Below are 55,888 nucleotides of genomic sequence, written 5' to 3'. Positions count from 1 at the left end.
AGCACTCGACGCCACCGACGATATCAACCGGATTCTCACGCTGGCCCGCGAGGCGGGCATGCTGGTCACGCTCGACGGCCAGATCGGCGGCGAAAAATACCAGAGCATTGCCGGCTCGCTCAACGCCTTCCGGCGCTTCGCTCGAGCGCTTTGCAACGGCTCCACGCAAACCGCGGCGCGTTGAACGCGCGTTGAACTCGCGTTGAGCATCCCTCACGGCCATGTGCGGCCATTTCTGACAGAAGGTGCGACATGAAGCTGACCTTTCTTGGTGCGGCGGAAACCGTCACCGGCTCGAAGTATCTACTGGAAGGCGCTGGCCTGCGGATTCTGATCGACTGCGGCCTGTTTCAGGGCACGAAGAATCAGCGTCTGCGCAACTGGAATCCCTTGCCAATCGACGTCGCAAAACTGGACGCCGTTATCCTGACCCACGCGCATCTGGATCACAGCGGCTACCTGCCGGTGCTTAGGCGCATGGGCTATCGCGGGCCGGTCTATTGCACTCGCGGCACCCGTGACCTGTGCCAGGTGATGCTGCGCGACAGCGCCAGACTGCAGGAAGAAGAAGCCGCCTACGCCAACCGCCACGGTTTGTCGAAACATCATCCGGCGCTGCCGCTGTATACGCTGGAAGATGCCGAGAATGCGCTTGAGCTGCTCAAGCCGCGCGAGTTCGACGTGCCGAAACAATTGAACGACCATGCGTGTTTCCGCCTGCTGCCGGCCGGGCACATTCTCGGCGCCGCGAGTGTGGTGCTGTGCGTCGAGGGCAAGGTCATCGCCTTCTCCGGCGACCTCGGCCGCCCAGACGACCCGATCATGCGCGCGCCCATGCCGCTCGCCCGTGCCGACTACCTGATCGTCGAATCCACTTACGGCGACCGCCTGCACGACAGGACCGATCCCGCCACCGAACTGGCGGAAGTCTTCGCGAGCACTTTCCGGCGCGGCGGTGTCGTCGTGATTCCCTGTTTCGCGGTGGGGCGCGCGCAATCGATCCTTCATTACATCGTGCAACTGAAAGCCACCGGCCGCATGGCGAACGTGCCGGTATTTCTCGACAGTCCGATGGCGACGAGCGTCACGCAGCTGTACCGGCATCACGTCGGCGAACACCGGCTGAGTTCGACAGAAGCCAACGCAATCAGCAACGCCGCGCACATGGTGCACACCGTCGAGGAATCCAAAGCAATTCTGGGTCTGAATGGTCCACGAGTCATCATCGCGGGCAGCGGCATGGCGACGGGCGGCCGGGTCGTGCATCATCTGAAAGCCTTCGCCCCCGATCCTCGCAACACGATCGCGCTGGTCGGCTACCAGGCGGCCGGCACGCGCGGCGCGGCGCTTGCCGCCGGCGCGCCGACGATCAAGATTCACGGCGACTACGTGCGTGTGCGCGCTTCGGTGGTGAGCCTGTCGTCGTTGTCGGCCCATGCCGATTACGCCGAGACACTGTCATGGCTGCGCTCGATTCCGCAGCCGCCGCAGCGGACCTTCGTCACGCACGGCGAACCCGCCGCCGCCGATGCGATGCGCCGTCACATCGAGGAAACCTTTCACTGGCGCTGCGAGGTGCCGCTCTACCTCGAGAGCGTCGAATTGCCCGGATCGGCGGGAACGGTGGGCGTCGATCCGTGTGCCGCCATCGCGAATGCAGCGCCGGACCACAGCGTGCCGACGCCGACTGACGCAAGCGACCGGCCCAACGAATAGAAGGCGCCGCTCTCCGTTCAATTCCAACTGATCCAGATCAATCCGCGCGCGGCGCGCACCTGACACAGTGACAGAATGGAATCGTGCAGGAGACCATGACATGAGCGCACTGCCGCAGACGGGCGCCTGGGCCGTCGACGAACATCAGCTTGACCCCACCGCCAGCGTCGAAGCGAAACTGCGATTTGCGCTGCGCTATGCGGTGCTGGCGCCGTCCAACCACAACACGCAACCGTGGCACTTCATTCTGGATGGCGACAGCGTGACCGTGTGCGCGGATCGTTTGCGCGCACTGCCCGTGGTCGATCCCTTCGATCGCGAACTGATCATGAGTTGCGGCGCGGCGCTGTTCAATCTGCGCGTGGCGCTGAGTTACTTCGGGCTCGCCTACGCCATCACGCTGTTTCCATCGCGCGCCGATCCCGACGTGCTGGCGCATTTGCGAATCGTTCACGACGGTCATTGCGACGCCAGTCTTGCGCCGCTCTTCCAGGCGATTGCCCGCCGCGTCACGACCCGCGAAATTTTTGCGGATGAGCCGCTGCCTTCGCTGATCCAGCAACAACTCGCGGATGCCGCCGAGGCGGAAGGCGCGGATGTGGTCTGCATCTCCAGCGCGCCGCTGCGCGAGAGTCTTGCCGAGCTGGTCGCCGAGGCCGATCGGGTCCAGTTCAAGGACCCGCGTTTTCGCCGCGAACTGGCTAGCTGGATTCATCCGCGGCGCCGTGAAGACGGCATGCCCGCGCTGTCCGCCGGGATGACCGTGCTGCTCGATCTGGCCGCGCCGTTGCTCACGTCGGTAATCCGGACCTTCGACCTCGGCGGCGGACTCGCCGCGGCCCATCATGCGCTGGCCGCGGGGTCTCCGTTGCTCATCTGCATATCGACATCGACGGACGACGCCTCCGCGTGGCTGGCAGCCGGCCAGGCACTCGAGCGACTGCTGCTGGTCGCCGCGAATGCCGGGATCACGGCGTCGTATCTGAACCAGCCGATCGAACTGACCCTTCTGCGTGAGCGGCTGGGCGCCACGCTGGCCATGGACGCCGTTCCGCAACTGCTGCTGCGCGTCGGCCGCGGCAAGCCGGCGCCTCATTCGCCGCGCCGTCCGCTTGCCGAAGTTGTGTCCTGAGGACCGACGCGTGCCCAACGCCTGTTCGATGAGGCTGCGATGAAACATTTCTTCAGACTCGGCACCGCCACGCGCGATCCCGCTCGCGCGCGCCCGGTCGTTGGCCACCCGGTCTCGCATATCACGCTGCCACCGCCCGTGCGCAGCGGCGGCCGACCGATCATGGACACCTTCTCGGAGCGGCGCACCACGCGCCGCTTCGCGACGACCGAACTCGACGAAGCAACGCTTGGCCAGTTGCTCTGGGCCGCCAACGGCGTCAACCGCAGCGGGGCCGATGACAGTGGCGGACGCACGGCGCCATCGGTCCTCGCCCTTCACGAAATCGACATCTATGCGGCGCTGGCCGGCGGCATGTACCGCTACGACCCGTTGGAACACTGCCTCGAACTGGTGAGCGCTGCCGATTTGCGCGCACTGACGGGCTACCAGGACTTCGTCGGCGAAGCGCCACTCGAACTGGTCTACGTGGCTGACCTCGCACGCATGCACGACATCGCCCCGTCGCAACGTGAGCCGTTCGCGTATGCAAGCGCCGGCACGATCGTGCAGAACGTCTACCTGTTTTGCGCCGCCGCGGGGCTCGCGGTTGCCGCGCGAAGCTGGCTCAACCGCAGCGCATTGGGCGCCGAAATGCGTCTCTCGCGTGAGAGCTTGCCCGTGCTGGCACAAACCGTCGGCCACTTCGATCTTAGCGATCCGGCTTCCTGAACGATCCTGCTTAGATGCGGCGCCTGTGCGCGGCATCCGCTGCCCCGCGTTTGCGCATTTGACGCCCGCGGCTCGTGTCGCGCGCGGAAAATCCCACGACGACCTTGGCGGCGCGGCGCGTTCCAGTTGATGTGCATCAATGGCGCCAGCCGCCGCGCCTTCATAGTGGCTCCATACGCACGCTGATCTGACGCCGGCCCGTCCACGCTGCAATGCGAGTTCGGATGCCGACGCCGCATGGCCGACAAGAGCCATCCCGCATCGGTAAAGCACTAACGTGCTTTATCCCTTCATGACTCATGTGAGGAGACTATGTCTACCATCGATACCGCCCCGTCCGACTCCACCGCATTGCAAATACCCCTTACCCGGGATGCCAGCATCGACGGCATGGAAGCCTATCGCGCCCTCGTTGCCGAAGCGAGCCAGGATCACGAAGCTTTCTGGGCGCGTCTTGCCCGGGAACACCTGGACTGGCGCCGCCCATTCACGAAAGTGCTGAACGATACCGACGCGCCGTTCTATCGCTGGTTCGAAGACGGCGAACTGAACGCTTCGTACAACTGCCTCGATCGCAATCTGATCAACGGACTGGCGGAGAAGACCGCGATCGTGTTCGAATCGGACGACGGCAAGATCACTCATGTCACCTATCAGGCCCTGTATCACCGCGTATGCCGTCTCGCCAATGCGCTGCGAGCGCGTGGCGTGAAAAAAGGCGACCGCGTGGCGATCTATATGCCGATGTCGGTGGAAGGCGTGGTCGCGATGCTCGCCTGCGCGCGCATCGGCGCACCGCACTCGGTGGTGTTTGGCGGCTTCTCCGCCAAGTCGCTGCATGAACGCATCGTCGACATCGGCGCGTGCGCCATCATTACCGCCGACGAGCAGGTTCGCGCCGGCAAGACGCTGCCCCTCAAAACGATCGTCGACGAAGCGCTCGCGATGGGCGGCACCGCCGGCATCAAGACGGTGGCGATCTATCGGCGCACGGGCGGCCAGATTCCGTGGATCGCCGAGCGCGACAAATGGCTTCACGAACTCGAAGCGGCCCAGCCGGACACCTGCGAGCCCGAGTGGGTCGGCGCGGAACATCCGCTGTTCGTGCTCTATACCTCCGGTTCGACGGGCACGCCCAAGGGCGTCCAGCACAGCACCGGCGGTTATCTGCTGTGGGCTGCCGTGACGATGAAGTGGACCTTCGACATCAAGCCGGCGGATGTGTTCTGGTGTACGGCTGACATCGGCTGGATCACCGGTCACACCTATATCTGCTATGGCCCGACCGCGGTCGGCGCGACGCAGGTGATCTTCGAAGGCGTGCCCACCTACCCGAACGCGGGACGGTTCTGGGAGATGATCCAGCGCCACAAGGTCAGCATCTTCTATACGGCGCCGACGGCTATCCGCTCACTCATCAAGTCCGCCGAGGCGAATCATGCGGTGCATCCGGACAGCTTCGACCTGAGCAGTCTGCGTCTGCTCGGCACGGTCGGCGAGCCGATCAACCCGAGCGCCTGGACGTGGTACGCGCGGCACGTGGGCGGTGGCCGTTGTCCTGTGCTCGACACCTTCTGGCAGACGGAAACGGGCGGACACATGATCTCCCCGCTGCCGGGCGTGACGCCGCTGGTGCCGGGTTCATGCACCTTGCCGATGCCCGGTATCGACGCGGCAATCGTCGATGAAACCGGCCAGGACGTGCCAAATGGAAACGGCGGCGTGCTCGTCATCCGCAAACCGTGGCCTTCCATGATCCGGACCATCTGGGGCAATCCGGAGCGCTTTCGCAACGGCTATTTTCCCGACGAACTCGGCGGCAAGCTCTATCTCGCGGGCGATGGCGCAATCCGCGACCGCGAGACCGGCTACTTCACCATCACTGGCCGTATCGACGACGTGCTGAACGTGTCCGGGCACCGGCTCGGGACGATGGAAATCGAGTCGGCGCTGGCCGCGCATCCGTTGGTGGCTGAAGCCGCGGTGGTCGGGCGCCCCGATGAAACAGCCGGCGAGGCGATCGTCGCGTTCGTGGTGCTGAAGGCCGAGCGCCCGTCCGGAGCTGACGCGAAGCGCGTGGCCGACGAATTGCGCGCGTGGATCGGCAAGGAGATCGGCCCGATCGCCAAGCCCAAGGACATCCGCTTCGGCGACGCAATGCCGAAGACGCGCTCCGGCAAGGTGGTACGCCGGCTGTTGCGTTCGGTGGCCAAAGGAGAAGTCATCGCGCAGGACACGTCGACGGTGGAAAACCCCGCGGTGATTTCGCAGTTCGCCGACGCCACCTGACCTGCCGCCTGACCGATGAGCGACTAGCCCTCGCTCATCTCTTCCGAAGCAATCCCAATCCCCGCAGCAATCCCATGCCGCGCGTGCACCGTGAGTGCACGCGCGCAACCCTCATTTTGAGCGTTCCTGTAAGGGACCCGTGGTTCAGGAAAAGCTGCGCAACGCGCAACCTGGGCCTTCTTCGCACGGTGCCTGCTGCCACAGCGTTGCGGTTGCGCCACCCCGAACTGAGCGGCGCTGCGGCAGATCGAATCGACTTCCTCGCCAGCATCCTGGCTCCCGGCTGTACCGACCCGACACCGCCGCTACGACATTTCGATGATGACCTTCAACGCATGGGAATCCGCCGCGGAGCCGAAAGTCTCGTAGGCGTTCAACACGTCTTCGAGATGGAAGCGGTGGGTGATCAGCCTGGCAGGATCGAGCTTGCCGGAACCTACTGTCTTCAGCAACATCGGCGTACTGACGGTATCGACAAGGCGTGTGGTAATGGAGATGTTGCGGTCCCAGAGCGTTTCCAGATGCAGATCCGCCTTGACCCCATGCACGCCGATATTGGCGATCACGCCGCCAGGGGCGACCAGCGCCTCGCACAACTCGAAAGTTTCAGGCACGCCCACCGCCTCGATCGCGCAATCCACGCCGACATGGCCGGTCAGTTTCATCACCTCGGCTATGGGTTCGGCCATTCCGCTGTCGATGCACGCTGTCGCCCCGAAACGGCTCGCCACCTCCAGGCGGCTTGCATCGCGATCGATCATGATGATCTGGGCCGGCGAATAGAACTGCGCGGTCAGCAGCGACGCCAGTCCGATCGGGCCCGCGCCGACAATCGCCACGGTGCTGCCCGGCTGGACCTTGCCATTGAGGACGCCGCATTCGAAACCGGTCGGCAGGATGTCGGAGAGCATCACGAGCGCTTCTTCGTCGGCACCGGCGGGAATCGGATAAAGACTCGTCTCCGCATGCGGAATGCGCACGTACTCTGCCTGTGTGCCGTCGATGCGGTTGCCGAGAATCCAGCCCCCGGTCGTGCAATGCGAATACATACCGCGCCGGCAATACTCGCACTTGCCGCACGAGGAGATGCAAGAGATCAGCACGTGATCGCCCTCTTTCAACGAACTCACCGCGGCGCCGACCTGCTGCACGATGCCCACCCCTTCGTGACCGAGAATGCGGCCGGGTTGGCACGTCGGAACGTCGCCCTTCAGGATGTGGAGATCGGTGCCGCAGATCGTCGTGCGCGTCACCTTGACAATGGCGTCGGTGGCGCAGGCGAGTTGCGGCATGGGCCGCTCGTCGAGCGATTTCTTTCCAGGACCGTGATACACCAATGCTTTCATGATTTTCCTCGTTGATCAGTCAGGGCCGCCGCGAGATGAGCATCACGCCGGTGTGTCATGCTCCGTGTCCACCTCTTCGCGAACCAGCAGCACCGGACACGTCGCAAAGCGCGCGAACCGCTCGGCCACGCTCCCGAGCACCATGCGCCGCAAACCGCGGCGCCCGTGCGTGCCCATCACGACCAGGTCCGCGCCACGGCGTTCCGCACAGCGCAGCAACGCGCTGGCAATGTCCTCGGCGATGCCTTGCGTCTCGACGATTTCCGTATCGCCCGCGACATCGAGTTCGCGCATCTGGTCGAGCGCGCTGGTCAGGAAGCTTTGCCCAACTTGCCGCGCCGCGTCTGTCAGCAGATGCGGATCGCAGGCGCCCGCGTACGTGAAAGCCGCCGACTGATCCAGCACGAAAACCGCCGTCAATTTGCCGCGCGCGAGCCTGGCGAGCTGGATCGCTTCGGACAGCGCCCGCTTTGAGGCTTCACTGCCGTCGAGCGCCACTACGATGTTGGTGTACATGACTCACTCCTGAAGAAGACGCTGAAACATCCGTTGCCAATCAGTGGCGCGCGGCACCCTGTTCGAGAAGCCGTTCGGCCGCATCGAAGGCCTCCCGTATCGCGCCATCGGGATCGTGACCCTGGCGATGCTCGAGCGGCACCAGTTCACCCGTGCGCAGCACCAGATCGAGACGTGCGTCGAACAGGGTGTGGTTCGGCGCCGCGCCTGGCGCCGTCCCTGGCTCGGCGCCTCGCGCGCCGGGCATGTCGTAGAGCGACCGCTCGTGAATGGCCTCGATCGCCAGATGGCAACCGGAAATGAATCTGCCGAACCGCTCGAGCCGCACCAGTTGCGCCGCTGCCTCGGATTCGATTTGCGCGGATCCCGCAAATCCGAAGTAGACGATCTGCATATCAATTCCCATACTGCCTCCGCGCGTGCTGTCCCGCCGGTCGACCGTTGCTGCAGCGAAGCCACATAGGCAACGAGCCGATTAAGAGATCATCGGCACTATTGGCGCCTTGCGATTGACCTGCATCAACGGCGGGGCAGTGCCACGCAGCGTGCGTGAGCGCGTGTTCGAACGCGGCCGCGTTGGCGAGACGCGGCGACCCGGAGACGGGCGGCGTGTGCTATTTTCTGGAGCCCAACGCGGTACAACCGGTGTATGAACTTTCCCATGCATGACGCCAAAACAGAGACGTCCTTCGACCTGTCGTCACACAGCTCGCCGTGGACGCTGTTCTGCATTTTCCTGAGGCTCGGCCTGACTTCGTTCGGCGGGCCGGCGGCTCATCTTGGCTATTTCCGCGATGAATTCGTCAGCCGCCGCCGCTGGCTCGATGAACACACGTTCAGCGACGTGGTCGCGCTGTGCCAGTTTTTGCCGGGCCCGGGCAGCAGCCAGGTCGGCATCGCAATCGGCCGTCTGCGTGGCGGCATTGCCGGCGCGCTCGCGGCCTGGCTCGGCTTCACGCTGCCGTCGGTGCTCCTGCTCGTGGTCTTCGCATACGGCTTCACGCTGCTGTCGGATGCGACCTCGCTTCATCTGCTGCGAGGGCTGAAAATCGCGGCGGTCGCGGTGGTCGTCCAGGCTGTCTGGTCGATGGGACGCATGCTCTGTCCCGACCGCCTACGCGCGACAATCGCGGCGGCTTCCGCGATCACGGTGATCCTGCTCGGCGCGGGCTTCGGGCAGATCGCGTCGATCGTTGCCGCGGGGGTGGCCGGCGCGGCGCTGCTGACTTCTTCGACCGAGGTGCCGAGCGCGCCACCCGGCATGCCCGGGTCCAGAACCGGCGCGCTCGCCTGCCTCGCGGCCTTCGCACTGCTACTGTTCGGCCTGCCTGCGGCAGCGGCCTATCTGCACAGTTATCCGCTCGATCTGTTCGCGGCGTTCTACCGGGTGGGATCGCTGGTATTCGGCGGTGGCCATGTGGTGTTGCCACTGCTGGAAGCGGTCGTCGTGCCGCGCGGCTGGGTTCCCGCGAACACCTTCATGGCAGGCTACGGCGCGGCGCAAGCGGTTCCCGGCCCGCTCTTTTCGTTTGCCGCGTTTCTCGGCGCCACCAGCAGCGGTCATCCGGCAGGCCTCGCGGGCGCACTGATCGCTACGGTGGCGATCTTCCTGCCTTCGTTCCTGCTGGTCGGCGCGGCCTTGCCGCTTTGGGGCAGGTTGCGCGCGTTCGCGTCGATGCGCCGCGCCATGGCCGGCATCAACGCCGCCGTAGTCGGCATCCTGCTCGCCGCGCTGTACGACCCCGTGTGGACCAGCGCCGTGCACACCGGCCGCGACTTCGCGCTGGTCGTCGCCGCGCTCGTGCTGCTCGGGTGGTGGCGAGTGCCGTCGTGGGCGGTCGTGCTGATAACGGTCGTGCTCGCGTGGTGGTTCGTGTAAGGAGGCCGATAGCGGGCCGCTAGCGCTCGCTTGCCTAACAGGCGCGCGGATCACTCGCGCCGCCCTGCCCGGCCCCGTCGCACCGCGTTGATCCAACTCAACGAGATTCCCCCGCCGCGCGAGTATGGTTTAGCAATACGTCCACGGCCATCATCCCTCGGGGGATCATCACATGAAAAATTCCGATTACCTGGCCACGCAAGCGGCCGCGGATCCGGCCCGCGACAAAGCAAACGCAGCGGGCCATTTCTATCTCGTCGGCGGCGGCATCGCGTCACTCGCGGCCGCCGCCTTTCTGATTCGCGACGCCGATATGCCCGGCTCCCGCATCACGATCCTCGAGGCGCTCGACAAGCCCGGCGGCAGCCTCGACGGCGCCGGCTCGCCACAGGAAGGCTATGTCGTGCGCGGCGGCAGGATGCTCGAGAGCAAGTATCTATGCACCTACGATCTGTTCGACTCGATTCCCACGCTAGACGGCCACAGTAGCGTCACGAAGGAAATCTTCGACTGGAACGAAACGATCCGCACCTCGTCGAAAGCACGCTTCGTGCGCGACGGCCAGCGCGAGGACGCGCCCTCTTACGGTCTCGCCGAAACGCATCTGCTGACGCTCGGCCGCCTCTCGATCGAACCGGAAGCCATGCTCGGCGACAGCCGGATTTCCGATCACTTCGAGCCGGACTTTTTCGAAACCAACTTCTGGTACATGTGGTGCACGACGTTCGCCTTCCAGCCCTGGCACAGCGCCGCCGAATTCCGGCGCTATCTGCTGCGTTTCGCGCATATGACGTCGGGCTTCAACCAGTTGCAAGGCATCATGCGCACGGTCTACAACCAGTACGATTCGATGGTGCGGCCGCTGCGCAAATGGCTCGACGAACGCGGAGTGAGATTTCGAACCAACACGCGTGTTGTCGATCTGCATTATGACGAAAGCGGCGAACTGAACCGGGTGGCAGGCATTGTCTGCGAACAGGACGACCGGCGTATCGAGATCCCCGTCGCCGTACAGGACAAGGTCATCGTCACGCTCGGTTCAATGACGGCAGGTTCGAGCCTCGGCGGCACGGACCGGGCCGCCGTGCTCAACCATGACGACAGCAGCGGCGCGTGGGCGCTGTGGAAAACCATCGCCGCGGGGCGTGCCGAGTTCGGCCATCCGTCGGTCTTCGCCGATCACATCGACGAGTCGACCTGGCTTTCCTTCACCGCGACGCTGCACGACCGCACGCTGTTCCGCCTGATCCGCGATCTGAGCGGCAACGTGCCGGGCGAAGGCGGCCTGATTACCTTTCCGCACTCAAACTGGCTCGCCTCGATCGTGCTGCCTCATCAGCCGCATTTCATGGGTCAGCCCAAGGGCGTCGAGGTGTTCTGGGGTTATGGACTATTCGTTGACCGGCCGGGCAATTTCGTCAACAAGCCGATGGCCGAGTGCACGGGCCGCGAAATCATGACGGAGCTGCTCGGTCATCTGCACATTCAGGCGGAAGCGCCGCGCATTCTCGACGACGCCGTCTGCATTCCATGTCTGATGCCGTTCATTACCAGCCAGTTCCTGCGACGCAGGCGCGGCGATCGCCCGCAGGTGGTGCCCGAGGGCTGGGCGAACCTCGCGTTCATCGGACAGTTTTGCGAGTTGCCGAACGATGTCGTGTTCACGGTCGAATACTCGGTACGTTCCGCGCAAACGGCTGTGTATACGCTGCTCGGCCTGAACCGATCCGCGCCGGCAGTGTACAAAGGCCAGCACGATCCGCGTGTGGTGTATGGCGCGGTTTCCGCATTGCACAGCCACTGAAAACGGCAAAGCCTGTCGCGAAGCGTTCGATGACGGGCGCTTTCGCGCTTTCACCGCGAGTCGTAGGCGGCTCGGGGGCTTCTTGCCCTCACACCGGTCGCGGCGAAGGTGCCGCGCGCGGCAGCGCTGATGATGGTGCTGCCGACCTGAACGGCGCGTCGCTCAGCTAGTCCATGCAAGCGCGTCATAGTTGGCGAGATGGCGTTTCAGCACGCTCACGAACAGCACCAATGAAGCGGCCACCGCGCCGCGCTGCACTTCGGCTGCGCGCACCTTGCATTGCGCGACGGGCGCCTTGCCGGCCAGCGCGCGCATTTCGTCAAAGGCAGCCTGACTGCCGAGGCCGCCCAGGCTGCAAAAAAACGCGACATGTCTGAACTTCCACCGGTTTTCGAGCAGATATGCGCGAACCGGTGCGGAGACGGCGCCACCCCAAACGGGCGTGCCCACCACCACGAGATCGTATTGCCCGGTGTCCCGCCCGGCCGGGACGATCTCGGCGGGCCGCTTGAGCCACGAGTCGATCAGGCAGCGCATATAGCCCAAGCCGCCGCGCCGATCGGTGCAATCGCAGATCTCTTCGAGATCGGCAGACAGCATCTTTGCCAGCGTGAACGCGAGCGTGCGCGTGGTGCCGGTCCGCGAAAAGAAGACGACTAGAACACGGGCTTCAGACATGACTCGCTCCTTCTGGGGAAAACGCACGAGCGCGCATGACGCCATGCATGTCCGGAGCATAGGTGGGAGCAGGCGCGGCTTCATGACGCAAGTCAAAAAACGTTTTCACGCGGCGCGCTGGAAGCACCATTGATCTGCGTCAATGAGACCGGCGCCGCCGTTCTTAGACTCAAGCTCACTGATTCGCGCGTCAAGCCTGCGCGTCACCCCTCTCTCGCGGAGCGAATGTCATGAGCTACAAAACCATCGTTGTTCATCTGGACACCAGCCAGCACGCCCATCCGCGGCTCGAGATCGCGCTGCGTCTGGCCAATCAGTTCGGCGCGCATCTGACCGGTGCATTCGCCGTGTTCTCGCCGGACCCGCGCTCGCTCTATGTGATGGCCGGAACCGCGGAGTATTACCGAACGCATCAGGAAATGCGCGCGGAGCGCAGCGCGGCGCTCGAACGGCTGTTCCACGCCGAACTCCGGCGCGCCGGCGTCTCGGGGGAATGGGTCGCCATCGACGAGCCCGCCAGTGTCGCGATCCCGCGCGTGGGCCGCTGCGCCGACCTCATCGTGGCCGGTCAGGACAATCCGGCGGATCCGGAGTCGTATGTCGGCGACTTCTTTCCGGAAAACCTCGTTCTGTCGAGCGGCCGTCCAGTATTGCTCGTGCCCTACGCCACCAATGAACGGTCGACGGGCGGCCGCGTATTAGTCGCGTGGGACGGCAGCCGCGAAGCCACGCGCGCCGTGCACGACGCACTGCCGTTCATGCAGTCGGCGAGCAGCACCACGATTCTCACGATCAATGGCGAGCACAACGGCGAAGGAGCCCGCATTCCCGGGGCGGATATCGCCGCCGTGATCGCGCGGCATGGCGTGCGGGTCGAGGTCGCCGACATCGAAACGGGACCGGGCGGGCTAGTTGGCGAGGTACTGCTCTCGCAGGTCGCCGACAGCGGCGCCGATCTGCTGGTGATGGGCGCTTATGGCCACGCCCGCTGGCGCGAACTGGTAATGGGCGGCGCTACGCGCACGATTCTGCGCTCGATGACCGTGCCGGTACTGATGTCGCACTGATCGCGGCACCCGTCCTTCTGATTCTGGAGAGCTCGCCATGTATAAACAGATTCTGGTTGCCGTCGACGGCAGCGAAACCTCGTCGCGCGCGCTGGCCGCCGCGATCGGACTGGCGCGCGACTCGGGCGCGCGGCTTCAGCCGCTCTACGTGGTGGACGTGCCGTTGATGTCCTACGACGTGCCCGGTTACGACCCGTCCTATGTGCGCGATGCCCTCGTCGCGGAAGGCAAGCACGTGCTCGCCGACGCCACCGCGCTGATGACCGCGGCAGGCGTGATCGGCCCCTCGCGCATGGTCGAAACCGACCTGACGGGCGACGACACCGCGCACCGCATTTTGCTTGCCGCGCAGGAATTCAACGCCGACGTCGTCGTGATGGGCACGCACGGCCGGCGCGGTGTGCAACGGCTGGTGCTCGGCAGCGTGGCTGAACATTTTCTGCGCATCGCCACCTGTCCGGTATTGCTGATCTCCGCGCATTGCCCGGCGCCCGCCGCAAGCCCCGCAAAAACCGAGAGCGAGCCTGTCAAGGATCCGTCATGAACTGCAAAACCCTGCTGGTGCATCTCGACGACAGCGCTCACAGCGCCGCCCGGCTCGACTATGCGCTCGACCTGGCCGCTCGCCACGACGCCCATCTGATCGGCCTCTACCTGGTTTGCGACGAGCCCGAGGGACCGCTCTTTCTGCACGGAGAGGACATCTGGACCGCCAGCCGTCAGGTGCAACGGGACAAGAATCTCAAGAACGCGCACGCGGCTTTTCTTGCCGCGGCGGAGCGCGCCGGGCGCAGCGTCGAATGGCGCGCGCCGGGCGGAGTACCGACCGGCACGGCGATCCTGCATGCGCGCCACGCGGATCTGCTGATCCTCGGCCAGGACGATCCGGAAGACAGGAGCGCCTTTATCGCGCGCGATTTCGTCGAGGACGTGATCATCGCTTCCGGGCGGCCGGCAATCGTACTGCCGTATGCGGGACCGGTACGGCCTCAGATAGAGAATGTGATGATCTCGTGGAACGGCGGACGGGAATGCGCGCGGGCGGTGACCGATGCGCTGCCGCTCATCCGCGGCGCCGGCTTCGTCACGATCATGAAGGTCGAGCGCCATCCGCAATATGGTGAGCCGAGCGGCATCGACGTGGCCGCCTGGCTCGCGCGGCACGGCATCGAGGCGAGTTTCACGGCCATGCCGAAAGTGTCCGGCGTCCACACCGGCGCGATGCTGCTCAATGCGCTGGCCGACCGTCACATCGATCTGCTGGTCATGGGTGCGTACGGCCACGCGCGGGCGCAGGAGCGGCTGCTCGGCGGCGTCACGCGCACCATGCTTCAGTCGATGACCGTGCCGGTGCTGATGTCCCATTGAGCACCGCGTCGATAGTGAGGGCGCGAGCGAGCGCCCGTCTTGATGGAATGAGCCGGACGACCACGGCCTGCGACACCCGGCGGGACTGGCATGAACCCGGCGTTTCACGGACAATGAGCGCAAACACAAATTATCCGCGCGGTGTTTCGCCGGCCTGCGGCCACACGAACCACGGAATCGCCCGGAATAGACGTGCTTGCCGTGCACGCCGCCGTACAGACGCCCTCGGGCGGCGCGCGCTATCCTTGTCCGCAGTCATTCCAAAGAGATGCACATGTCCGTCAGCGGTAAGGCGCCCACATCGCGCAGTGCGAATTTGCGTGAGCGATTGGGTTCGTTTGCGGGTTCGTTTGCGGCGCGGCCCGCGCTCGCGGCCGCTGCCGCGTTCGTCGTCACGTTGGCCGCCATGCTGACAGCGCGGCACTGGTTCGACCCGGCACTGCTGATTTGCGTCGCCGCCGCCCTGCTGCTGGCCACGAGCGCGTTTTTGCTGGTGCGCGCGCGGCGCGAAAGCGTATCCGCACGCGGCGAGGCCAGCACCCGGAACAATCAGTCGGCCGTGAATGAAGCCCGCATGATGGCGATCATCCGTTCGTCGATGGAAGCGATCATCACCATCGACGACCAGCACCGGGTCGTCATCTTCAATCCGATGGCGGAACAGGTGTTCGGCTGCTCAGCGATGGATGCGATCGGTGCGCCGCTTGCCCGTTTTATCCCGGAGCGGTTTCGGGCGGCGCACGCGCAGCACGTCGCGCAGTTCGGCGTGACGGGCGTGTCCGACCGCCAGATGGGCAAACAACGCGTGCTGGCGGGCTTACGCGCCAACGGCGAGGAATTCCCGCTCGAGGCGTCCATCTCGCAGATCCGCGATGGCGACATCCGCCTCTATACGGTGATGCTGCGCGATATCACGGAACGCGTCAAAGCAGAGCGCGCGCAACGGCAGGCGCGCGAGGAGTTGCGCGAGCTGTCGGCCAATTTGCAGAATATCCGTGAAGACGAGAAAACGCGTATTGCGCGCGAACTGCACGACGACCTCGGCCAGCAACTCACCGCGCTGAAAATGGACATTTCATCGGTCGAACAGGCGCTCGAGGGGTCGGCGAGCGAGCCGGTGCGTGGACAGTTGCAAGGCATGCGCCGACTGATCGACGTGACCGTGGCCTCGGTCCGCCGCATTGCAGCCGATCTGCGGCCGGTCATGCTCGACGACCTCGGATTGATTCCCGCGATCGAGTGGCTCGCCACCGACTTCACCAACCGCTACGGTATCGACGTGGAGCGTGACATCGAAACCGGCGACGCGCGTTTCAGCCCGGCAGGCGCCACCGCGCTGTTCCGGATCGTGCAGGAAGCGCTGACGAACGTGGCGCGCCATGCCGACGCCACGCTGGTCACGCTGAGCCTGCAGGCGGGGGATCAGACCTTCGTGCTGCGCATCGCCGATAATGGCCGCGGCGTGCATCGCACGGCCGAGCCGGCAGCCAAATCCTTCGGCCTGCTCGGCGTTCGCGAACGCGCGCACATGCTCGGCGGCGCCGTCGACATTCAAACCGCCCACGGCCAGGGCTTCGTGCTCACCGTCACCATTCCAGCTGAAAACGTGCAGATGCAGGAGATGCAACTATGACCCGCGTTCTGATCGCCGACGACCACGCGCTGGTGCGCGATGGTCTGCGCCATATCCTGAAGAACGCAAGCGGCTTCGAAGTGATCGGCGAAGCAGACGACAGCGCCAGCACCGTTGCGCTGATCCGCGAGCGGGCCGCCGACGTGCTCGTGCTCGATCTTTCCATGCCGGGGCGTAACGGCGTCGAGTTGATCAAGCAGATCAAGGAGGAAAAGCCGGCGCTGCGCATCCTCGTGCTGACCATGCACGCCGAACAGCAATACGCGGTGCGGGCGTTCAAGGCCGGCGCGTCCGGTTATCTGACCAAAGAAAGCGCGAGCGCCGAACTGGTGGCCGCCGTGACCAAAGTCGCTGCCGGCGGCGTCTACGTCAGCCTTGCCATGGCCGAGCGGTTCGCGCAGAGCCTGAACGAACCGGCCGATCTGCTGCCGCATCAGCGTCTGTCGGATCGGGAATTCGATGTTCTGAAGCGTATTGCCGCAGGCCAGACGATCACGGAAATCGCGGTCGAACTGTGTGTGAGCAGCAAGACCGTCAGCACGTACAAGACGCGCATCCTGGAGAAGATGCAGATGCCGCACGAGGCCGCCCTGGTGCGCTACGCGATGCGCCACAAACTGGTCGCCGACGACGACGCCGACATCTAGACGGCTTCGCGGCGCCTCCGCTCGCGGGCGAGCGCCGCATGTTCCCTAGCCGACCCGAACCACAAAGCCTACTCCTTTCGCACCCAGGGACTCTCCTGGTGCGCCCCACCGCCATGTAGGAAACTCCCTACAAAGCTTCACGCTCACCTACTCGAAGTTCATTCGGCGCCGATTTTATTTTGAGACAGCGCAGCCGATACTTCGAGCCATGAACTCAAGCCCCGAGAACCTTACCCTCCGCGTCTTTCTGGTCGACGACGCAGTATCGGTCCGGCGTCGCATGGCCGCGCTGCTTGGCGCGCTGGACGGCGTGGAAATCGTCGGTGAAGCCGAGGAATCCGGCGCCGCGCTCACAGGCGTCGAGACTGGCGCAGCCGATCTGGTCGTGACGGAACTGCATCTGAGCGGAGGCACGGGCATGGAGTTGCTCGCATCGCTTGCCAAAAGAATGCCTCATGTGATCGCCATCGTGCTGACGAACCACTCGGGTGCATGGTTTCGGCGCGCATGCCTGATGAGCGGTGCCCACTACTTTTTCGACAAGACCAGCGAATTCGATCTCGCACGAAGCACGATCCAGCGGATCGCCAGCGAACATCGCACGCGCGCCTTTCTACAATCCGGAGCACATCATGTCTGACGTCCTCGCCTATTCCGTCCCCGCGCCTGTTGCCGTCTTCCCGCCGATGTCGCCCGTTGCCCGGGAAGTGCCGGTGCCCGTGCAAGTGCCGCGCAAGGACGCGCTGGGCTGCACGACCTGCTCGATGCGCTCGATCTGCATGCCGCAAGGTCTGACGGCGGCAGAGATCAAGCAGGTCGAATCATTGATCTGCCCGTCGCGCACGATCAAGCAAGGCGAGACCATTTATCGCGCGAACGATTCGTTCCAGAGTATCTACGTGGTGCGCGTCGGCTCGTTCAAGACCGTCGTCATGCATCGCGACGGCCGCGAGCAGGTGACAGGCTTTCACCTCGCCGGCGATTCGCTCGGGCTGGACGGCGTGTGCTCCGGTCATCACAACTGCGACGCCATCGCGCTCGAGGACAGCAAGATGTGCATTATCCCGTTCCATCTACTCGAAGCGATGTGTCGCGAGGTCAAGGCGGTCCAGCAACACGTGCACCGCATGATGGGCAGCGAGATCGTGCGCGAATCCTCGCAGATGATGTTGCTCGGCACGATGTCCGCCGAACAGCGCGTCGCGACGTTCCTTCTGAATCTGTCGGACCGTTTGAGACTGCGCGGCTATTCGCCGGCCGAGTTTTACCTGCGCATGACGCGTGAGGAAATCGGCAGCTATCTCGGCATCAAGCTTGAAACGGTGAGCCGGATGCTCTCCAAATTCCAGCGTGATGGACTGCTCGACGCACACGGCAAGAATATCCGGATTCTCGACCATGAGGGTCTCGTGCGGGTTTGATTCGCGCTCGGCGTTCGCTCGGAAGTCATGACCCGCCGTCGGCGCGAAACAGGCGCCAAAGGTGGCCAATGAGCGAGTATCCGCGCACGCTACCCGACGGCGAGCACTGCGGCACCTGTCAACTTGCCCTCCCGCAGATCGCTGAGCGCCCGGTTTGCCTCCGTCAGCGCATAAGTTGTCGTGTCGATCTCGAGGCGATGCTCGGTAGCAATTCGCATGAAAGCGAGTCCGTCCTCGCGTGTCAGATTGGCGACGGATACCACGTGCCGCTCGCCCCATAGAAATGCGTACGGGAACGACGGAATGTCGCTCATGTGGATCCCGCCGCAGACAACCGTCCCCCCTTTCGCGACAGCGCGCAATGCTTGCGGAACGAGCGCGCCGACCGGCGCAAAAATCAGGGCTGCATCCAACTCGGCCGGAGGCGTTTCGTCGCTGCCGCCCGCCCATGCTGCCCCGAGACGCAGCGCGAGTTGCTGGGCCGCGTGATCGCCGGGGCGCGTGAACGCATACACCGTGCGCCCTTGATGACGCGCGACCTGCGCGACGATATGCGCCGCTGCGCCGAAACCGTAAATACCGATCCGTTGGGCGTCGCCCGCCATGCTCAGCGTGCGATATCCGATGAGTCCCGCGCACAGTAACGGCGCCGCTTCGATATCCGAATACTGCGCGGGCAGATGGAAGCAGTAGCGACTGTCGGCGACGGTGCGCTCGGCGTAACCACCGTCGATCGTGTAGCCCGTGAAGCCCGGTGCGTCGCAGAGATTTTCCCGCGCCGACAGGCAGTAGCGGCAATGTCCGCAGGTATGGCCGACCCATGGCACACCCACCCGGTCGCCGAGCGCGAAGCCCGTCACCCCCGCACCGAGCCCGGCCACGGTGCCGACAATCTCGTGGCCCGGGATCACAGGCTGCTTGGGATGCTCGAGTTCATGATCGACCAGATGGAGATCGGTGCGGCACACGCCGCATGCGTGAATCTGGATGAGGATCTGCCCGGGACCGGGCGTCGGATCCGGCACCTCCTGCTCACGCAGCAGCGCTGCGCTACCGTCGAACACCATCGCACGCATAAGGTTCTCCTCAAACCGGGTAAGCCGGCGTACACATCGAGTGCTACCGCGGCGGCATGGCGATAAGCACACTGCAGCGACCGCCGGCTGCCTCGCAGGCGCTCACTCGCAAAAGCGGAAGTAGCCGCTATGCATCAGCACCGGTTTGCCGCCGATCTCGTGGAGCAACTGTCTTGCAGCATGTTCGATGGGATGCCGGTTCGAGTTGAACGCGGCAATCAGATCGTCTTCGCGCAGCGACGCGGCACCGAAATGATCTTCGAGGGCCTCAGCGGTGATCGCGCACTGCACGCGCTCGCCGTCCACTTCGGCCGGAAACGCGATGACGAGATCGCGCGCACAATACTCCGGAAGTTCTTCAGGAAAATGAATCTTCATGACCGTCACCTGGTTCACTGCGCAGGTCGCAAGACTGGAACGGTCGTATTCGCGCACCTACGCGTCGCGCGCCACGCACCGGGGCGAATGCGACCTATGCGTCGCCCGCCTGTCAGCAGCATAGGACCTCTACACAGTACGTCAAATTCAGGCATTGCGTCCTGATTGACGAAAGTCAACGGCACCCAATCTGGCCTCCGTACACTGGACTCATCCTTTGCACAGGAGCACGTGCCGTGATCGCCTTAGTCCGAAACTGTCTGTCCGCATGTGCCGTGTTAGTGCTGGCCGCCGGCTCCGCTCATGCCGAACCGGAACCGACCGCCCTGGTCGACCAGCAGCACTGCATGTTTTGCCACACACACGATGCGCCATTCCTCGCCCCGTCGTTCCAGCAGATCGCCGAGCGTTATCGCAACGTGCCAAATGCGCAGTTCATGCTCGAGCACAAGTTGCGCCTCGGCGGCAAAGCGCATTGGGGCGATATGCCGATGCCGCTGCCGGGCGACCGCGGCGGCCCGCTGTCGGCTGAAGACGCGCATACGCTGGTGCAATGGGTATTGAGTCAATAAGGAGTCGATGAGCAGTCGATAAGCCCGCCCATCGAGGCCGCGTTATCCGCGGTCTGCCTTGATTGAACGACGACCGTACGTTTCGGAGAAATTTCATGCGTCTCACTGTCCACCTCGACACGTTCGATCGTGTCCATCCGATGGCTTTTGCAATCCTGTGGCTCGATAAGGATGCGCGGCAGTGGTCGCGTGAAGGCCACCTCGGTCTCGAACTGCCCGATTGGGGCACGCTGCATATGGATTGCGGCAACACGCTCGTGTGCGGCCCGCACGACACGACGCCCGTCTGTGTGCTCGAAGGGCTCGATCTGAACGAACTCGAAGGGCCGTTCGAAGGCGAGACCGGACGCGCCCAGTGGTGCGCGGAACGCGGCCGCGCCCTGATGACCGGCCATTGGCATGTGCAATGTATCGACAACGAACGGGTGCAGCCGGAACACGGCCTGTTCGCCTCCGACAGCGACGTGTGAAGCGCTGATTTCATCCACATTACCGAGGCCATCGCCATGGGACTGAGCACCGATCTGGACGGCGTGCGTCACGCTTACGGGCTTTGCTTCGTGCGCGTACCGTGGGCTTACTTCACGCGCTTGCCGCTCAACGAGCAATGGGGCGACGGCTGGGAACGCGCGCCCTACGAGCGGCACGCCGGCCTGCCTTACGAGGACGCGGCACAGCAGATCCTGACTGTTGCGTTCGACGGGCCGCTGTTGCCGCCCGACGCCGGATACGACGGTCGCGCGCGCAGCGTCAACGAAATCAACCGCGGCGACGCACCGTGGCTGCGTACGCAGGATTTCATCAACAATGCGCCGGTTCAGATCGCCGCGGGGGTGTCGCTCAAAAGGTTCGTCGAACTCGTGGAACTGGCTGGCGGCCGCGTGTTTGCGCCGCTCGGTTGGGGCGCGCTGCGGCTGTCGCCCGCGGATCCGGCCGAGGCGCCGGAAGCTGCGAAGTACGAGCACCGCGCGGATCCTGCATAAGCACTGCCGCGCAATACCCCGCACTTACCTTTGCCGATCGCTGTCGGCCGTCGAATTGAGCAACATGACAAAGCACGCGACGCCGACGATCAGGGCCGCGACGCCGTAGCGAAACACCGGCGGCTGGTCGAAGAGCAAACCGCGGATGGACGCCCCAATACCTGCCAGTGCGACGAATACGGCGATTGCCGCAAAAATGATTCTGCTTTCTGAGCGGATCATGATGTGCTCCATGGAGTCCAAGCGGAGTAGTGAAGACATCATCGGTCCAGCGGGCTGATTGGGTTTGACGAACATCAATCGCAGGCGTGCGGCGGCAAGAAATCGACAAAGCAGCGGCGAGCCGTGGTTGACGTCACGACTTCTTTGTACGCGGCAACGCCGCATTCAGGAAGGGATTGAAGCTATTCGAACGCGCCGGCGGGCTCGCTTTTTTTGTGCGCCGGCCTTTGTCCGGTTGCGCGCTGCCGGACAATTGGGCGAGTAATTCTTCCGTGGCGTTGTCGTCGTCCGTATCGGCCTGTTTTCTGTTTTTTGCGTGGGCAGGCCGAGCGTCGTCGGCGCTTGCACCTGCACTTTCGCTTGTGGCGCGAGTCGGCAGCGACTCTCCGGCAATGTGTTCGACCACGGCCATGAACGAAGCTGAAGCCGATTTCGGGGCTTCGCCCGGCAGCATCGTCAGCACGACGATTTCATGCAGCGAGCGGTTATCTACAGACCTCGCACTCGTGGTGCTGCGCCAGTCGGTACCCGCTTGCGCAAATGCCCCAATGACACGTTCAAGTACCGCTGGCGACAGGACGCCACCGTCATAGAGGCTGATGACCACACGCTCGAAAACACGAAACGGAGTCGATACAGAAGCTTTTGGCATGCGTTCTTGCTCCCCGAAGTGACGTCGCGAATCACAACCGCACGATGCACGGCCGATTGCGCCGCATCTATAGCAAACGCAGCGTGTCGGGATCGGCCTCGCCATCGAAATATTTGCGCAGCGCCTCGACGAACACTTCGTTGTCGCTCGTTGCGCGCGCGAACAGCGTCATCGACGAGCGGAACTTCAGATAATCCGGATAGCCGAAAATGTCCTCGATCGAGCGGTCCGGCACCAGATTGACGAGCCGCGCCGTTTCCCGAAGACGCTGGCCGAGCACCGGATGCCGCATATAGGCCTCGGCCTCCGGCAACGACGAAATCGCAAAACGGTGCGCCATCGCGCTCGAGCCGAGGCCGCTGATTTGTGGAAATACGAACCACATCCAGTGGCTGCGCTTCCGCCCTGCGACGAGTTCTTCGCAAACGTCGGCATAGACCGGGTTCTGGGCATCGACAAAGCGCTGAAGATCGTACGGATCGTCCATCATGAGCTCCTTTGTCAGGCATTGGATGCGAAGCGGTTTCAATGTGTTAAATGGTAAGCCCACAAAGCATCTTTTCACTACGACTGAGTGGCCGAGTGCTTGGGAATCGCGCAGACGCGCATTTCCCTGCCTCAGCATTCCCCGTTCCTGTCCATGCGGATCGCACGGCGCCAACGCGTATCGCAGGCACGATCGACAGGCTGCGGGCCGCGCCCGGTCCATGTCCTGGCGGCGCGCGGCCGCCAGCGCATTTCGCGCCGATTTGTTAATCTCACTGCGAAAACACCCTGTCCCCCGAGACACAAAGGAGCTTGAGCATGAGTGACCGCGCCGATTACGTGCCGCCGAAAGTCTGGACCTGGAACAAGGAGAACGGTGGCCGCTTCGCGAACATCAACCGCCCTATCGCGGGCGCCACGCACGAGAAGGAACTGCCGGTTGGCCGCCATCCTCTTCAGCTGTACTCGCTGGCAACGCCCAACGGCGTGAAGGTCACGATACTGCTCGAGGAACTGCTGGCGAGCGGTCATAGCGGCGCGGAGTATGACGCGTGGCTGATCAGGATCGGCGACGGCGATCAGTTCGGCAGCGGCTTCGTGGAGGTGAATCCGAACTCCAAGATCCCCGCGCTGATGGATCGCAGCGGCCCCAAGCCGATCCGGGTTTTCGAGTCCGGCTCGATTCTGCTCTATCTCGCCGAAAAATTCGGCGCGTTTTTGCCGACCGAGCCCGGCGCTCGCGCCGAATGCCTGTCGTGGTTGTTCTGGCAGATGGGAAGCGCGCCGTATCTGGGCGGCGGCCTCGGCCACTTCTACGCATACGCGCCGACAAAGATCGAATATGCGATCGACCGCTTCGCCATGGAAGTCAAACGTCAGCTCGACGTGCTCGACCAGCGGCTCGCGGGTAACGAATACGTGGCGGGCAGTGAGTACACGATCGCCGACATGGCGATCTGGCCTTGGTACGGCGGCCTCGTCAAAGGGTGGCTCTACGATGCGGCCGAATTCCTGTCGGTGCAGGACTATCGGCACGTTCAGCGCTGGGCTAATGCGATCGGCGAACGCCCGGCCGTGCGTCGCGGACGGATGGTCAACCGTGTCTTTGGCGAGCTGTCGGATCAATTACACGAGCGCCACGACGCCTCCGACTTCGAGACGGGCACGCAGGCCGTATTGGCCGCACAGAAGTAGCGGGAGCAGCGAAGTAGCAAAGTAGTGGGAGTTGGGCGGACACCGCGGAAGGTTCGACGGTCAGGAGTTCCTGATCGAAACCTGCGCGGCCCGCATCGCCGTGCGGATCGTTGTTGACAATAAACAAGGCGTCACGCTATGTTCGGAAAGCCAACACTACTCACTCCCAACCCTCACTTCCAACCGCTCATCAATGACCACGCCAACCCCATCCAGCGCGATTGAATTGCTGCAGCGGCACTCGCTTGCCACGTTAGTCCAGGAAACGCTTGAACGCGGTATCGCCTCGGGCGAATTCGCCCCCGGCGAAAAGTTGAACGAAGTCGAAGTTTCCGCGCGCCTGAACGTGTCGCGCGGACCCTTGCGCGAAGCGTTTCGAGCGCTGGAACAGGCCGGCTTGCTGAAAACCGAAAAGAACCGTGGCGTCACGGTGCGCGCGTTGTCGCTGCGCGAAGCGGAAGAGATCTACGAAGTGCGGGCAATGCTGGACGAATCCGTGGCCCGCGCACTAGCCGAGCGAATGACGCCTGAAACGCTGGCCACCCTCAAAGGCATCATCGCCGCGATGAAATCGGCGAAGAAAGACCACGACCTCGCCCGGTACACGACACTGAATGTCCAGTTGCACGACGCCATGGTCTCGGGCGTGGGCAACCAGCATTTGCTCGAAACGTATCGCCATCTCGTGCGTCAGCTAGGATTGCTGCGTCAAGCGGCCATCGAAACGGAAAAGAGCGCGCTGACAACATCGGTCACGGAGCACGAAAAAATCGTCAACGCACTCGCGAAAGGCGACGCCGAGCGCGCCGTCGCGCTCGTGCGGGAACACGTGGCGCACGGCCTCGCCAGAATGCGGCGCGCCCACGAGCGCTGGGTTGCTTCAGCGCCGCTGCCCACCGCGAGCCAGACCGGCTGAGCGGCGCCGCTACCCTTTATCCGACTTGCCGGCGGCGCTAGCCAGTTTGCTGAGAAGGCGATCGACGAGCCAGGGCTGGCGGTCCTCGTCTTCCGCGCGTTCCTTGCGCCGGATTGCATCACGCACCGTTATCGAGCCCATGAAGCGGATCGGTTCGGGCGGAAAATACCCTAACGGGCCATTCGTCAAAGGACTACGCGTCCACTCGTTGTCGAGTTCGAGCAGCAGCGAGGACAGGATCTGTCCGCCCATATACGTCGGTCCAACGCCATTGCCGGAATAGCCAAAGCCGTAGAGCACGTTTGGCGCGCCGTCGAGCCGGCCGAAAAAAGGAAAACCGGTGACAGACCGATCCGATGGGCCGTTCCAGCTCGCGGTGACCGGCACGTCGCGCAGCGCCGGAAAGAAATCGTGCAGACCGCGCGTCAAATCGGCTTCATAAGGCGAGCGCTGATCGAACACCGGGGCGATCCGGCCTCGCCAGGCAAACGTGTTGCCGCCCTTGCCCAGCATCAGCCGCCCGTCCGGCGTGCTGCGGTAGTAGTAGACGAAGATCCGCGAGTCGAGCACCGACACACCGTCTTTCAAGCCGATTTGCTGCAGCAACTCCGGGCATCGCTCGGTGACGATCATGTCGCTTGAAACGACCGCCAGCGTGCGCTCGAACTGCCGGAAGCGGCTCGCCATCCACGCATTGATCGCGAGCACCAGTTTTGGCGCGCTGACGCTGCCGGCGGGTGTGCGCACCGTCACGCGTTCGCCGGCAGCGAAGTCGAGCATCGGCGTGCGCTCGTAAAGACGAATACCCATCGCCATCGCGACGCGCCGCAGCCCGCGCACGAGCTTGCCCGGATGGACCGTTGCGGCGACCGGCGAATACACGCCGCCGAGATTGCGCGCGGAGCCGGACCGGCTCGCCACTTCTTGTGGCGAAAGATGCTGATACGAATTGATGCCGTGCTCGCTCAGCGCGGCAATGACCGGGTCGAGCAGGCCGATTTGCGCGCGTGAAGTCGCCGTGTAGAGCGTGCCGTCGAGCCGCACTTCGGCGTCGATCGCGTTGTCGGCGCAGAAGTCGCGAATCCGCCCGACGGCCGCTTCCGACGCTTTCACGAGCCGGATCGCCTCCGCCTCGCCAAACAGTCGCCGCAACGTGAAGAACTTGGTCGACCACGTCAGCAGACAGCCACCGTTGCGGCCACTCGCACCCGCGCCGCACAGATCGCTCTCGATGATCACAATGTCGAGGTCGGGCCTTTTCTGCTTGGCCTGAATGGCCGTCCACAAACCGGTAAAGCCGCCGCCGACGATGCAGACATCCGCAGTCGTCGCGCCTTGCAAGGCGGGCGCCAACGAACCGTCGGCAAAGAGTGCTTGTTCAATCCAGAACGGACGCATAAATGGCTCGCATTGACCCAACGGTTGTATTCCATTCGGAGAAAGCGAGGCTTGCTCGCGCTTCAAGCAAGAACAAGCCTCCGCGCCGGCCGCTTCAGGCCAGCGCTTTCGCCGAAACCCGCTCGATTCCCATGACTCGGAGCGTGTCGGCAATCGCCGCGACCGCACCCGGAATGCCCGATTCGCCGAAGTGCCCGATACAGCCGACACGGAACGTCTCCAACTGGGTCAGCTTGCCGGGGTACAGGATGTAGCCGCGCTTTTTCACTTCCGTGTAGAAGGTCTTGAAGTCATAGCGAGGATCGTCGGGGGCATGAAACGTGACGATGATCGGCGCCTGAATCGACGGATCGAGAAAGGGTCGAAAACCGAGTGCCGCCATGCCTTCGATCAGCGCGCGGCAATTGCCTGCATAGCGTGCGCCGCGCGCTTCGAGACCACCCTCTTCCACGTATTGCGCAATGGCCTCGTCGAGTGCCGCGACGACATGCGTAGGCGGCGTGAAGCGCCATTGCGTGGTGCGGTTCATATAGACCCACTGGTCGTACAGATCCATCGCGAGCGAAGGGCTATTGCCCTCGCAGCGCTCCAGCGTGCTGCGGCGAATGATCACGAACCCCATGCCGGGCACACCTTCGAGACACTTCCCGGAGGCCGCCACCACCGCATCGAACGGCGTTCGGCGTGCATCGATATCAATGGCGCCGAACGAACTCATCGCGTCGATGATCAGACTGCGCCCGTGCTTCGCGACCACCTCGGCAATCTCATGGAGCGGGTTGAGCACGCCCGCCCCGGTTTCGCAGTGCACGAGTGCGACATGCGTGATGTCGGGGTCGGTCGCCAGCGCGCGATCGACATCCGCCGCTTTGACCTGCGTGTCTTCCGGGTAGTCGATGGTCTGATGGCGCCGGCCGAGTGCGCGGCAAATCTTCGCGATGCGCTGGCAGTACGCGCCATTGTTCGGCACCAGCACCCGTCCGTCGCGTGGCACCAGCGTGCCGATCGCGGCTTCCACGGAGAAGGTGCCGCTGCCTTGCAACGGCACGCACTCATGCGTGTCTTCGCCATGCACGATGCGCAGCGTCTGCTGGCGGACACGGGCGGTGATCTGATTGAAATCGCCGTCCCATGATCCCCAATCGCGCAGCATCGCCTGACGCGTGCGCTCGGAGGTCGTGAGCGGACCAGGAGTAAGCAGAATGGGTGCGGAGGACAGATTCACGGTAGCTCCTTGTAGATCCAGATGAGGTTTCTGTTTCAGCCACGACGCGACGTGCGCCATGCCTGGGTTCTGCGCAACACGCCATGCGACACGCCGGCAAACAGCAGACAGGCGAGAGCCGCTGTCACTAGGACCAACGTGGCCATCGCCGCGGCCGGTCCGATCTGTCCGGCGTCGTCGAGATTGAGAATGGCGACCGAGGCCGGTTGCGTGTCGGGTGAATAAAGAAACGCGACGGCGGACACGGTCGTCATGCCATTGACGAAGAGATAGCGAGCAATCTGCAGGATGGACGGCAGGCAGACCGGCACGGTGACACGGAAAAACGTCCTGTAGAAAGGCACTTTCAAGGACGCGGAGACGGCCTCGAACTCATTGTCGATCTGACGCAGCGCGGTCACGGCGGTCAGATGACTCGACGAGTAGTAGTGCACCACGGTCACGATCGCGAGTATCGCGAGCGTGCCGTAAAGGCCGTTGAGCGGGTTGGCGGGCGAGTTGAAAAGAAAGATGTAGCTGATGCCCAGCACGAGTCCCGGCACACCCATCGGCAGAATCGCGCACAGATTGATAAAGCCGCGTAACCAGCGCGGTCCGCGCGTCTTCTCGACGAGATACGCGCCGCCGAACACTATGATGGTGCCGCCGATCGCCACGCATGCCGCCATCTTCAGGCTGTTCTTGTAGGCGTCGAAAATCCCGGCGCCGATCAGGCCCATCTTGTAGTGCTGCAAGCCGAGACTCATCTGATACGGCCAGAACTTCACGAACGAGGCAAACACGGAAATGCCGACCACTGCCAGCACCAGAGCGCACACGAGGCCGCAGTAGCCGAGCATCGCCATGTCGAAGCCGCGCGCGGGTTTCGGCTGATACGGCGTGGAACGCGCGCCGAGTTGCGACTGCTGCTTGCGGCGAATGAAAAAATCGATCGCGAACGCAACCAGCGCGGGACACAGCAGCAGCAAGCTAACAACCGCGCTCCGGTTGAAATCCTGCAAGCCGATGATCAGCTTATAGATGTCGGTGGAGAGCACCGAATAAGGCCCGCCGATAACGACCGGCACACCGAAATCGTTGATGCAGATCGTAAACGACACCATCGTCGCGCTGATCAGGCCGTACTTCGCGCCCGGCAGCGTGATCGTGAAGAACTTGCGCACGCGGCGCGTGCCCATTGCGTCCGCGGCTTCGTACAGGCGCCCGTCGGACAGCGAGAGCGCCGTCACGAGAATCATCAGCACATGCGGAAACGCGGCATAGACCAGACTGCATACGATGCCCGGCAGCCCGTAGATCGAATGTCCGTGAAGCAACGGTTTCAGGATGCCCGAGTTGCCGAACCAGTAGATGAACGACACAGCGGAGAGCAACGTCGGTGCGAGCAGCGGCAACAACGCGACCGTGCGCGCGGCGTTTTTCATCGGCATGCACGAACGGGTCAGCGCGTAGGCAAACGTGAATGCCATCGGAATCACGATGGCCGTCACCAGGCAGGCGACCGTGACCGAATGCAGCGTCGAGGTCCACACGCCCGAGTCCGCCAGATAGCCTTTGAAATTGACCAATCCGACAAAATGACCGTCCGCGTCGACGAAGCATTTACCGACCACCAGAGCCAGCGGCAACAGCAAAAACACGCCGAGAAACGCGGACATCAGCACGAGCGCCAACTGCGCGACCCGGTCGTGCCAATGGCTCTTCTGACGCACTTCGGCGTGCGCCTCGTCGCCGCTGCGACGCTCCAACAGAACGGCACTCATTGAAGTCGCTCCTTCGCGGCCGAAAACACGCATACATGCTCGCGGCTAATCGCCAGATCGAAGCGCGCCCCCTGCTGCAGACTCGTCCGATGCATCTCGTGAAACGACAGGTCAGCGACGATTTCCTGCTCCCCGAGACCGTCCACCTTGAAACTGACCCGGCAGAACGCGCCGAGGAACTCCAGTTTCTCCACCGAAGCCGGCAGCAGATTGTCCGCGGCGCTACCCGGCGCGCTGATATGGATGTCTTCCGGGCGAACGAAGGCCGACACCCTGGAGCCCGGCACCGCGCGCTGCGTTCCGCACCCGTAGCGCAGTGCCAGCGAGCCCGCCTTGAGGTTGCCGTCGCGTGTCACTTCGGCGGGAATCAGGTTGACCTTGCCGATGAAATCGGCAACGAACGGCGACGCCGGCTCGCGATAGATTTCGTGCGGTGTGCCGATCTGCTCGATCACGCCCTGATTCATCACCACGATCCGGTCGGCCATGGAGAGCGCTTCTTCCTGGTCGTGCGTGACCATGATCGTGGTCACGCCGAGCCGCTGCTGCAACTGACGTATCTCCTGACGCAGCCGCACTCGCACACGCGCATCCAGCGCTGACAACGGCTCGTCGAGCAACAGCAGCCCCGGCGAGGTGGCAAGCGCCCGCGCCAGGGCGATACGCTGCTGCTGACCGCCCGACAGCTGATTCGGATGTTTGCGCTGCGCGTCCGGCAGGCCCACGAGCGTGAGCAGTTCGTTGACGCGATCGGCGATCGCCGCGCGCTTCATCTTGCGATTCACGAGACCGTAGGCCACGTTGTCGAAGATGGTCAGATTGGGGAACAACGCATACGACTGAAAGACGATGCCGTAATCGCGAAGCTGGGGCGGCAGCCGCGAAATATCGCGGCCGTCCTGCGTGATCTGGCCGGCACTCTGCGTTTCGAGGCCGGCGATGATGCGCAGCAAAGTCGTCTTGCCGCATCCCGATGGGCCGAGGAAACAGATCATCTCTCCCTGCTTCACGCCAAGATTGATGTCCTCCAGAACCGGCGTGTCATTGAACCGCTTGTAGACGTTCTGCACGCTCAAATACGCTGTCATAAACTCCTCCGATGCCAAGCCTGCATGGCGGCGACGCGCCGCCGCGCGCTGCTTCACCGTTTGTTCGGGGCGTGCGTACCGCACGCCCGGCGCTCCTCAAGACCCTGTCGAAGCCGGTCCTACTTCTGCTCCTTGCTGCCGTAGCGCTTCTGCCAGTCGCCGAGAATCGCGTCGCGGTTTTTCGCCGACCAGGTGAAATCGTTTTTCACCAGCAGTTCCGAATAGTTGTCGGGAATGCCGGAGAGCTTCTTCGCGACACCCGGATACGCAACGATCGCCCACCATTGCGCGGTGATTTCATTGGCTTCTTTGCTGGCCATGAAATCCGCGAGTTTCTTGGCCGCTTCGGGCTGTTTGGTGGTCTTCATGATCCCCGTCGCTTCCATATCCCACCCCAGTCCCTCTTTCGGGAAGATGAGATCGATCGGGGCGCCCTGGGCCTGCAACTCGTGCCCGCGAAATTCGAATGAGATGCCGATCGGAAACTCGCCGGTGCCGGCCAGCGTGCAGGGCTTCGAACCCGAGTGCACGTATTGCGCGACGTTCTTGTCGAGCGCGTCCATGTACTTCCAGCCCTTGTCGTCACCGAACGTTTGCAGCCACGAGGTCACGTCCAGATAGCCCGTACCGGAGGACACCGGGCTCGGCATCACGATCATCCCCTTGTAGATGGGCTTGGTCAGGTCTTCCCATGAGGTCGGCTTAGGCAGGTGGCGCTTCTCTGCCTCGACGCGGTTGTAGCAGACCGTCGCGCCCCATACGTCCATGCCGACCCAGTGCGGCGGCGTATTGGCGTCGCTGTACTTGCGCGTCAGGCTGTCGAAGCCTTTCGGCGCGTAGGGCATCAGCATTCCCTGCAGATCGAGCAGCGTCAGACTGGATGCCGCGAGTCCGAGCACGACATCGGCGCGCGGATTGCTTTTCTCAGCGAGCAGCTTGGCGGTCACCGCGCCCGTCGAATCGCGCACCCAGCGGATTTCGATGTCGGGGTTGGCTTTTTCGAAAGCGTCCTTGTACGGCTTCATGGCTTCGTCTTCGAGCGCGGTATAGACGAGCAACTGCGTTTTCGCCTGCGCGAACTGGACCGCGCCGAATGCGACTGCGGCGGCAACGAGACCACGCAACGCCACATTCCAGCGACTGCTGCGACCCTTTGACCCCTGCTTATCCTTCATTTCCAGACCCCTTGAGAAAGTGGCGTCGCGGCCTGCGACGAAAACGACCGGTGCTACGGGACTGCTGCTTACGAGCTTCGTGACGACGGCTTTTTTTGGTTTCGAGAATGTTGTCTGTTGTTGACAATCTACAAAGCATCAATTTTAATGTCAAGTATTGCCACACTTTGCCACATAACGCCTCACCCCCAACACCCGACTTACCCTAGCCAAAGGACACGTCATGAGCGCAACACCGGTTTCCATCGAAGTGAACGGCCGTAGCTACAACTGGATGCATCGACCCGTCGTTGTGGTCTGTGTGGACGGCTGTGCCTATGAATATCTGGAGATGGCGGCAGCGGCGGGCGTTGCGCCCTTTCTCGGCAAGTTGCTGCATCCCGGCACGGCGCTCAAGGGGGAATGCGTCGTGCCGAGTTTCACGAATCCGAACAACCTGTCGATCGTGACGGGCGTGCCACCTGCCGTTCACGGCATTAGCGGCAACTATTTTTTCGATCGCGACAGCGGCACCGAGGTGCTGATGAACGATCCGAAGTACCTCGTCGCGCCCACCGTGCTGGCCGGTTTCGCCGAAAAGGGTGCGCATGTGGCGGTCGTCACGGCGAAAGACAAATTGCGCCGCCTGTTAGGCAAAGATCTGGCGGGCGTGTGCTTCTCCGCGGAGAAAGCCGACGAGGCGACGATCGAGGAGAACGGTATCGACAACGTGCTGGAGTTGGTCGGCAAGCCGGTGCCGAGCGTGTACAGCGCCGACCTGTCGGAATTCGTATTCGCGGCGGGCGTGCGCCTGCTCGAAACCCGCGCGATCGACCTGATGTATCTGTCGACCACGGACTACGTCCAGCATAAGTGCGCACCCGGCACACCCGGTGCGAACGCGTTTTACCAGATGATGGACGGCTACCTGCGGCGGCTCGACGAACTCGGTGCGATTGTCGCCATCACGGCTGATCACGGCATGAATGCGAAGCACAACGAAGACGGCGAACCCAACGTGATCTATCTTCAGGAGCGCTTTGACGAGTGGCTCGGCCACGACGCCGCTCGCGTGATTCTGCCGATCACCGACCCCTACGTCGTGCATCACGGCGCGCTGGGATCGTTCGCCACGGTCTACCTTCCGCCTTCGGCCGATGTCGAGGCGATGCGCCGTCGGCTCTCGGCGGAACCCGGCATCGAAGTCGTGCTGACGGGCGCCGAAGGCTGCGCGCGCTTCGAACTTCCGCCCGCGCGCATGGGCGACCTGATCGTGATCTCGACGCGCGATGTCGTGCTCGGCACACGGCGCATCAAACACGACCTGTCCGGCCTCGATGTACCGCTGCGCTCGCACGGCGGCCTCGCCGAACAGATCGTGCCGCTGCTGTTCAATCAACCGGTCGCGAAATCCGTTGTCGAGCGGGCACGGCTGCGCAATTTCGACATCATCGATATCGCACTCAATCACCTTCAATGAACCGGGGACCGGATATGAACGCTATTGCGGAAACGAAAGCTCAGTGGCAGGTGCGTCATGAAGCGTTGCGTATTGGTGGAGAAAAAGTCCATCGCGACGAAGTGATCGAAGTGCGTAATCCCTACGACGGCACGCTGGTCGGCACCGTGCCTAAAGCGACGCTGGAAGACGTGCGTCACGCGTTCGAATTTGCGCGCGCGTATCGCCCCGCCCTCACCCGCTATGAGCGGGCGGCGATCCTGCGGCGCGCAGCCGACGCGGTGCGGGCTCGCACGCACGAAATCGCCGCGCTCATCACGGCGGAGGCCGGCTTGTGCTGGAAGGACTCGACCTACGAAGCCGGCCGCGTCGCCGACGTGCTGGTTTTCGGGGCGGGCGAGGTGCTGAAAGACGACGGCCAGATTTTCTCGTGCGATCTCACGCCTCACGGAAAAAAACGCCGCGTCTATACGCAACGCGATCCGTTACTCGGCGTGATTTCCGCGATTACGCCGTTCAACCATCCAATGAATCAGGTCGCGCACAAGATCGTGCCGGCTATCGCCACGAACAATCGTATCGTCGTCAAACCGTCGGAAAAGGTGCCGCTGTCGTGCTATCTGCTGGCGGACATTCTCTATGAGGCGGGTCTGCCCGTGCAGATGCTGCAAGTGTTGACCGGCAACCCTGCCGTCATTGCCGATGAGCTGATCACGAACCCCGCGATCGATCTCATTACGTTTACGGGTGGCGTGTCGATCGGCAAATCGATTGCCGCCCGGATGGGCTACCGCCGCGCGGTGCTCGAACTCGGCGGCAACGACCCGATTATCGTAATGGAAGACGCCGATCTGGACGAAGCCAGCTCACTCGCCGTGTCGGGCTCTTACAAGAATTCCGGCCAGCGATGCACGGCAATCAAGCGCATGCTGGTGCATGAGTCGGTTGCCGATCGCTTTACCGAACTCGTCGTGGACAAGACGCGCGCGTGGAAATACGGGAATCCCGCGGATAGCGCGGTCGACATGGGCACGGTCATCGACGAGGCGGCCGCGCGGTTCTGCGAGCAGCAGGTCAACGACGCGTTGTCACGCGGCGCGCGGCTGCTGGCGGGTAACTGCCGGGATGGCGCGCTGTACTCGCCGACCGTCGTGGATCGAGTCACGCCCGACATGCCGCTCGTCAAATACGAGACGTTCGGGCCGGTGTCGCCGATCATGCACTTCTCCAATATCGACGAAGCGATCCGCATGTCCAACTGCACCGACTATGCGTTGTCATCGTCGGTCTGCACGAACCGACTCGACTACATCACGCGGTTCGTCACCGAACTGGAAGTGGGCAGCGTGAATGTACGCGAAGTACCGGGTTATCGACTCGAACTGACGCCGTTCGGCGGCGTGAAGGATTCGGGACTCGGTTATAAGGAAGGCGTGCAGGAAGCCATGAAGAGTTTCACCAATACCAAGACCTACTCGCTGCCATGGTGAGGGAGATATGTTGAGGCGCCTTTTATGCTGAGTTGACACTGACCGCGTGGGACCTTGTGTAGGGGTTCCGGCGGTCAGCAACATTGCTCGTCTCGTGGTTGGTGATAGATGTTTATCTTTCACCCACCACGAAGCTGAAAGAATTCCGTTGGGCCGCTTTTTCCGCTCCGCACTGCCTCGTCCGCACAGCGACGAGCGCTTCGACTGGCGAACAGCAAAGCGCACCGGGACTTCCGGGCTATCTCGGCCCGACGTTTTAATCAATCGGCGCGCCGCCCGTGTGGCGTATTCGGTGCGGCCGCGGCGACCGGCAAGAAGACCCCGCAGATCGGACTCGAGGGCAAGTTCAGCATCTATCACGCGGTGGCAATTGCCGTGATCGACGGCGCGGCGGGTGAGAAGCAGTTCAGCGACGCGAAGGTGCGTGACCCGATGACGGTGGCACTGCGCCAGAAGGTGAATACCATCGTCGACCAGGCCATCAAGCCGGAGCAGGTCGACATGACGATCACACTGAAGGACGGGCGCAAGCTGCATAAATTCATCCAGCACGCGATCGGCAGCACCGAAGTGCCGATGACCGATCAGCAACTCGAGAAGAAATTCTCGGACCTGGCCGAAGGAATTCTATCGCCGGATAGGACCCGCAAACTGATCGACACATGCTGGCACGTCGAACAACTGGACAGCGCCGGAGAATCGCCTTGTCCGCGCTGCCACAGTAGCTGAAAAGCAGCCGGAAGTGGCGTCTCACCGGCTCGCGAAGGAGACTGAAGGTTTGGCGAGGCCGCGCTCACCGCTTGAACGAACGACCCGTTTCGAACGCAACGGCATCGCCGCAAATTCACCGCCACATGAGTACTCCCCTGCCGCAATCCGACATTGAGTCGACGATAGGTATCGCCCCCTTACATTTCGCGCGGCAGAGGAGTATGAACCGACGAGAAAGAGACCGGCGTCGTTTCTAGAACCCAAAACTGCTGAGTCCCGGATGATCCTCCGGGCGAGGGCCCAGCGCCCAGAAAAACTTGCGATCGGCTTCTTTGATCGGCACATCGTTGATGGATGCATGGCGCACAGCCATCAGACCGTTTTCGGCGAACTGCCAGTTTTCGTTACCGAATGAACGGTACCAGTTGCCCGCATCGTCGTGCCACTCGTAAGCGAATCGGACTGCAATATGATTTTCCGTGAACGCCCAAATCTCCTTGATCAAGCGGTATTCGTGCTCGCGCTCCCACTTGCGGCGCAGAAAGGGCACGATCTGTTCGCGGCCGGTGATGAATTCGGAACGGTTGCGCCAACGGCTATCAACCGTGTAGGCAAGAGACACTTTCTCCGGATTGCGAGAGTTCCAGCCATTTTCCCCGGCGCGCACCTTTTGCGTGGCTGTCTCCAGAGTGAACGGTGGGAACGGAGGGATGGGGGTATTTTCAGACATGACAGCTCCTTTGGTTGCGGGCGCCGCCGCATGCAGAGAAACACCGGCGACGCTTTTGTGTTGAGACGCCGCCAGTCTGTCTGACTACCTCGACAGGGGCTTTACTCCGCGCCGAGCGATTTAGGATTCGCACGGAAACATTGTCCGCGCGAAGCGTGCCCCTCAAGTTTTGATCTGCCTCTGAGTCGTCATTCGTGCAGGAGCGATTTATGTGCCGCCAGATTGACCTGGCTAATCCAACAGTACTGCTACCCGTCAGCCAATGCGCTCGCGACGTGCTGCGCGAAGGCCTTCACTTTCGCTGAGTTCCGTCGTTCGCGTGGATAGACCAGATGAATAGAGACCGGCGGAGGTCGCCAGTCGGCCAACAGTAGCTGGACCTCGCCGCTGGCGATTTCTTCATGGAAAAGCCAGGTCGGCGAACACCCGATGCCCATTCCCGCGAGGACCGATGCACGGATCACTTCACTGCTGTTACTTTGCAGATTACCCGCTACACGAACGACTCGCGTTGTCCCTTCTGGCTCCAGCGCAGCGCTGCCCGCGGTAAAAGTCCAGTTGTTGCGCATGGGCAATTCCGTGTAGACAACGCAGTTGTGCGCAGCGAGATCCTCAGGCTTGACGGGCGCCATCAGTCCCTTCGGAAGCGACGACAAATAGCGGTTGTGTGCGACGATGTGTCGGGGAGAAGTGCCGACCTTACGCGCAATTAAAGTACTGTCCGGCATGTCGCCGATACGAACCGCCGCATCGATTCCCTCTTCAACCAGATCGACAACGCTGTCTTGCAGACGGATATCGATCTTCACCGCGGGATGCGCAGCCAGGAAGGTCTGAATCATTGGCATGAGCTTGATTCGACCGAACCCAACCGACGCCGCGATTCTGAGCCATCCAACCAGTTGCTGCTCACCACGCCGCAACTCGCCCTCGGCCTCGTCCATCTCTGCCACCAGGCGTCGCACCCGGTTGAAATAGCGTTCACCTTCTTGCGTCAGGGCGAGCGAGCGGGTCGTACGCGTCAGCAGTTTGGTGCCGAGTTCACGCTCCAACGCCGCGACCTGTTTGCTGACCGCGCTCTGCGTCGTGTTGGTTTGAAGTGCGACCGCCGAAAAACTGCCTGCCTCGACGACGCGGACAAAAACGGTGATGGCCTGCAGTTTATCCATTTTGAGCGACACCTATTCCCGGGTGGACTTAATGATATGAGCGCCCACCGTCTATATCAATGCCAAAAAAACCAGCAAAGTCCACCCATCGAAAGCGAGATCCACCCAGCACGCAATCCAACCCGTCCCACGGAGGTTTTATGAGCACCCATTCTTCAGGCAAAGGTACTGCAGTCATTACTGGCGCATCGGCCGGCATCGGCAAGGTCTATGCCAACCGTCTTGCAAAGCAGGGATATGACCTCCTGTTGATCGCCCGGAATGCCGATAGTCTGAGCGAACTGGCCCAAAGCCTGTCAGCGCAGTTTGGCATTCGTGCGACGTTCCTCGCCGAAGACCTGACGACGCAATCCGGCGTCGAGACGGTGGTGACCGCCATTACCCGCGACGCAACCATCACGATGCTCGTCAACAATGCCGGCGCCGGCACGCTCGGCGGTTTCACGGACTCGAAGCTCAGCAACCTCGAAACGATGAACGCACTGAACGTGGATGCACTCGTCCACCTGTCGTACGCCATTCTTCCGTTGTTCAAGCAGCGGGACAAAGGGACGCTCGTCAATATCAGCTCCGTCCTCGCGCTTCATACACTTCCTGTCAGCACCGTGTACAGCGGCACCAAGGGTTATGTCCTGAGCTTCACTCGCGGGCTTCAGCAGGAAGTCGCGGGCACCAACGTAAAAGTCCAACTGGTCATGCCGGCGGCGACTCACACAGGTTTCTGGGACATCGCGGGCTTCCCTGTCTCCAACCTGGATAAGAGCGTTGTCATGAGCGCCGACCATCTCGTCGACGCCGCGTTGGCCGGTTTGGCACAAGGCGAATCGATCACCTTGCCGTCGGTTGAAGACTTGAGGTTGTGGGAAGAGTACGACGAGGCGCGCGAAAAGCTGTTCCAGGCGTCCCAATCGGGTAAGCCGGCTTCCCGTTACAACGTCGCGTAACCGCTTCTGCATGAATGGGGTTCGTTGGCGAACCGCCGGCACAGCCGCAAAGTTTATCGGCATAACCGATTCGAGGCTTCGAATGAGCGAAAAGACTAACCTGTTTACTCCGTTTAACGGCGCGGGACTTGAATTGGCGAACCGGATCGTGATGGCGCCGATGACGCGGCGTAAGAGCCCGGGCGGCGTTCCTGGCGAGGACGTGGCTGCGTACTATCGACGCCGCGCCGAGGGAGGCGTCGGCCTGATTATCACGGAAGGAACGACGATCGGGCGGCCTGCGGCGTCGAGTGACGAAGCCATTCCGAACATCCATTCGCCCGAAAGCATCCTCGGGTGGAAGCATGTAGTCGACGGCGTCCATGCTGCCGGTGGCAAGATTGCGGTCCAGCTCTGGCATATGGGGCTGCGGCGCGAACCCGGCACGGGCCCCGAACCCAGCGCACCGTCCGAGGGTCCCTCCTCAGAGGGAGCCCACTCGCATGCAATGACCGACAGCGAGATCGCGGACGCGATAGAAGCTTTTGCGCAAGCCGCACAAACAGCGCGCGCGATCGGCTTCAACGCCGTCGAGATACATGGTGCGCACGGCTATCTTGTCGACCAGTTCTTCTGGGAAGCGACGAACCGCCGCACCGATTCGTACGCGGGCAGCATCGCTGGGCGCACTCGATTCGCCACTGAAATCGTCAAGGCAATCCGCAACCGGGTCCGCTATGACTTCACCGTGTCGCTGCGTTTTTCGCAGTGGAAAGTTCAGGATTACAGCAGCCGGCTAGCCCGCACGCCCGGTGAACTGGAACAACTGCTGATTCCTCTTGCGGACGCAGGTGTGAGCATTTTTCATGCGTCGACGCGCCGTTTTTGGGAACCTGAATTTACGGATTCCTCACTTAATCTTGCGGGCTGGGCAAAAAAGATTACCGGCTTGCCGGCTATGACTGTCGGCTCCATCGGTCTCGAAGGGCCGGATTTTCTGCACACGCTCCACGCTCGAGACACCGATCGGCAATACGGCCAGCACCAGGCTGCCTCGCTGGACTCGCTGTTGCACCGCCTCGGCGATGAAGAGTTTGACCTCGTTGCGGTTGGACGTGCGCTGGCGGCTGATCCGAATTGGGTGAGGAAAGTCAGGGACGGCGCTCAGGACTCGATCGTGACCTTCGAGCAGTCGACCTTGGCAGAACTGATCTGACTGGCTGCCGCCATGTCGAAGCTCAACATTGTGAAAGGACGGACACGCTATGGCATCGTTTCCCCCATCGAGCATTCCTAGCGAAGTGCACTGGCGCTGCGCCGACGCAGATCGGGTTGAGGCTCGTGCGAATCCTGGCGCAGTCGTCGTGACGCGATGGACTCACGCCGGTGATGCGCCACTCGAAGTGGCGAACCCGGGCAATGACGAATTGCATTGTATTGCGCTGAACCTGAAGTGGGCTAACTTCACGTTCAGCCATGCCGGCCGGCGCGTCGCGCAGGGTCGAATGACGCCGGGCATTGCGCAGGTCACTGCGCCGGGCATATCGACCCGAACCGTTTTCAACTCGTCCGCCGACCTGGCTCATCTGTTCGTTTCACAGCAGGTATTGGCGGAGTGCTATCAGGACCTTTTCGAGGGTGCCAGCGCAGGCGCCATTGTGCTCGACAGTCCCGACATGATCCGCGATCCGGCGCTTGAAAGTCTCATCCAGGCGCTCATTGCCGCACGGAGCAACGGCGCTCTCTTCGGCAAGATGTTCGTCGAGCAGGTGAGCCTCGCCGTCGTGTCGCGAATCGTCGCTCGCCACTATGCTCGCGTTGCTGTCCAGCGTGAGGCGGCACCGTTGCAACCATGGCGTCTGAATCGCGCGATGGATTTTATCGAGGATCACCTGTCTGAGCAGGTCAAGCTGGAAGACATTGCCGCGAGCGTGGGTCTCTCGCGTATGCACTTCGCCTCCCAGTTTCGGCGCGCCACCGGCGTGCGGCCTCATGAATATCTGCTGAAACGACGTATCGACCGCGCGCAGCAACTGTTGCGATCGTCCCAGCAAAGAGTGCTCGACGTCGCGCTCGAGTGCGGCTTCCAGTCGCATGCGCATTTCGCAACCGTGTTCAAGAAAATAGTCGGCGAGACACCCGCTTCCTGGCGGGCGATGGTGGATCACCCCGTGGCTGCCGTCTCGCCAACGCGTTGCTCAGAAGAGGCAGCAACATCATGAACATCGCTGCCATGAATCGCCCGCGGCCGTTCCGCGCATTCCCTGTACCAGGCACGCGCGAATACCGGCGCTCCTCCTTGCACTGGCGTCTACACCCGAGCCGTCGTCAATGTCCAGAGATTGCGAGAATCTACACGCTATCGAACTGGTCTTCCGGGCGAACACGGTCTGGCGAGCGTCTTTCGCCTAGCTGCGACCGTACGCCGCCAGAAACTCATCGGATGCGACGTGGTCAGCCAAAGCGCGCAATGCGGAGGCGGAATCGCTCCCAAGGACCTGTTCGACTCGCTGATTTGCGGTAGCCCAGAGCACAAGAGCCTCGTGCAGCCGCGCTTCTCCAGCGGTGGTGAGCGCTCCGCGCTTCGCCCGTCTGTCGTGCTCGTCGGGCTGCAGTTCGACAAAACCATCTCGGACGAGGGGTCTCAGCGCATGTGTAACGGCAGAAATCTGGATCGCAAGTTTCGTCGCCAGATCCTGGAGCGTGGGGGCCTGCCCCCCGGACTCGGCAGTCATCCGCTCGATTTCCGCCAGCAATCCCACCTGAGTGGCCTTCAGCCCGAGCGGTGCGAGCGCATCGTCGTACAGCGTGCCCAACCGGCGCGCGGCGCGCCTGAGCGCAGTGTTTGTGCACACCAACGACTCGAAGATGCTCTTTTCTTCGTTCCGGGGCACGCGCGGGCTGCCAGCGCCCGCCATATCAGCAGATTTCTTCTTCATGGCGTAAGGATCGTTGAGTACTGCAGTATTGACAAGCCCCCGCAACATTTGTTTCCGCAGATCGGCACGGTCGGCGCCCGGCGCCCCTCTGCGATCGGGGCGGCCGCCTTCAGTTCGATCGCTGAAACTTTCTCCTGACGAAAAATAGTTGAGCACTTCACTATTGACACGAGCCCATAGCATGGCTTTATACTTGAGCCCTCAATCAATATGGTTGAAGGCTCAACCTAACCCACTGGAGTAGCAAAATGACTGCAAGCAACAAAACCGCCCTGGTCACCGGTGCCTCGTCAGGCACTGGCGCCGTCTATGCCGACCGTCTGGCTGCGCGCGGCTACGACCTGATCCTGGTTGCCCGGCGCGCGGATCGCCTGTCGGCACTGTCGCAGAAATTGTCGGAAACCTATGGCGTCAAGGTTCAGGTCCTGGCAGCGGACCTCGCCAAGGAAGCTGATCTCGCCAAGGTCGAGCACGTGCTGGCCAGCGATTCCAGCGTGACACTGCTGGTCAACAATGCTGGCCTGGCGCGCTTCACCCCGTTGGGGAAGACGCCCGTCAGCGACTCGATGGCACAGATCAATCTCAACATCGTGGCACTGACACGACTCACCCACGCTGTGCTGCCCCGTTTCCTCGAACGCAATGAAGGGGACATCATCAATGTTGCGTCGGTGCTGTCGGTCCACTCGTGGGAGGTCAGCTCCGTGTACAGCGGCACCAAGTCTTTCGTTCTGGCATTCAGCCGCGGTCTCCAGGATGAATTGAAGAACACGGGTGTGAGACTGCAGGTTGTTCTGCCGGCGACCACGGCAACCGAGATCTGGGACGAGTCGGGTATCCCTCTGTCGGCCTTGCGCCAGGAGAGTGTGATGAGCACCGAAAACATGGTCGATGCAGCCCTGATTGGTTTTGACCGAGGCGAGAAGTTGACGTGGCCGTCGGTCGCTGATGAAAGCCTGTGGGAAAAGTACGACGCCGCTCGCGCCGCTCTGTTCGCCGCTACCCAGACCGGCACGCCCGCGCCGCGCTATCAGAAGGCGTAACGCGCGCGAAGCTGCGGGTCGCCCACATCTTTGAGTGACGGGACATTCGCCGTTGCCGGAATCCTGTTTCCGACAACGGCGGTATCGGCGCTCGACACGATTTGCCCCACGGCGGCGCCAATAGATCGAGTGTCACGGCGACGCCATGGCGGTTCGATATCGGAATCACACTGCCCGTGCGCTTGCACCTCCCCTTCGCTGTTGTCTCGATCAATCACGGGACGACGGATAAGCAAGGCGAAATTGAACACGCAGCTATTGAGCACATGCAATTCAAAGAGCACGTTTAACCAGAAGGTAAGTGGGTAAATGAACATCGGAATTCCAACGGAGACGCGCGCGCACGAAACCCGCGTCGCCGCGACGCCCGAAACGGTCAGGAAGTATGTGAGCCAGGGCCACCGGGTCACGATCCAGAGCGGCGCCGGCACCGGCGCGAGCTTTCCAGACGATGCCTTTACGGCCGCCGGCGCGGAGATTGTCGACGCCGCGACCGCTTTCGGCGCCGATCTCGTCCTCAAGGTCCAGTCACCGACCGACGCCGAACTGCCGCTGCTGAAGCGCGGCGCGACGCTGGTCGGCATGCTCGATCCTTTTAATGCCGAAAACTCATCAAAGCTGGCGGCTGCGGGCATCACCGCGTTCGCTCTGGAGGCCGCGCCGCGCACGACTCGTGCGCAAAGCCTCGATGTATTGAGTTCACAGGCGAACATTGCCGGCTACAAGGCAGTGCTGCTGGCCGCCACGCTCTATCCGCGCTTCATGCCGATGCTGATGACCGCCGCGGGCACCGTCAAGGCGGCGCGCGTGCTGATTCTCGGCGCGGGTGTGGCCGGGTTGCAGGCTATCGCAACGGCCAAGCGTCTGGGCGCGGTGATCGAAGCGTCTGACGTTCGTCCAGCGGTGAAAGAGCAGATCGAATCGCTCGGCGCCAAGTTTCTCGATGTGCCTTACGAAACCGATGAAGAGCGCGAAGCCGCGCAAGGCGTCGGCGGCTACGCGCGGCCGATGCCGCCATCGTGGCTCACGCGCCAGTCGGCGCTGGTCCATGAGCGGGCCAAACAGGCCGACGTGGTGATCTCCACCGCGCTGATCCCGGGCCGCGCCGCACCGACGCTTATCTCGGTCGACACCGTGCAGGCGATGAAACCCGGCTCCGTGCTGGTCGACCTCGCGGCAGGACGCGGCGCCGAGTATGAGGGCCGGCGCGGCGGCAACTGTCCGCTCACCGAGGCGGATCAGGTGGTGATCAGGCATGGCGTGACGATCGTCGGCTATACGAATCTGGCCTCGATGGTCCCCGCCGACGCGTCCTCGCTCTACGCGCGCAACCTGCTCGACTTCCTCAAGCTGATCATCACGAAGGAAGGCGCCCTGAACATCGATCTCGCGGACGATATCGTCGCGGCCACGCTGCTGGCCCGTGATGGTGAAGTCACGCGCAAGTCTTAACGGAGAACGGCGATGGAAGTCATTAACCACACCGTCATCAACCTGATCATCTTCGTGCTGGCGATCTACGTCGGCTACCACGTGGTCTGGAACGTCACGCCCGCGCTGCACACGCCGCTGATGGCCGTGACCAACGCGATCTCGGCGATCGTGATCGTCGGCGCCATGCTCGCTGCGGGGCTGACTTTAGGCACGCCCGGCAAATTCTTCGGCACGCTGGCCGTCGCGCTCGCGGCCGTCAACGTGTTCGGCGGGTTTTTAGTGACGAGGCGAATGCTCGAGATGTTCCGCAAGAAAGAGCCGAAGAAGCTGATCGCAGACAAGACGGCCAAGGAGAACGCGTAATGAGTCTGAACGTCGTCACGCTGCTTTATCTGGTCGCGTCGGTCTGCTTCATTCAGGCGCTCAAGGGGCTGTCCAATCCTAAAACCGCGCGCATCGGCAACACCTTCGGCATGGTCGGCATGGCGATCGCGATCCTCACCACCATCGCGCTGATCGTCAAGCAGGCGAACGGGCTCGGCTCGAACCTCGGCCTGGGTCTCGGTCTGCTGCTGGTCGCGCTGGTGATCGGCGGCGCGGTCGGCGCGTTCGTCGCCGCGCGCGTCGAGATGACCAAGATGCCGGAACTGGTCGCGGCGATGCACTCGCTGATCGGTCTGGCCGCCGTGTGTATCGCGTATGCGGTGGTGTCGGAGCCGTCCGCGTTCGGTCTGGTCGATCCGGAGAACACCGCGCCGGGCTTCCTGCCGTATGGCAATCGCGTCGAACTGTTCATCGGCACGTTCGTTGGCGCGATCACGTTCTCGGGTTCGGTGATCGCGTTCGGCAAGCTGTCGGGCAAGTACAGGTTCCGGCTGTTCCAGGGCGCGCCGGTCGTGTATGCCGGGCAGCATCTGATCAACCTGCTGCTCGCGCTCGCGATGCTCGGCTTCGGCGTGATCTTCTTTCTCACGCAATCGTGGCTGCCGTTCATCATCATGACGCTGATCGCCTTCGTGCTCGGCGTGCTGATCATCATTCCGATCGGCGGCGCGGACTTAGGTTCAAGGGGTCGTTGCAACACCTAATGCTTATGACGCAAGTAGTAGATCTCTTAGTGCTTCTGCTGGTGATTTCCATCCAAGGCTTTTACGCGGTCTGCAATTTAGTGCGTCTGCGACGGCATCAAGTTCGCGCTGCGTGTACCGGCTGATGTCGGTGCCTTTCGGAAAGTATTGACGCAACAGACCATTCGTATTCTCGTTGGTCCCGCGTTGCCATGGGCTTTGAGGATCGCAGAAATAGATCTCCAGACCCGTATCGATTCGAAGTTGCACGTGCTGGGCCATCTCTGCGCCTTGATCCCATGTGAGCGATCGCCACAAGTGCTCAGGCAATAATACGATCTTCGCAGCTATGGCATTGCGGACGGCCTCCGCTCCATGACCCGCCAAGGGTGGCCCATTCTTGGCCCGCACGCCAGTGCCATGTCCCTCCATAGGTGGGAGATGGAGCAACATTGTATAGCGGGTAGTCCGCTCGACCAGCGTACCCACTGCGGATCGATTAAGGCCGATGATCAGGTCACCTTCCCAGTGACCCGGAACGGCACGATCATCAGCCTCAGCCGGACGTTCACTGATCATGACCTCCGGAGTAATGAAATGCTTTCCTCGCTGTTGCGTCCTGGCTCGAGGCACACGAAGTGCACGGCCCGTACGCAAACAGGCAGTAAGCTCCTTGCGCAGAGCGCCACGGCCCTGAATGTAAAGCGCCTGATAGATGGCTTCGTGAGAGATTCTCATGGATTGGTCTTCTGGATAGTCGGCCTCCAATCGTCGACTGATTTGTTCGGGACTCCAGCAGGTGCCCCAACGACGGTCCGCGCGGCGGCCTTGCCGTCGTCCTTTCCATGGTACGTTGGGTCCGGCAATCGGCCTGCCTTCTGAATCGGTGACCGCTCCCGCCAATCGACTCTGCACATAATTCTTTAATCTATCGTTCTTGGTCAGTCTGGAAGCTTTCGGACGTTCCGCGGCCCGCTCAGCTTTCCACTGAGCAACTGTCGCCCTGTATATCAATGTGCCGCTACGGGTTGCAGCATTACGGCGCAACTCGCGCGAGATGGTCGAAGGTGAGCGCTGCAGTCTTCGCGCGATCTCACGGATCCCGCAATCCTGCGCCCGTAGCAGCGCAATTTCCTCGCGTTCAGAAAAAGACAGATAAGGCGCAGTGCCCGGCGTCAGCTCGATCGGCGGCATTCCGCCTGCATCACGAAACCATCTTGGCCCCAAAGGTTGGGACACGCCACACGCGCGCGCCGCAGCCTCGCTCTCCATGCCTTGCGCGACACAAGTCCAGAACGCTCGCTTTGTATCTCGCTGATTGACACCTGGCCTGCCGGGCGATTGCATTATTGGTCTTCCTGTCTGTTCCGAACCCCAACCCTGTGCTCGTCCCATTTGGCACCTCCTTTAGGAGATGTTGCAACGACCAGTTGAATCCGCCGGATATGCCGGTGGTCGTGTCGATGCTGAACTCGTATTCGGGTTGGGCGGCGGCGGGCATCGGCTTCTCGCTGAACAATCCGATGCTGATCATCGCGGGCTCGCTGGTCGGCTCGTCCGGTGCGATTCTGTCGTACATCATGTGCCGGGCGATGAACCGCTCGTTCTTCAACGTGATTCTCGGTGGCTTCGGCAACGAGCCGGGCGCGGCGGCGGCGGGCGGGTCGGCTGAGCAGCGTCCGGTGAAATCCGGTTCGGCCGATGATGCAGCGTTCATGCTCGGCAATGCCGAAACCGTGGTGATCGTGCCGGGTTATGGCCTCGCCGTGGCGCGTGCGCAGCATGCGTTGAAGGAACTGACCGACAAGCTGGTGGAGAAAGGCATCGAGGTGAAGTACGCGATTCACCCGGTGGCCGGCCGCATGCCTGGGCACATGAACGTGTTGCTCGCCGAAGCCGAAGTCGCCTATGACATGGTCTACGAAATGGACGACATCAACGGCGAGTTCGGGCAGGTCGACGTGGTGCTGGTGCTTGGCGCGAACGACGTGGTGAACCCGGCGGCGAAGAACGATCCGAAGTCGCCGATCGCGGGCATGCCGATTATCGAGGCGTACAAGGCGCGCACGGTGATCGTCAACAAGCGGTCGATGGCGGCAGGCTACGCCGGGCTCGACAACGACCTGTTCTACATGGACAAGACGATGATGGTCTTCGGCGATGCGAAGAAGGTGATTGAGGATATGGTGAAAGCGGTCGAGTGAGCGAAGAGAACGTCAACGCTCACAAATGAAACGTGAGCGTTGGCAGTTCTGCTCGAAAACGGACTCACCGCAATACCGACTGGCCGGCAGACCCGCACGGAGATAGTCGGCTAGATCAGAGCGCCGAAGATGGGTAACTTTTAACCGAGAAGGTTGCCACGAATTTAGTTCTTATCCACCTGCCACTCATTTTTATTTCGTATTACCAACTTTAATTTTTATCCTTAAGCGTCATCTTTCGTAGATTTTTTCTCTAACGGATCTTCAATATGTCAGCCACTCTTTATCGACTTTCGTTGGCACTCGTCGCGACCATCATCACGACGACTGCTTTTGCTCAAGGAGGCCAGGGAATCGGCCGATCGGGCAGCTATGAAGGCCCTCCCAACTATGGACCGGGCGTCAAGACTCGCGCGGAAGTTCGCGCAGAGCTTGAGTCTTCACGTACCGTGACACCCGCCGCTCAAGAAGAACACAATCGCGAAATCGTGCGTTCCGTTACCGGTGTCGTCAACGACTCCACGAAGACAACTGTCAGGTAAAAAGGATCTTGAAGACCAGGACGAATTCGTCGGTAACAACTCTTCGTATTTCGACGGCTACCCGGCCGTTTGAGTGAATAGAATGCGCCGGGACCGGACCAAACTCTCAGAGCGGGTATTCGAGCGCCGACGATGTCAGTCGTGTCATCGGCAGAGACGCGTCATCACCACCAGGTGGATCCCGGCAAGCCCACTCAAAACCCGTGATTACGCTCACAGCCGATCGCGCAAGCGATCGTACCTATCGCTGCGATCGTTCCCACCCCGATGCCCAACCCAACCCCTAATCCAAGGGTTTCCAGCGTAGTCGAGCAACCTTGCAATCCGCCTCTTCCCGCCAGCAATGTGGTCAAAAGAAGCCGCCGCACATTCGCTCCTGACAAAAGCACCTGGCATACGCGAGGATTCATGAATGGGCCTCCTTTCATGCTCCACTCGTGTTTTAAAATGATCAAGCAGTCTCGCCGCCTATGTTACGGATCAGGTCCCCGCTGATAAGACGCGATTAGATAGCCTTCTGGCGCAGCGCTTACGAAAGTTTTTCGGTCGGACCGATATCCGCCGCACGCCGCAGGCTGATGTTTCCTTCTGATTGCGCACAACATCCTGACGCTGGTCTCTCGACCGATAGCGCCGCAGGCAGCAACCGCGCAGCCTCTGCGCGGCTCAGGCCCGCAGCCTTGCGACACTCGCTCAGAACGACGTGCCGATCTGAAACTGGAACTTCTGATATTTGTCAGTCGCGTGTTTGACGATCGGGAAGCCGAGCGAAAGCTTGAGCGGACCAATCGGTGAAATCCATTCGAGACCCGCACCATAGCTGTAACGCAATCCGTTGGCGCCGGTGCTGTTGCCTTCGTCGCCCCAGACATTGCCGGCATCGAGGAAAGTGAATACGCGTAGCGTCCGGTCCCAACCACTGCCTGGCAGCGGGAACGTCATTTCGACGTTGGCCACTACCATGCGCGAGCCGCCGATCGGGTCGCCGGTCGTCTTGTCGGTCGGACCGAGCGAACCGGACTCGTAGCCGCGCACCGAGCCGATCCCGCCCGCATAGTAGTTCTTGAAGATCGGATAGGCCTTACCCGCAAATCCATTGCCATAACCGCCCTGCAGATTCAGGCCGAGAATGAAGCCGCGCGAGAACGAGTAGTAATACTGCGCCTGCACGTCCGCCTTGTAGTATTCGGTGCCGCCGGCCGGCGTGCCGACTTCGCCGTTACCCTGAATGAAGTAGCCGCGACTCGGCACCAGCGCGCTGTCTCGATTGTCGCGAGCCCACCCCGCCGTGAGCGGCACATTGTTGACCACGTGGCCGAATTCGGCGACGTAGTCCTTGTAACTTTGCGGCGTGGACGAATCCGTCGACAGGCGGTTCTGTTCAAGTCCAACACCGAAATAGACGGTATCCGCCTCGGAAAACGGAATGCCGAATTTCAGATCCGCGCCCACCGTGATGATGCGAAAGCTTGTGTCCGTATAGTAGTAGAGCGGGTAGTTGGTGCGGTAGTACACGTCGGTGATCCGCTTGATGCCGTCCACGGTGAAATAGGGATCGGTCTGCGTCACGGTCAGTGTGCGGTAGGTCTTCGCGGTGTTCACGTTCACGGCGAGGCTCGTGCCCGAACCGAACACGTTGTCTTGCGAGATGCCGGCCGAGAGCACGACCTTGTCCGTCGACGAAAAGCCCGCGCCCAGCGTAATCGCGCCAGTGGGTTTCTCGCTGACCTTGACGTCCACGTCGACCTGGTCGGGCGAGCCTTCCACCGGCACCGTGGTGACATCCACATCGGTGAAGTAGCCGAGCCGGTTGACCCGGTCTTTCGACAGCGTGAGACGGTTCGAATCGAACCACGAGCTTTCGAGCTGACGCATTTCACGGCGCACCACTTCGTCACGCGTACGTGTGTTGCCTATCACGTTGATGTGGCGCACATACACGCGGCGGCTCGGGTCCACCTGCAATGTCAGATCGACCGTATGGTGTTCCTGATCGATCTTCGGCACCGCATTGACGGTGGCGAACGCATAGCCATACTCTCCCAGCCTGTCGACAATGGCCTTGGTGGTGGCCTGCAGCTTCTCGGCCGAGAAACGCTCACCGGCTTTTATATTGACGAGCTTTCTCAATTCCGCTTCGCGATCGAGCAGATTGCCCGCGAGACCGATCGACGTAATCGTATACGGCTCGCCCTCGTGCAGCGTGACGGTGAGGTACATCTCCTTCTTGTCGGGTGTCAGCGATACCTGAGTCGACTCGATGTTGAACTCCAGATAGCCGCGATTCAGGTAATACGCGCGTACGTGTTCCAGATCGCCGGTGAGTTTGTCCTTCGCGTACAGGTCGTTCTTCGTGTACCACGAGAACCAGTTCGGCGTGGACAGTTGCATCTCGTCGCGCAACGTATCGGTACTGAATGCCTGGTTGCCAATGAAGTTGATCTGGCGGATCTTCGCGCTCGGCCCCTCGGCGACCGAGAACAGCACGGCCACCCGATTGCGGTCGATCGGCGTGATCGTGGTGACGACTTCGGCGGCGTAATAGCCGCGGGTCAGGTACTGGCGCTTGAGTTCCTGTTCGGCTTTGTCGACCAGCGCCTTGTCGTAATAGCGGCCCTGCGACAGTCCGACCGAACCGAGTGCCTTGGTGAGGTTTTCCTTGTCGAATTCATGAATGCCCGCGAAGTCGATCGTACCGACGGCCGGACGTTCCTGCACGTACACGATGACGATATTGCCCTCGGTCGAGATCCGCACCTCGTTGAAGAAGCCGGTGGCATAGAGCGCGCGGATCGCTTCGGAAGCCTTATCGTCGCTGAACAGGCTACCCTGCTTAATCGGCAGATAGGCGAACAGCGTGCCGGCCTCGACACGTTTCAATCCCTCGATGCGGATGTCTTGCACCACGAAAGGCTGCGCGGCCTGGGCGGACCCGCTTGTCAGCGTAATGCCGGCGAGCGAGAGCGCGCCGCCTAAACGGCTCGTTAATACTTGAAGTTTCATCTTGGGTTTCAGTCCTGATGCATCGCGCGACAACGAGAAAGCATGCGAGCGCTGCATTCGAAACGACGTGCCTCGGCTCTGGAAAGCGCGAAGTATAGGGACGTGATTGCCCTGGATCGTTACTGAAAACTTTCCGTACATTAGGGTTGCTAACGTGCGTAGGCTGCTCGTTGGGCAGGCGCATTCGCTTTGCAGACCGTGCGTCGAAATAAAGCGTTACAGAACCCAAGGAAGCGTAGGGCGCGTGTAACCCGGCGGCCGGCGTGCGCTGCTATCGTCAAATTGTCGATTCCGCTACCTGCGAAACGCGATTTGGAGAAGCGATCATGATTGAATATCTTTCACCCACCGTTCTGGCGGCGGTCCTGCGTGCCAGTTCAACGCCGATCTTCTCGATCCATCTGGCTCTGGCGTCGCTGCTCACTCCACGCGAGGCGTCCGGCAGCGCGGCGAACATCGCGAACACGGCGGATCGCCAAGCCGCCAGCCGGACAACGCCCCGACTGGAGGACACGAACCGTGTCTGATGCGTCGACCTTCATGCTCAATTCCATTACCGACATGCAGTTGACGGCGGATGGTCAATACCTGCTCATTCACGGCAATCAGCCCACCGCTGCGTTGCATCGCTCGGTACTCAACGACTTGCTGGTCGCCCTGCCGAATGCCATCGAGCACGCCGACCGCGTGATTCATAACGATCAGGACATGGGCTTCGCGTTGCACTGCCAGGGCTGGGAAGTCGGTCGGCTCAACGGTATGGAGATGGTGGTGATCCGTTTCCGCCTGTCCGGCAGCGCGGGGTTGTCGTTTTCGTTGCCGGCCGGGCAGATTCCCTATCTGCTGCAGGCGCTCGGCGGCGCAGCGGGTGTAAGCGAGCCCCGCTCGAACGACATGACGCTTCAGTAAAGCCCGGTCTATTCACCCGCGCATGACGCTGTTCGACCGGGCGCATGCCCGGGCTCCTCTTCACCACGCCGAATCGCAGCCTCCCTCCTCCTTTCCGGGCATTACCTGTCTTGATACTACGCCGTGTATTTCAGCGTCTACGTTTGCGGCCGCTCGTTCCTCTCGTGCTATGCGCGGCAGGATGCGCGCCACTTGCCGGTTACGCGCAATTGGCCGGCACCGCAGCGGTGCCCGAATCGCTCGACGGCATCTGGGGCCTGCGCCTCGCGCCGCAATTGAGCGAACATCCCCTGCGGCCGGGCGACAAACCCGTCACCTCGGCGATAGCCGATTCGATGACCACCACGACCGGCACCAACGTCTCATTGAAAGGACACGCGCAGTTGCGGCGCCCGGCGTCGATTGTCGAGGCAGACGCGCTGCATTACGACGTCGACCGCGACAAGGTCGACGCCTACGGCCATGTGCGCCTCGCCGACAACGGCAACGTATTCGACGGGCCGGACGCGCATTTTTATGTGGAGGCAAACCACGGCTATATCAGCGTGCCGAAGTACAGGTTCAATCTCAGCGGCGGATGGGGCAGCGCCGAGCGCGCGGATGTGGTCGATAACGAACGTACCATCGTTTATCGCGGCACATACAGCACCTGCCAATGCGAGTCCGCGCCGGCGTGGTATCTGAAGGCATCCGAATTCGATATCGACAATGGCAACGACGAAGGCATCGCGCACTACGGCGTGCTGTTTTTTCAGGGCGTGCCACTGCTGGCGAGCCCATGGCTGTCGTTTCCATTGTCCGGCGCCCGCCGCAGCGGCTTCCTGCCGCCGACGTTCTCGGTCAGTTCCACCAACGGCGTCGACGTCGCATTGCCGTACTACTTCAATCTCGCGCCGAATTACGACCTCACGCTCACGCCGCGCATCATGTCGCGTCGAGGCGAGATGCTGACCGCCGACTACCGTTATATCCAGCCGGGCGATTCGGGCACGATATCTCTCGCATGGCTGCCGCACGATGCGATTACCGGAACACAACGCTACTCGATTGCGTTGAATCAGAACTGGAATCTCGGTTCCGGTCTGAACGCCTACGTGAACTACAACCGCGTGTCGGACTCGACGGTGTCGACCGATCTGGCCTCGGGCGTGGCGTTTCCAACCGGCTCCACCACGCTCTACCAACAGGAGGCGGGCCTCACCTACAGCAACGGTCCGTGGAGCGTGCTGGCCCGCGAACAGCGCTGGCAGACTTTCTCGAGCGACTCGACCTATAACCGCGAACCGCAGGTGAACGTGCACTACGCACGCTACGACGTGGGCGGATTCGACTTCGGCGCCGAAGCGGACGCGACGCGTTTCACGATCTCATCGTCGGATATGACGCAAGGCAACCGCTTCGTGTTCAATCCTTACGTCAGCTATCCGATCGAGCGCCCGGGCTGGTTCATCACCCCGAAGCTCGCGTGGCATTTCGCAGCCTACGATCTGACCTCGATCGGTACCGACGTGCCCGCCGGGGAGCCGAAGTCGTTCGGTGTGAACGTACCTACCTTCAGCCTCGACTCGGGCATGCGGTTCGAGCGCAGCGTGCGGCTCTTCGGGCAATCGTACATACAGACCCTCGAACCGCGGCTTTTCTATGTGTACACGCCGTATCGCGACCAATCGTTCGCGCCGCTGTTCGATACGGCAACGGCCGATTTCGGGCTCACGGAATTGTTCATGCCCAACAGCTTCGTCGGCAACGACCGGGTGTCCGACGCCAATCGCGTCACCGCCGCACTGACCACGCGTTTCATCGATCCCGCGAGCGGCGACGAGCGCGCCCGTTTCATCCTCGCGCAGCAGTACGACTTCCGCACCCCGCGCGTGACCCTGCAGACGGACGACGCGGCCAGTACGGTCGCTCGTACCGGCGTGATCGTGGGCGCTTCGTACAAGGTGGGGCCGGATTTCACGACCGAACAGGCGGTGGAGTACAGCCAGGCCAACCATTACCTGACCCATGCGGAGGCCGGCTTCGGCTGGGCGCCGGGCGCTCGCGAGGTGTTGAACGTCGCGTATCGCTATACGCGGGCTAACAGTACGCTCGACTATCAGCCGGTCAACCAGTTCATCGTGTCGGAGCAATGGCCACTCGCGCGCAACATGGTGAGCGTGGCCCGGGTGAATTACGACATGAGCACGCACCGTCTGATCGCAGGATTGCTGGGATTTCAGTACGACGCGGATTGCTGGTCATTGGGTGTCGCATTCGAAAAGTACACCAACGCCACCAGTTCGACCACGTCGCCGAGCACCGGTACGCGCGTGTTGATGCAACTTCAGCTCAAGGGTTTCTCGCAGGTGGATAACGGGCTGCTCGATCAGTTTCGCGCGAATGTGCCGGGTTATACACCGGCTTCGACGGTCAACGAACCGACCTCGCGGTTCAGTGACTATCCGTAAGAGAGGTACGCCCGCTCCTGCCTGGGTTGCTTCTCTGACAATTCGTCATGCTGACCGTCGCCATGCTGCGACTATGCCGGAAACGTCATCGACACCACGAGCCCTCCGTCCGGCGCGTTATCCGCATGAAACTCGCCGCCGTTATACCGCACCAGACGCCGCACGATCGCGAGGCCCAAGCCGCAATGGGCATCGCCGCCGCGCGCTTCGTCGAGCCGCCCAAAGGGTTGCAGCGCGCGGTCGAGCTGGTTGCCAGGTATGCCGCTGCCGTGATCGCGCACCACGAGCGTGAAGCGGCCGTTTTCCCGTGACGTCGAGATTTCCACCGGCGGTTCGCCGTACGTCAGCGCGTTCTCGATCAGATTCGTCAGAATCCGGTCGAGGTCGACGAGCGGCAACTCGAAGCCGTCACCGGCGCGCAGATTCAGACGCACGAGTGCATCGTCAGCGAGACTGTCGCCGTAGTGGCGGCGGCAATGTGCATCGACGTGGGTGCGCGGTGAAGCGTCGGCCGTCTCACGCGCAAAGTCCAGAAACTGCGTGACGATCCGCGACAACGACTCCGCATCGCGCAAGAAGCCGCGACGGTTCGCTTCGTCGGGCAGCAGATCCGCGCGCACCTGCATGCGCGTAATCGGCGCGCGCAGGTCGTGCGCCACGCCGGCCAGCATCACCGCGCGCTCCTGCTCGGCTTGCGCGAGTTCGTGCACCATCTGGTTGAAGTCGCCAATCAACTCCTTCACTTCGCGCGGACCGCTCGCCTCCACAACCGGCGCACGATGGCCCACGCGGAACTCGCGCGCCGCAAGCGCCAACCGATGCAACGGCCGCTGCAAATGCCACGCAGCAACCAACGCGACGATCACCGCAAAGATCAGCATCATCGCCGACGCACCGAGAAAGCGTCGCGCCGGCAACATCGAATTCTGCAGCTTGATCCAATCCGGATTGCCCGCGTAGTGCACCCACACCGTGCCATCGTCGGCGTTGGACACCACCTGGCTGCCAGGCGGCAACTTCGCCCGCAAGTCGCGTTCGAACGGACCCGAGGTGTTCTCGCACGGCGCGGGACAGCCTGACGCGATCGCGTCGTTCGCTTTCACATACGACACGCCGAGTATCGCCGATACGTGCGAAGCGGCCAGAGTACCGTCATGTTCTGCCTGAACTGCGAGAAGCAGAGCGCGCTGCGCATGAGCCGTGTCGATCTGGCCGCGCTCACGGTCCACGAGCAACAGGGCGGTAATGTGAACCAGCACGATCAGGCTCACCGTCATCAACGAGAGCCGGCCGAACAGCGTGTTAAAGGGATTGGTCATCGTCACTGCCGCCAGGCACGAACATGTAGCCGGTGCCACGTATCGTCTGAATCACGCGCGGATTGGCCGGATCGTCTTCGAGCAGACGGCGCAGGCGCCACACCGGCACGTCGATACCGCGCTCGGTCACTTCCGAATAGGGACCGTGCAGCAGGTCGACTAGCTTCGAGCGCGACAGCGTTTCCATCGGATGTTGGGCAAGCACCTCGAGCAACGCGTATTCGCCGCCGGTCAGCTTGAGCAACTCGTCACCTCGAAATAGCGTGCGGCTCGCGAAATCGAGCCTGAAGCGGCCGAAGCGCAGTGCTTCACGCTTTTCGACCGGCGACGCCGCTGCGAGCGCCGGTTGGGCGTGCCGGCGCAGCACCGCATGAATACGCGCAAGCAGTTCCTGTGGCATGAACGGCTTGCCGAGATAGTCGTCGGCGCCGAGTTCGAGACCGACCACGCGATCCACACCGTCGGCGCGTGCCGTCAGCATGATCACGGGAATCGCGTCGCCATTGGCGCGCAATTGCTTGAGCGCGCTGAGTCCGTCGATGCCCGGCATCATCAGATCGAGCACGATGATCGAGGGCCGCTCGCGTTCAAGCCGGCGGCTCAAATGATTGGCGTCGTGCAGCACGGACATCTCGATGCCGCGTTGCTGAAAGAACGTTCGGAGCAGGTCGCGAAGGTCGGCGTCGTCGTCGACCAGTAAAACCTGGATGGGCGTGTCTGGCATGGCTGGGCCCTGATCGATGAAGAGAGTTGACGGACGGCATTCCCGCGCGCCAGCCACTGGTCGAAATATATCGAATCGCGCGACGCCGAGGGTTGCGGGTTCTTAGCCACGCTTACAGTTTATTACGGCGGCGCGGCCAGTTCGAGTGTCTTGCGCACGGCATCACGTTCCCATCCCATCCCCCCACCCCACAAGCCGCGCTCCGTTACAAGTCGTAATCCCTGTCTAAGCCACCGTAAGACGTTGGTCTCTATGCTGGGCTCCATCTTGCCGCTGGCGCAGCGCTGCGCGGGCTCTTTCGCGAGCGAACGGCGCGCGCCAGACGGACCTTGTTCGAAATCCAGTCGAAGGATGCTCACAGCATGCCCACTCTCACCATCGCGGTTGAACCGTCACCGCGCGCGCCGGCGTTCACGCTACTCGCGGCGGCCGTTGCCGCTGCCACATTCATGTTGTCC

Annotated in this window: 55 protein-coding genes and 2 pseudogenes (2 of these 57 running past the window's edge); 35 read left to right on the top strand and 22 right to left on the bottom strand. The window is 62.2% G+C overall.

What is annotated here, in order from left to right:
* The 5 genes from BLW71_RS04370 to acs form a co-directional block, all read left to right on the top strand.
* On the top strand, positions 1-184 hold the 3' portion of the coding sequence (locus BLW71_RS04370; protein WP_091793472.1) for a type 2 periplasmic-binding domain-containing protein. 56 nt of this gene lie to the left of the window's left edge; only the last 184 of its 240 coding nucleotides appear in the window; the start codon falls outside the window, past its left edge; its stop codon occupies positions 182-184.
* 68 nt (positions 185-252) lie between these two features.
* The gene (locus BLW71_RS04365) at positions 253-1,716 is read left to right on the top strand and encodes an MBL fold metallo-hydrolase RNA specificity domain-containing protein (RefSeq protein ID WP_091793470.1); all 1,464 of its coding nucleotides are present in this window, start codon (positions 253-255) and stop codon (positions 1,714-1,716) included.
* 100 nt (positions 1,717-1,816) lie between these two features.
* Positions 1,817-2,848 (top strand): Acg family FMN-binding oxidoreductase, encoded by a 1,032-nt coding sequence (locus tag BLW71_RS04360; RefSeq protein ID WP_091793468.1) that lies wholly within the window; start codon positions 1,817-1,819, stop codon positions 2,846-2,848.
* A 39-nt stretch (positions 2,849-2,887) separates the two neighbouring features.
* Positions 2,888-3,559: a nitroreductase family protein gene (locus BLW71_RS04355; protein WP_091793466.1), complete on the top strand. Its 672-nt coding sequence runs from the start codon at positions 2,888-2,890 to the stop codon at positions 3,557-3,559.
* A gap of 312 nt (positions 3,560-3,871) precedes the next feature.
* Positions 3,872-5,848, top strand: coding sequence for an acetate--CoA ligase (gene acs, locus BLW71_RS04350; RefSeq protein WP_091793464.1), 1,977 nt, complete (start codon positions 3,872-3,874; stop codon positions 5,846-5,848).
* A 305-nt stretch (positions 5,849-6,153) separates the two neighbouring features.
* Here acs and BLW71_RS04345 read toward each other — a convergent pair whose 3' ends face one another.
* The 3 genes from BLW71_RS04345 to BLW71_RS04335 are packed head-to-tail and all read right to left on the bottom strand — an operon-like array spanning position 6,154 to position 8,116.
* A complete protein-coding gene (locus BLW71_RS04345) occupies positions 6,154-7,194 on the bottom strand; it encodes a zinc-dependent alcohol dehydrogenase family protein (protein ID WP_091793462.1) in 1,041 nt (346 codons plus the stop codon).
* Between the two features lie 42 nt (positions 7,195-7,236).
* Positions 7,237-7,710: a universal stress protein gene (locus tag BLW71_RS04340; protein WP_091793460.1), complete on the bottom strand. Its 474-nt coding sequence runs from the start codon at positions 7,708-7,710 to the stop codon at positions 7,237-7,239.
* A gap of 40 nt (positions 7,711-7,750) precedes the next feature.
* Positions 7,751-8,116 carry a hypothetical protein gene (locus BLW71_RS04335; protein ID WP_091793458.1) on the bottom strand — a complete coding sequence of 122 codons (366 nt, stop codon included), beginning with the start codon at positions 8,114-8,116 and terminating at the stop codon, positions 7,751-7,753.
* A gap of 255 nt (positions 8,117-8,371) precedes the next feature.
* On the opposite strand from BLW71_RS04335, the gene chrA reads away from it, so the two are divergent.
* Positions 8,372-9,589 carry a chromate efflux transporter gene (chrA, locus tag BLW71_RS04330; protein ID WP_091800400.1) on the top strand — a complete coding sequence of 406 codons (1,218 nt, stop codon included), beginning with the start codon at positions 8,372-8,374 and terminating at the stop codon, positions 9,587-9,589.
* A 172-nt stretch (positions 9,590-9,761) separates the two neighbouring features.
* Positions 9,762-11,393 (top strand): oleate hydratase, encoded by a 1,632-nt coding sequence (locus BLW71_RS04325; protein WP_091793456.1) that lies wholly within the window; start codon positions 9,762-9,764, stop codon positions 11,391-11,393.
* 162 nt (positions 11,394-11,555) lie between these two features.
* On the opposite strand, the gene BLW71_RS04320 is transcribed toward BLW71_RS04325, so the two are convergent.
* Complete coding sequence (locus BLW71_RS04320; RefSeq protein WP_091793454.1) at positions 11,556-12,071, bottom strand: flavodoxin family protein; 516 nt, start codon at positions 12,069-12,071, stop codon at positions 11,556-11,558.
* Positions 12,072-12,301: 230 nt separating this feature from the next.
* Between BLW71_RS04320 and BLW71_RS04315 the strand changes: the two genes are divergently transcribed.
* The 7 genes from BLW71_RS04315 (at position 12,302) to BLW71_RS04285 (ending at position 18,207) form a co-directional block, all read left to right on the top strand.
* The gene (locus BLW71_RS04315) at positions 12,302-13,138 is read left to right on the top strand and encodes a universal stress protein (RefSeq protein ID WP_091793448.1); all 837 of its coding nucleotides are present in this window, start codon (positions 12,302-12,304) and stop codon (positions 13,136-13,138) included.
* A 37-nt stretch (positions 13,139-13,175) separates the two neighbouring features.
* Positions 13,176-13,682, top strand: coding sequence for a universal stress protein (locus BLW71_RS04310; RefSeq protein WP_091793446.1), 507 nt, complete (start codon positions 13,176-13,178; stop codon positions 13,680-13,682).
* Positions 13,679-14,506 carry a universal stress protein gene (locus BLW71_RS04305; protein WP_091793444.1) on the top strand — a complete coding sequence of 276 codons (828 nt, stop codon included), beginning with the start codon at positions 13,679-13,681 and terminating at the stop codon, positions 14,504-14,506. The genes BLW71_RS04310 and BLW71_RS04305 overlap by 4 nt, the downstream gene beginning before the upstream one ends.
* A gap of 274 nt (positions 14,507-14,780) precedes the next feature.
* The gene (locus BLW71_RS04300; RefSeq protein ID WP_091793442.1) at positions 14,781-16,139 is read left to right on the top strand and encodes a PAS domain-containing sensor histidine kinase; all 1,359 of its coding nucleotides are present in this window, start codon (positions 14,781-14,783) and stop codon (positions 16,137-16,139) included.
* Positions 16,136-16,786 (top strand): response regulator, encoded by a 651-nt coding sequence (locus BLW71_RS04295; protein WP_091793440.1) that lies wholly within the window; start codon positions 16,136-16,138, stop codon positions 16,784-16,786. The genes BLW71_RS04300 and BLW71_RS04295 overlap by 4 nt, the downstream gene beginning before the upstream one ends.
* Before the next feature lie 208 nt (positions 16,787-16,994).
* Positions 16,995-17,426, top strand: coding sequence for a response regulator (locus BLW71_RS04290; RefSeq protein WP_091793438.1), 432 nt, complete (start codon positions 16,995-16,997; stop codon positions 17,424-17,426).
* Between the two features lie 46 nt (positions 17,427-17,472).
* A complete protein-coding gene (locus BLW71_RS04285) occupies positions 17,473-18,207 on the top strand; it encodes a helix-turn-helix domain-containing protein (RefSeq protein WP_408185786.1) in 735 nt (244 codons plus the stop codon).
* Positions 18,208-18,296: 89 nt separating this feature from the next.
* On the opposite strand, the gene BLW71_RS04280 is transcribed toward BLW71_RS04285, so the two are convergent.
* Positions 18,297-19,283: a zinc-dependent alcohol dehydrogenase family protein gene (locus tag BLW71_RS04280; RefSeq protein WP_091793434.1), complete on the bottom strand. Its 987-nt coding sequence runs from the start codon at positions 19,281-19,283 to the stop codon at positions 18,297-18,299.
* 102 nt (positions 19,284-19,385) lie between these two features.
* A complete protein-coding gene (locus BLW71_RS04275) occupies positions 19,386-19,670 on the bottom strand; it encodes a DUF1488 family protein (protein ID WP_091800397.1) in 285 nt (94 codons plus the stop codon).
* A 227-nt stretch (positions 19,671-19,897) separates the two neighbouring features.
* On the opposite strand from BLW71_RS04275, the gene BLW71_RS04270 reads away from it, so the two are divergent.
* From BLW71_RS04270 to BLW71_RS04260, 3 genes are all read left to right on the top strand, one after another.
* Complete coding sequence (locus BLW71_RS04270; RefSeq protein ID WP_091793432.1) at positions 19,898-20,233, top strand: c-type cytochrome; 336 nt, start codon at positions 19,898-19,900, stop codon at positions 20,231-20,233.
* A gap of 95 nt (positions 20,234-20,328) precedes the next feature.
* Positions 20,329-20,703, top strand: coding sequence for a DUF3564 domain-containing protein (locus BLW71_RS04265; protein WP_091793430.1), 375 nt, complete (start codon positions 20,329-20,331; stop codon positions 20,701-20,703).
* 36 nt (positions 20,704-20,739) lie between these two features.
* The gene (locus BLW71_RS04260; protein ID WP_091793427.1) at positions 20,740-21,216 is read left to right on the top strand and encodes a hypothetical protein; all 477 of its coding nucleotides are present in this window, start codon (positions 20,740-20,742) and stop codon (positions 21,214-21,216) included.
* A 24-nt stretch (positions 21,217-21,240) separates the two neighbouring features.
* Here the strand turns inward: BLW71_RS04260 and BLW71_RS04255 are convergent, their stop codons facing one another.
* The 3 genes from BLW71_RS04255 to BLW71_RS04245 form a co-directional block, all read right to left on the bottom strand.
* On the bottom strand, positions 21,241-21,438 hold the full coding sequence (locus tag BLW71_RS04255; protein ID WP_091793425.1) for a DUF2964 domain-containing protein: 198 nt from the start codon (positions 21,436-21,438) through the stop codon (positions 21,241-21,243).
* A gap of 133 nt (positions 21,439-21,571) precedes the next feature.
* Positions 21,572-22,090 carry a hypothetical protein gene (locus tag BLW71_RS04250; RefSeq protein WP_091793423.1) on the bottom strand — a complete coding sequence of 173 codons (519 nt, stop codon included), beginning with the start codon at positions 22,088-22,090 and terminating at the stop codon, positions 21,572-21,574.
* A gap of 67 nt (positions 22,091-22,157) precedes the next feature.
* Positions 22,158-22,577, bottom strand: a complete 420-nt coding sequence (locus BLW71_RS04245; RefSeq protein ID WP_091793421.1) for a DUF1810 domain-containing protein — start codon at positions 22,575-22,577, stop codon at positions 22,158-22,160.
* 317 nt (positions 22,578-22,894) lie between these two features.
* Here BLW71_RS04245 and yghU point away from each other — a divergent pair, with 317 nt between their 5' ends.
* On the top strand, positions 22,895-23,770 hold the full coding sequence (gene yghU, locus BLW71_RS04240; RefSeq protein WP_091793419.1) for a glutathione-dependent disulfide-bond oxidoreductase: 876 nt from the start codon (positions 22,895-22,897) through the stop codon (positions 23,768-23,770).
* Between the two features lie 193 nt (positions 23,771-23,963).
* On the top strand, positions 23,964-24,686 hold the full coding sequence (locus BLW71_RS04235) for a phosphonate utilization associated transcriptional regulator (RefSeq protein WP_091793417.1): 723 nt from the start codon (positions 23,964-23,966) through the stop codon (positions 24,684-24,686).
* A 9-nt stretch (positions 24,687-24,695) separates the two neighbouring features.
* Here BLW71_RS04235 and BLW71_RS04230 read toward each other — a convergent pair whose 3' ends face one another.
* The 5 genes from BLW71_RS04230 to BLW71_RS04210 form a co-directional block, all read right to left on the bottom strand.
* A complete protein-coding gene (locus BLW71_RS04230) occupies positions 24,696-26,084 on the bottom strand; it encodes an FAD-dependent oxidoreductase (protein WP_091793415.1) in 1,389 nt (462 codons plus the stop codon).
* Positions 26,085-26,178: 94 nt separating this feature from the next.
* Complete coding sequence (locus BLW71_RS04225) at positions 26,179-27,309, bottom strand: 2-aminoethylphosphonate--pyruvate transaminase (protein ID WP_091800394.1); 1,131 nt, start codon at positions 27,307-27,309, stop codon at positions 26,179-26,181.
* Positions 27,310-27,344: 35 nt separating this feature from the next.
* Positions 27,345-29,072: a putative 2-aminoethylphosphonate ABC transporter permease subunit gene (locus tag BLW71_RS04220; protein ID WP_091793413.1), complete on the bottom strand. Its 1,728-nt coding sequence runs from the start codon at positions 29,070-29,072 to the stop codon at positions 27,345-27,347.
* Entirely contained in the window at positions 29,069-30,160 is a 1,092-nt protein-coding gene (locus BLW71_RS04215; protein WP_091800390.1) for a putative 2-aminoethylphosphonate ABC transporter ATP-binding protein, read from the bottom strand. The genes BLW71_RS04220 and BLW71_RS04215 overlap by 4 nt, the downstream gene beginning before the upstream one ends.
* Before the next feature lie 119 nt (positions 30,161-30,279).
* The gene (locus BLW71_RS04210) at positions 30,280-31,335 is read right to left on the bottom strand and encodes a putative 2-aminoethylphosphonate ABC transporter substrate-binding protein (protein WP_091793411.1); all 1,056 of its coding nucleotides are present in this window, start codon (positions 31,333-31,335) and stop codon (positions 30,280-30,282) included.
* Positions 31,336-31,558: 223 nt separating this feature from the next.
* On the opposite strand from BLW71_RS04210, the gene phnA reads away from it, so the two are divergent.
* From phnA to BLW71_RS04195, 3 genes are all read left to right on the top strand, one after another.
* On the top strand, positions 31,559-32,794 hold the full coding sequence (phnA, locus tag BLW71_RS04205) for a phosphonoacetate hydrolase (RefSeq protein WP_091793409.1): 1,236 nt from the start codon (positions 31,559-31,561) through the stop codon (positions 32,792-32,794).
* A 14-nt stretch (positions 32,795-32,808) separates the two neighbouring features.
* The gene (phnY, locus tag BLW71_RS04200; RefSeq protein ID WP_091793407.1) at positions 32,809-34,263 is read left to right on the top strand and encodes a phosphonoacetaldehyde dehydrogenase; all 1,455 of its coding nucleotides are present in this window, start codon (positions 32,809-32,811) and stop codon (positions 34,261-34,263) included.
* 204 nt (positions 34,264-34,467) lie between these two features.
* Positions 34,468-34,992 carry an MmgE/PrpD family protein gene (locus BLW71_RS04195; RefSeq protein ID WP_353615888.1) on the top strand — a complete coding sequence of 175 codons (525 nt, stop codon included), beginning with the start codon at positions 34,468-34,470 and terminating at the stop codon, positions 34,990-34,992.
* Positions 34,993-35,227: 235 nt separating this feature from the next.
* Here the strand turns inward: BLW71_RS04195 and BLW71_RS04190 are convergent, their stop codons facing one another.
* Together BLW71_RS04190 and BLW71_RS04185 are read right to left on the bottom strand one after the other, a co-directional pair.
* Positions 35,228-35,704 carry a nuclear transport factor 2 family protein gene (locus tag BLW71_RS04190; protein WP_091793405.1) on the bottom strand — a complete coding sequence of 159 codons (477 nt, stop codon included), beginning with the start codon at positions 35,702-35,704 and terminating at the stop codon, positions 35,228-35,230.
* Positions 35,705-35,952: 248 nt separating this feature from the next.
* On the bottom strand, positions 35,953-36,873 hold the full coding sequence (locus BLW71_RS04185) for a LysR family transcriptional regulator (protein WP_091793403.1): 921 nt from the start codon (positions 36,871-36,873) through the stop codon (positions 35,953-35,955).
* 59 nt (positions 36,874-36,932) lie between these two features.
* Here BLW71_RS04185 and BLW71_RS04180 point away from each other — a divergent pair, with 59 nt between their 5' ends.
* The 3 genes from BLW71_RS04180 (at position 36,933) to BLW71_RS04170 (ending at position 40,018) form a co-directional block, all read left to right on the top strand.
* Positions 36,933-37,817 (top strand): SDR family NAD(P)-dependent oxidoreductase, encoded by an 885-nt coding sequence (locus BLW71_RS04180; protein WP_286161928.1) that lies wholly within the window; start codon positions 36,933-36,935, stop codon positions 37,815-37,817.
* A gap of 82 nt (positions 37,818-37,899) precedes the next feature.
* On the top strand, positions 37,900-39,012 hold the full coding sequence (locus BLW71_RS04175) for an NADH:flavin oxidoreductase (RefSeq protein ID WP_091793399.1): 1,113 nt from the start codon (positions 37,900-37,902) through the stop codon (positions 39,010-39,012).
* Positions 39,013-39,301: 289 nt separating this feature from the next.
* Complete coding sequence (locus tag BLW71_RS04170) at positions 39,302-40,018, top strand: helix-turn-helix domain-containing protein (RefSeq protein ID WP_286161927.1); 717 nt, start codon at positions 39,302-39,304, stop codon at positions 40,016-40,018.
* A 186-nt stretch (positions 40,019-40,204) separates the two neighbouring features.
* On the opposite strand, the gene BLW71_RS04165 is transcribed toward BLW71_RS04170, so the two are convergent.
* Complete coding sequence (locus BLW71_RS04165; protein ID WP_286161926.1) at positions 40,205-40,891, bottom strand: MarR family winged helix-turn-helix transcriptional regulator; 687 nt, start codon at positions 40,889-40,891, stop codon at positions 40,205-40,207.
* Between the two features lie 92 nt (positions 40,892-40,983).
* Between BLW71_RS04165 and BLW71_RS04160 the strand changes: the two genes are divergently transcribed.
* Positions 40,984-41,778, top strand: coding sequence for an SDR family NAD(P)-dependent oxidoreductase (locus tag BLW71_RS04160; RefSeq protein ID WP_091793395.1), 795 nt, complete (start codon positions 40,984-40,986; stop codon positions 41,776-41,778).
* Here BLW71_RS04160 and BLW71_RS04155 read toward each other — a convergent pair.
* A complete protein-coding gene (locus tag BLW71_RS04155; protein WP_143048299.1) occupies positions 41,766-42,095 on the bottom strand; it encodes a hypothetical protein in 330 nt (109 codons plus the stop codon). The two genes, BLW71_RS04160 and BLW71_RS04155, sit on opposite strands and share 13 nt — an antisense overlap.
* Here BLW71_RS04155 and BLW71_RS04150 point away from each other — a divergent pair.
* From BLW71_RS04150 to BLW71_RS04140, 3 genes and pseudogenes are all read left to right on the top strand, one after another.
* Positions 42,088-43,230 carry a Re/Si-specific NAD(P)(+) transhydrogenase subunit alpha gene (locus tag BLW71_RS04150; protein WP_091793391.1) on the top strand — a complete coding sequence of 381 codons (1,143 nt, stop codon included), beginning with the start codon at positions 42,088-42,090 and terminating at the stop codon, positions 43,228-43,230. The two genes, BLW71_RS04155 and BLW71_RS04150, sit on opposite strands and share 8 nt — an antisense overlap.
* A 12-nt stretch (positions 43,231-43,242) precedes the next feature.
* Entirely contained in the window at positions 43,243-43,575 is a 333-nt protein-coding gene (locus tag BLW71_RS04145; protein WP_074763055.1) for an NAD(P) transhydrogenase subunit alpha part 2, read from the top strand.
* Positions 43,575-44,273 (top strand): annotated as a pseudogene (locus BLW71_RS04140) (NAD(P)(+) transhydrogenase (Re/Si-specific) subunit beta); the annotation flags it as partial. The gene BLW71_RS04145 and the pseudogene BLW71_RS04140, both read left to right, overlap by 1 nt.
* 30 nt (positions 44,274-44,303) lie before the next feature.
* Here the strand turns inward: BLW71_RS04140 and BLW71_RS04135 are convergent.
* Entirely contained in the window at positions 44,304-45,674 is a 1,371-nt protein-coding gene (locus BLW71_RS04135) for an IS30 family transposase (protein ID WP_091793389.1), read from the bottom strand.
* Positions 45,675-45,721: 47 nt separating this feature from the next.
* On the opposite strand from BLW71_RS04135, the pseudogene BLW71_RS04130 reads away from it, so the two are divergent.
* Positions 45,722-46,483, top strand: a pseudogene (locus tag BLW71_RS04130) (NAD(P)(+) transhydrogenase (Re/Si-specific) subunit beta); the annotation flags it as partial.
* A 269-nt stretch (positions 46,484-46,752) separates the two neighbouring features.
* Entirely contained in the window at positions 46,753-47,025 is a 273-nt protein-coding gene (locus tag BLW71_RS04125) for a DUF4148 domain-containing protein (RefSeq protein ID WP_091793385.1), read from the top strand.
* Between the two features lie 693 nt (positions 47,026-47,718).
* Here BLW71_RS04125 and bamA read toward each other — a convergent pair.
* Entirely contained in the window at positions 47,719-50,028 is a 2,310-nt protein-coding gene (gene bamA / locus BLW71_RS04115) for an outer membrane protein assembly factor BamA (RefSeq protein ID WP_177204970.1), read from the bottom strand.
* A 326-nt stretch (positions 50,029-50,354) separates the two neighbouring features.
* Between bamA and BLW71_RS04110 the strand changes: the two genes are divergently transcribed.
* The 3 genes from BLW71_RS04110 (at position 50,355) to BLW71_RS04100 (ending at position 53,387) form a co-directional block, all read left to right on the top strand.
* On the top strand, positions 50,355-50,555 hold the full coding sequence (locus BLW71_RS04110) for a hypothetical protein (protein WP_091800382.1): 201 nt from the start codon (positions 50,355-50,357) through the stop codon (positions 50,553-50,555).
* Positions 50,548-50,937, top strand: coding sequence for a hypothetical protein (locus BLW71_RS04105; RefSeq protein WP_091793382.1), 390 nt, complete (start codon positions 50,548-50,550; stop codon positions 50,935-50,937). The genes BLW71_RS04110 and BLW71_RS04105 overlap by 8 nt, the downstream gene beginning before the upstream one ends.
* A 164-nt stretch (positions 50,938-51,101) precedes the next feature.
* Entirely contained in the window at positions 51,102-53,387 is a 2,286-nt protein-coding gene (locus BLW71_RS04100) for an LPS-assembly protein LptD (RefSeq protein ID WP_091800379.1), read from the top strand.
* Between the two features lie 71 nt (positions 53,388-53,458).
* Here BLW71_RS04100 and BLW71_RS04095 read toward each other — a convergent pair whose 3' ends face one another.
* Positions 53,459-54,706, bottom strand: coding sequence for an ATP-binding protein (locus tag BLW71_RS04095; protein WP_091793380.1), 1,248 nt, complete (start codon positions 54,704-54,706; stop codon positions 53,459-53,461).
* Complete coding sequence (locus BLW71_RS04090; RefSeq protein WP_091793378.1) at positions 54,690-55,430, bottom strand: response regulator; 741 nt, start codon at positions 55,428-55,430, stop codon at positions 54,690-54,692. Before BLW71_RS04090 ends, BLW71_RS04095 begins: the two co-directional genes overlap by 17 nt.
* A gap of 362 nt (positions 55,431-55,792) precedes the next feature.
* Between BLW71_RS04090 and BLW71_RS04085 the strand changes: the two genes are divergently transcribed.
* Positions 55,793-55,888, top strand: the 5' end (the start) of a protein-coding gene (locus tag BLW71_RS04085) for an efflux RND transporter periplasmic adaptor subunit (RefSeq protein ID WP_091793376.1). 1,134 nt of this gene lie beyond the right edge of the window; 96 of the gene's 1,230 nt are visible here — the first part of the coding sequence; its start codon is at positions 55,793-55,795; the stop codon falls past the right edge of the window.

This window comes from Burkholderia sp. WP9, from assembly GCF_900104795.1.
In the GTDB taxonomy this organism is placed as follows: Bacteria; Pseudomonadota; Gammaproteobacteria; order Burkholderiales; family Burkholderiaceae; genus Paraburkholderia.
Note: the sequence above shows the minus strand (reverse complement) of the source record. Positions and strands in the feature narration are given on the sequence as shown.

Coding starts and splice junctions, on each gene's coding strand:
- BLW71_RS04305 (WP_091793444.1), top strand. CDS start 13,679: ATGAACTGCAAAACCCTGCTGGTGCATCTCGACGACAGCGCTCACAGC.
- BLW71_RS04230 (WP_091793415.1), bottom strand. CDS start 26,084: ATGCGTCCGTTCTGGATTGAACAAGCACTCTTTGCCGACGGTTCGTTG.
- chrA (WP_091800400.1), top strand. CDS start 8,372: ATGCATGACGCCAAAACAGAGACGTCCTTCGACCTGTCGTCACACAGC.
- BLW71_RS04170 (WP_286161927.1), top strand. CDS start 39,302: ATGACGCCGGGCATTGCGCAGGTCACTGCGCCGGGCATATCGACCCGA.
- BLW71_RS04155 (WP_143048299.1), bottom strand. CDS start 42,095: ATGTTCATTTACCCACTTACCTTCTGGTTAAACGTGCTCTTTGAATTG.
- BLW71_RS04220 (WP_091793413.1), bottom strand. CDS start 29,072: ATGAGTGCCGTTCTGTTGGAGCGTCGCAGCGGCGACGAGGCGCACGCC.
- BLW71_RS04145 (WP_074763055.1), top strand. CDS start 43,243: ATGGAAGTCATTAACCACACCGTCATCAACCTGATCATCTTCGTGCTG.
- BLW71_RS04320 (WP_091793454.1), bottom strand. CDS start 12,071: ATGTCTGAAGCCCGTGTTCTAGTCGTCTTCTTTTCGCGGACCGGCACC.
- BLW71_RS04090 (WP_091793378.1), bottom strand. CDS start 55,430: ATGCCAGACACGCCCATCCAGGTTTTACTGGTCGACGACGACGCCGAC.
- BLW71_RS04360 (WP_091793468.1), top strand. CDS start 1,817: ATGAGCGCACTGCCGCAGACGGGCGCCTGGGCCGTCGACGAACATCAG.
- BLW71_RS04125 (WP_091793385.1), top strand. CDS start 46,753: ATGTCAGCCACTCTTTATCGACTTTCGTTGGCACTCGTCGCGACCATC.
- acs (WP_091793464.1), top strand. CDS start 3,872: ATGTCTACCATCGATACCGCCCCGTCCGACTCCACCGCATTGCAAATA.
- BLW71_RS04295 (WP_091793440.1), top strand. CDS start 16,136: ATGACCCGCGTTCTGATCGCCGACGACCACGCGCTGGTGCGCGATGGT.
- BLW71_RS04175 (WP_091793399.1), top strand. CDS start 37,900: ATGAGCGAAAAGACTAACCTGTTTACTCCGTTTAACGGCGCGGGACTT.
- BLW71_RS04160 (WP_091793395.1), top strand. CDS start 40,984: ATGACTGCAAGCAACAAAACCGCCCTGGTCACCGGTGCCTCGTCAGGC.
- BLW71_RS04210 (WP_091793411.1), bottom strand. CDS start 31,335: ATGAAGGATAAGCAGGGGTCAAAGGGTCGCAGCAGTCGCTGGAATGTG.
- BLW71_RS04180 (WP_286161928.1), top strand. CDS start 36,933: ATGCCAAAAAAACCAGCAAAGTCCACCCATCGAAAGCGAGATCCACCC.
- BLW71_RS04285 (WP_408185786.1), top strand. CDS start 17,473: ATGTCGCCCGTTGCCCGGGAAGTGCCGGTGCCCGTGCAAGTGCCGCGC.
- phnA (WP_091793409.1), top strand. CDS start 31,559: ATGAGCGCAACACCGGTTTCCATCGAAGTGAACGGCCGTAGCTACAAC.
- BLW71_RS04365 (WP_091793470.1), top strand. CDS start 253: ATGAAGCTGACCTTTCTTGGTGCGGCGGAAACCGTCACCGGCTCGAAG.
- BLW71_RS04345 (WP_091793462.1), bottom strand. CDS start 7,194: ATGAAAGCATTGGTGTATCACGGTCCTGGAAAGAAATCGCTCGACGAG.
- BLW71_RS04355 (WP_091793466.1), top strand. CDS start 2,888: ATGAAACATTTCTTCAGACTCGGCACCGCCACGCGCGATCCCGCTCGC.
- BLW71_RS04255 (WP_091793425.1), bottom strand. CDS start 21,438: ATGATCCGCTCAGAAAGCAGAATCATTTTTGCGGCAATCGCCGTATTC.
- BLW71_RS04235 (WP_091793417.1), top strand. CDS start 23,964: ATGACCACGCCAACCCCATCCAGCGCGATTGAATTGCTGCAGCGGCAC.
- BLW71_RS04135 (WP_091793389.1), bottom strand. CDS start 45,674: ATGGGACGAGCACAGGGTTGGGGTTCGGAACAGACAGGAAGACCAATA.
- BLW71_RS04265 (WP_091793430.1), top strand. CDS start 20,329: ATGCGTCTCACTGTCCACCTCGACACGTTCGATCGTGTCCATCCGATG.
- BLW71_RS04290 (WP_091793438.1), top strand. CDS start 16,995: ATGAACTCAAGCCCCGAGAACCTTACCCTCCGCGTCTTTCTGGTCGAC.
- BLW71_RS04215 (WP_091800390.1), bottom strand. CDS start 30,160: ATGACAGCGTATTTGAGCGTGCAGAACGTCTACAAGCGGTTCAATGAC.
- BLW71_RS04310 (WP_091793446.1), top strand. CDS start 13,176: ATGTATAAACAGATTCTGGTTGCCGTCGACGGCAGCGAAACCTCGTCG.
- BLW71_RS04260 (WP_091793427.1), top strand. CDS start 20,740: ATGGGACTGAGCACCGATCTGGACGGCGTGCGTCACGCTTACGGGCTT.
- BLW71_RS04280 (WP_091793434.1), bottom strand. CDS start 19,283: ATGCGTGCGATGGTGTTCGACGGTAGCGCAGCGCTGCTGCGTGAGCAG.
- bamA (WP_177204970.1), bottom strand. CDS start 50,028: ATGAAACTTCAAGTATTAACGAGCCGTTTAGGCGGCGCGCTCTCGCTC.
- BLW71_RS04095 (WP_091793380.1), bottom strand. CDS start 54,706: ATGACCAATCCCTTTAACACGCTGTTCGGCCGGCTCTCGTTGATGACG.
- BLW71_RS04185 (WP_091793403.1), bottom strand. CDS start 36,873: ATGGATAAACTGCAGGCCATCACCGTTTTTGTCCGCGTCGTCGAGGCA.
- BLW71_RS04250 (WP_091793423.1), bottom strand. CDS start 22,090: ATGCCAAAAGCTTCTGTATCGACTCCGTTTCGTGTTTTCGAGCGTGTG.
- BLW71_RS04150 (WP_091793391.1), top strand. CDS start 42,088: ATGAACATCGGAATTCCAACGGAGACGCGCGCGCACGAAACCCGCGTC.
- yghU (WP_091793419.1), top strand. CDS start 22,895: ATGAGTGACCGCGCCGATTACGTGCCGCCGAAAGTCTGGACCTGGAAC.
- BLW71_RS04190 (WP_091793405.1), bottom strand. CDS start 35,704: ATGTCTGAAAATACCCCCATCCCTCCGTTCCCACCGTTCACTCTGGAG.
- BLW71_RS04245 (WP_091793421.1), bottom strand. CDS start 22,577: ATGGACGATCCGTACGATCTTCAGCGCTTTGTCGATGCCCAGAACCCG.
- BLW71_RS04340 (WP_091793460.1), bottom strand. CDS start 7,710: ATGTACACCAACATCGTAGTGGCGCTCGACGGCAGTGAAGCCTCAAAG.
- BLW71_RS04110 (WP_091800382.1), top strand. CDS start 50,355: ATGATTGAATATCTTTCACCCACCGTTCTGGCGGCGGTCCTGCGTGCC.
- BLW71_RS04300 (WP_091793442.1), top strand. CDS start 14,781: ATGTCCGTCAGCGGTAAGGCGCCCACATCGCGCAGTGCGAATTTGCGT.
- BLW71_RS04315 (WP_091793448.1), top strand. CDS start 12,302: ATGAGCTACAAAACCATCGTTGTTCATCTGGACACCAGCCAGCACGCC.
- phnY (WP_091793407.1), top strand. CDS start 32,809: ATGAACGCTATTGCGGAAACGAAAGCTCAGTGGCAGGTGCGTCATGAA.
- BLW71_RS04335 (WP_091793458.1), bottom strand. CDS start 8,116: ATGGGAATTGATATGCAGATCGTCTACTTCGGATTTGCGGGATCCGCG.
- BLW71_RS04325 (WP_091793456.1), top strand. CDS start 9,762: ATGAAAAATTCCGATTACCTGGCCACGCAAGCGGCCGCGGATCCGGCC.